We start from the raw sequence: 57,202 nt of genomic DNA, 5'->3' as shown, positions 1-57,202 counted from the left end.
GGCGGACTCCACTCGAACAAAAATCGATAAATAAAAGGCAGAAACATTAATGATTGTTGACACACGTCGATCAGACCCAACGAGGGTGACGTGCGAACCGCTATCTGCGGTTTTACACGCTTCCTTCTGGCTGCATCATTGCACCGTTGAGGAAAGTGTACTTTGCCCTGTTCATGATCCACGGATCGCGATCGGGACCGCGGATCATAGCCTAAACTGCGTCAGAGATCTTCTGTTTATCACAGATTCTTCACGATTTATCCACAGGGGGATTCGGAATCGGGTAAGTGTAATCGATCCCAGGTGCAGTGCGGGACGATTTAGGCCGCATATTGGAAAATTTAATGAGTAATGCCAATTTCCTGCTTAATCGATCTAATGAAGATCCAGGCGGATCCTTGCGCTTTGCCCGCCAGGCCGTATAATCCACCACCCGGCGTGCTTTGCTCGTTTTTAGTCGTCGAGCACTGCTTATTTTTTACGCGAAACTGTGCAAAAATAAGCGTGTTATAAGGAAAGAGAATTGACTCCGGAGTGTACAATTATTACAATCCGGCCTCTTTAATCACCCATGGCTTCGGCGTCCGTCGTACGATATTCGTTCGGGTATCCAAAAAAGCCATTGAATTTATTCAAGTTTAGGTAGAAATCGCCATGAAACGCACTTTTCAACCGTCCGTACTGAAGCGCAACCGTTCTCACGGCTTCCGTGCTCGTATGGCTACTAAAAATGGTCGCCAGGTTCTGGCTCGTCGTCGCGCTAAAGGCCGCGCACGTCTGACCGTTTCCAAGTAATAAAGCTAACCCTGAGTGGTTAAGCTCGCATTTCCCAGGGAGTTACGTTTGTTAACTCCCAGTCATTTCACTTTCGTCTTCCAGCAGCCACAACGGGCTGGCACGCCGCAAATCACCATCCTCGGCCGCCTGAATTCGCTGGGGCATCCCCGTATCGGTCTTACCGTCGCTAAGAAAAACGTCAAACGCGCACATGAACGCAATCGGATTAAACGTCTGACGCGTGAAAGTTTTCGTTTGCGTCAGCATGAACTTCCCGCAATGGATTTCGTGGTAGTGGCGAAAAAGGGGGTTGCTGACCTCGATAACCGTGCTCTTTCGGAAGCGTTGGAAAAATTATGGCGCCGCCATTGTCGCCTGGCACTCGGCTCCTGATAGGCCTGATTCGGGTCTATCAAATCCTGATTAGTCCGCTACTCGGGCCGCGTTGCCGTTTCAACCCGTCATGCTCTCGCTATGGAATTGAGGCATTGCGCAGGTTTGGAGTGATAAAAGGCAGTTGGTTGACAGTGAAACGCGTATTAAAATGCCACCCTTTACACCCGGGTGGAGACGACCCCGTCCCGCCAGGACCCTTTAATACCAGAGAACACTAACGATGGATTCGCAACGCAATCTTTTTGTCATCGCTTTGTTGTTCGTGTCTTTCATGATCTGGCAAGCCTGGGAGCAGGATAAAAATCCTCAGCCTCAGCAGCAGACCACGCAGACTACGACCACCGCAGCGGGTAGCGCAGCCGACCAGGGCGTACCAGCCAGTGGCCAGGGGAAACTGATTACGGTTAAAACCGACGTGCTGGAATTGACTATCAACACCCGTGGTGGTGATGTCGAGCAGGCACAGCTTTTGGGTTATCCGAAAGAGCTGGGTTCCAGCGAGCCGTTCCAGTTACTGGAAACGACCCCGCAGTTTATCTATCAGGCGCAGAGCGGTCTGACCGGTCGCGACGGCCCGGATAATCCGGCGAACGGCCCACGTCCTCTGTACAACAGCGAAAAAGATGCGTTTGTGCTGGCTGATGGCCAGAACGAACTGGCCATTCCGCTGACCTATACCGATGCCGCTGGTAACACCTTCACCAAAACCTTCACCCTGAAACGCGGTGAATATGCGGTGAACGTAGGTTACAACGTGCAGAACGCCGGCGAGAAACCGCTGGAAGTGGCTACCTTCGGTCAGTTGAAACAGTCCATCAATCTGCCGTCGCACCGCGACACCGGCAGCAGCAACTTTGCATTGCATACTTTCCGTGGCGCTGCGTACTCCACGCCGGACGCGAAGTATGAAAAATACAAATTTGACACCATCGCCGATAACGAAAACCTGAACGTCAGCGCAAAAGGCGGTTGGGTCTCCATGCTGCAGCAGTATTTCGCTACCGCATGGGTTCCGCGTAACGAAGGCACCAATAACTTCTACACGGCGAACCTGGGCAACGGTATTGCCGCTATCGGTTATAAATCTGAACCGGTTCTGGTTCAGCCGGGTCAAACCAGTACGCTGGGCAGCACCCTGTGGGTCGGCCCGGAAATCCAGGATAAAATGGCTGCCGTTGCGCCGCACCTGGATCTGACCGTGGATTACGGCTGGCTGTGGTTTATCTCTCAGCCGCTGTTCAAACTGCTGAAATGGATCCACAGCTTCCTGGGTAACTGGGGCTTCTCCATCATCGCAATTACCTTTATCGTTCGTGGCATCATGTACCCGCTGACTAAAGCGCAGTACACCTCCATGGCGAAAATGCGTATGCTGCAGCCGAAGATTGCGGCAATGCGTGAGCGTCTGGGCGATGACAAGCAGCGTCAGAGCCAGGAAATGATGGCGCTGTACAAAGCAGAGAAAGTTAACCCGCTGGGTGGTTGCTTCCCGCTGGTTATCCAGATGCCAATCTTCCTTGCGCTGTACTACATGCTGATGGGTTCCGTTGAATTGCGCCATGCGCCGTTTGCCCTGTGGATCCATGACCTGTCTGCACAAGACCCGTACTACATCCTGCCGATCCTGATGGGCGTGACGATGTTCTTCATTCAGAAGATGTCTCCGACCACCGTGGCCGACCCGATGCAGCAGAAGATTATGACCTTTATGCCGGTCATCTTCACGGTGTTCTTCCTGTGGTTCCCGTCAGGTCTGGTGCTGTACTATATCGTCAGCAACCTGGTGACCATTATTCAGCAGCAGCTGATTTACCGTGGTCTGGAGAAACGTGGCCTGCATAGCCGCGAGAAGAAAAGCTCCTGATTCGGTGTAGGCCGGGTAAGCGTAGCGCCACCCGGTAATCAGAATAGTAATGACAGGGCGGTCTCATGACCGCCCTTTTTATTGGGATTCAATGAGACATATCATGAGCCATAACGACACGATCGTCGCCCAGGCTACCCCACCGGGACGCGGTGGCGTTGGTATCCTGCGTATTTCCGGCCTCAACGCGCGTGATGTTGCGCAAGCCGTGCTGGGTAAGCTGCCAAAACCGCGCTACGCCGACTATCTGCCGTTTAGGGATGCCGACGGCACCGCGTTAGATCAGGGCATTGCGCTGTGGTTTCCGGGCCCGAATTCATTTACTGGCGAGGACGTGCTGGAACTGCAGGGCCACGGCGGCCCGGTGATCCTCGATCTGCTGCTCAAACGTATTCTGACACTTCCGGGCGTACGCATTGCGAAACCGGGAGAGTTCTCCGAACGAGCATTCCTTAATGACAAGCTCGATTTAGCCCAGGCGGAAGCCATTGCCGATCTGATTGACGCCAGTTCAGAACAGGCGGCACGCTCGGCGCTGAACTCGCTGCAGGGGGCGTTTTCCGCACGCATTAATCACCTTGTGGAAGCACTCACTCACCTGCGTATCTACGTGGAAGCGGCCATTGATTTCCCGGATGAGGAAATCGACTTCCTGTCTGACGGCAAAATTGAAGCTCAGCTTAACAGCGTGATGGGCGATCTGGATGCCGTGCGCGCCGAAGCGCGTCAGGGCAGCCTGCTGCGCGAAGGGATGAAGGTAGTGATTGCTGGCCGTCCAAACGCCGGGAAATCGAGCCTGCTGAACGCACTGGCAGGTCGTGAGGCGGCGATCGTGACCGATATCGCCGGAACCACCCGCGACGTGCTGCGCGAGCATATCCACATCGATGGCATGCCGCTGCATATCATCGACACCGCCGGGCTGCGTGATGCCAGTGACGAAGTCGAGCGTATCGGCATTGAACGTGCCTGGCAGGAGATTGAACAGGCAGACCGCGTACTGTTTATGGTAGATGGCACTACCACCAGCGCCGTTGACCCAGCGGATATCTGGCCGGACTTTATTGCACGTCTGCCCGCCAAATTGCCCATTACCGTGGTGCGTAACAAAGCGGATGTGACCGGTGAAACGCCAGGCATCAGCGATGTAAATGGTCACTCACTTATCCGTCTGTCGGCACGTACTGGCGAAGGCGTGGATGAGTTGCGTAACCATCTCAAGCAGAGCATGGGCTTTGATACCAATATGGAAGGCGGCTTCCTGGCACGTCGTCGCCATCTGCAGGCGCTCTCCAACGCCGCCAGTCACCTTGAACAGGGTAAAGCGCAGCTACTGGGTGCCTGGGCAGGTGAACTGCTGGCAGAAGAGCTGAGACTGGCACAGCAGGCATTGAGTGAGATCACCGGTGAGTTTACCTCCGACGATCTGCTGGGCCGTATTTTCTCCAGCTTCTGTATCGGTAAATGAGCCAGACGACCGATGCCCTGTCCGCCCTCTACGAAGCGACCAGTGAACGCACGCTGGTCGCCTGGCAGAAGGCGCCTGTTTGCGGCGAGATAATGCAACATGCTTATTACGACCCGCACAAATTGGCGCTGGCGAGCGGGATTCAGCCACCTCTTCCCACTGCCGTCGCCTCGCTGCGCCAGCAGCTTGCGATACGGGTGAGCGACGATACGCTGGCCGATGTGATGCCCGCCGACGGCCTGCACTTTACCTTTCTCCCGATCACTCTGCCGCTTTATAACGCCGCAGAGCCGCCTGAGAATATGGCCTCTTTACTGACGCTCTGGCAGCGCTGGCGGCAACATACCGTTCGCATAAATGAACTGCGGCTGGTTGCGCTACCGGGTCAGATTTTACTGGCAGGTATTCCTGATGAAAAAAGCCAACAGGCACGCCAGCAATTTTGCGACGCGCTACTGGCCTCTCCCTGGCGCAATCATCTGATTGACCGCCATGCGCATACCCCACTACCACCGCCATTCTGGCACACAACGCTATTACGTTATCAGGCACAATACCTGCCCCCATCATTACGGCACTTTTTCCTCGCAAATCGCCAGCAACGCTACGGCAGCGTAGAAGGGACTCTGAAACTGGCTCAGGTGAATTACAACTGGACACGCGTGTTGCCGATTGAATGAATTGTGCAGGAAATATGTAGATGGGCACATATTGACTAAATTTATTGTAAATGTGGCCAGATTGGCCTTTTCAGCGGCGTTTTTCCGCATTAAAACCTATGCGGTATGCGCGATAATGTTGATTATCGTTTCCTGCATCAGACCATTATCACGGAGGGAAAATGGCAACGCATTTTGCACGAGGGATCCTCTCAGAGGGATGTTTAGTTTCAACGCGGCTCTCCCAGGCCTGTCATAACAGCGCCCGGCAACTTCCTGAACACCAGCAGTCGCGCTATCTGGCTTCACGGGCACTGCTCGCCGAAATGATGTTTATGCTTTATGGCATCAGCGAACTCCCGGACATCATAATTGAATCCAGCGGACGCCCGAAATTTTCCGATCCTGGCCTGCCACATTTCTCCCTGGCATACGCTGGAAATATGGTTGGCGTGGCGATCACTACCGAAGGCGAGTGTGGTCTGGACATGGAGTTACAGCGCGCCACCCGCAGTTTTCACAGCCCCCATGCACAAAAATCCTGGCAGTTCAGCAGCAACGAACAGCTCTGGATCAACAACCAGAACGATCCCAACGAAGCACAGGCGCAGCTCTCAACCCTGAGACAAAGCGTGCTTAAGCTTCTCAATCAAATGCAGGATTCCCCCGGCCTGTTGCAACTGCTACCTGGCGCCGGACGACTGCGCGTTCCCCAACTGGCTCAGGTCGAAGTTTTATGTGATGCTGAGGATGTCTTGATCTGGTCGGTTGCGGTGACGCCGGCCATCGAGAGCCTCAAGATCTGGGAGTTTGATAGTAAAAATGGGTGGCGCTTTCTGCCAGACGTGCAGACACGCGCGAACGATCCCGTCTCCCGCCTGATGCGCTTCACCAGTTTGCCAGCAGAAAAAGCCCTTATTATTAACTGACCCGATCGCAAGGAGTCATTATGTCTGCATCACTTAACGTTGTGACGTTACTGGGTAGTTTGCGTAAAGGATCGTTTAACGCGATGGTTGCGCGGACGTTACCCAAACTGGCCCCGGCGGGCATGGAGGTCTTACCTTTGCCGTCCATCGGGGACATTCCGTTGTATGACGCCGATTTGCAGCAGGAAGAGGGTTTTCCCGCACGTATCGAAGAGATTGCACAACAGATTCGCGAAGCGGATGGCGTGGTCATTGTGACCCCGGAATATAACTATTCCGTACCCGGTGGGCTGAAAAACGCCATTGACTGGCTTTCACGTCTTCCTGAACAGCCGCTGTCCGGCAAACCGGTGCTTATCCAGACCAGTTCAATGGGCGCGATTGGCGGCGCGCGTTGCCAGTATCACCTGCGGCAAATCCTGGTCTTCCTTGATGCCATGGTAATGAACAAGCCAGAATTTATGGGCGGCGTGATTCAAAGCAAAGTCGATCAGCAGACGGGAGAAGTGGTGGATCAAAGCACGCTCGATCATCTGACCGGGCAATTGACGGCCTTTGGCGACTATATTCAGCGGGTAAGACGCTGACAAAAATGCCCGGTAAGCATAGACGCTACCGGGCTTTGTCATTTTAACGGCAATTAATGCGCGTCGATAAAGACGATTTTCAGCACGAAGAGCACCGCAACCACAACCACACACGGGCTGAGGTCACGCAGGCGCCCAGTGAACAGCTTCATCACACAGTAAGAGATAAAGCCCAGTGCGATCCCTTCGGTAATTGAGAAGCTGAACGGCATCATAACGGCAGTAATAAACGCCGGAACCGCTTCGGTCAGATCATCCCACGTCACGCGAGAAAGGCTGGATGTCATCAGAACGCCAACATAAATCAGCGCACCCGCAGCGGCATAAGCAGGAACCATTCCGGCCAGCGGCGACAGGAAGATAACCAACAGGAACAGGATGCCGACGACAACAGCAGTCAGACCTGTGCGGCCACCAACAGAAACACCGGATGAGGATTCGATATAGGCGGTCACCGAAGAGGTACCGATGAACGAACCCGCCACGGAAGAGATACTGTCGACATATAGCGCCTGCTTCATGCGCGGGAATTTACCGTTCTCATCAACCAGACCCGCTTTGTCGGTCACACCGAGCAGGGTACCGGAGGAGTCAAAGAGGTTAACCAGCATAAAGGAGAAGATAACGCCTGCCAGGCCAATGTTGAACGACCCGGCCAGATCAACATTACCCACTACACTCGCCACGCTCGGCGGCGCAGAAATAATCCCGTGATACTGCACATCGCCCATCATCCAGCCCAGCAGAGTGGTCACGACGATAGAAATCAGTACCGCAGCATGAATATTGCGGGAAGCCAGAACAGCAATAATAAAGAAGCCCAGAACACCCAGCAGGACGCTGTGAGACGTCAGGTTACCAATGGCCACCAGCGTATCTTTGTTCGGCACAATCACACCGGCGTTTTTCAGGCCCATCATACCGATAAACAGACCAATACCGCTGGTGATGCCCACACGCAGGCTCACCGGAATGTTGGCAATCATCCAGTAACGAACGCGGAAAATAGTCAGCAACAGCAGACCTACCGCACCCCAGAAAATCGCGCCCATCCCAATTTGCCAGGACAGTCCCATCGCGCCCACCACCACAAACGCGAAGAAGGCGTTCAGGCCCATCGCGGGTGCCAGTGCAACCGGCAGGTTAGCAAACAGCCCCATCAGGATACTGCCGAACGCGGCAATCAGACAGGTGGTGACGAAGACCGCACTGGTGTCCATCCCGGCGACACCCAAAATCTGCGGGTTAACAAAAACGATGTAGACCATCGTCAAAAACGTGGTGAAACCGGCGATCACTTCGGTGCGTGCCGACGTGCCATGTTCACGCAGTTTAAACACGCGCTCAAGCAACCCGTGGCTCGACGCCTGGGTAGTGTGTTGTTGGCTCATTATCAATTTCCGAACAAGGAGGGAAAATTCGTCGCTATCCTATACCAAAATGAGACAATGTTGACGGTTATCACACACTTTTTTTCATTGAATTTGCTTATACGGCAACGATTGCGTGGGGTAATCTGCCTTAAGTAAACGATAAACTTGCAATATACAGGAAATGGCATGTCCCAAATTGAAGCAGTATTTTTCGACTGTGACGGCACCCTGGTAGACAGTGAAGTCATCTGTTCGCGCGCATATGTGCATATGTTTAAAGAATTTGGCATCACGCTCGATCTTGAAGAGGTGTTCAAACGTTTCAAAGGTATGAAACTCTACGAGATAATCGAGGTGACAGGCGAAGAACACGGCGTGACGCTGGACAAAACCAAACTGGAGCCAGTATTTCGCAGCGAAGTGGCGCGGCTGTTTGATTCCGAGCTGGAAATCATTCCGGGGGCGAAAGAGCTGCTTGATGCAGTCACCGTGCCTGTCTGTGTGGTCTCTAACGGCCCGGTAAGCAAAATGGAGCATTCACTTGGCAAAACTGGTCTTCTGCACCATTTCCCGAATCTGCTGTTCAGCGGCTACGATATTCAACGCTGGAAGCCCGACCCGGAACTGATGTTCCATGCGGCAAAAGCGCTGAATGTGAATACAACACGCTGCATTCTGATTGATGATTCGGTGGCGGGCGCACAGTCGGGTATTGCTGCAGGCATGGAAGTCTTTTATTTCTGTGCCGATCCGCATAACAAACCGATCGACCATCCACAGGTGACTACGTTCACAGAGTTGTCGCAGCTTCCGGCATTGTGGAAAGCTCGCGGCTGGAACATTACGCGCTAACGGTAAACGCCTCCCCCTAACAGGAGAGGCGTAATGCATCACTTAAACAGTTTCTGCACAAACTCAGCATACGCCGGACGCCAGACATCCATTTCGTGGTTCAGGCCCGGGTACATCTTGTAGTCGAATTTAATGCCTTGCTTCTCAAGATCGCTTTTCAGACCGGCAATGTCTTTGCCCGTGACGGAATCTTTTTCACCGACCACCACCGTGAAGTTATGCAGTTGCTTGTTGATCTCCTGAGGCTTGTTAAGCTGAGCGGTAACACCCGAATCCGGAACGGTTGTGGTCGTTACGCCACTCAGGGTCGCCAGCCAGCCAAAGCTATCAAGATGGTTCATCCCTGAGACCAGCGCCTGATAACCGCCCTGCGATAACCCGGCCAGCGCGCGCCCGCTTGCATCTTTGCGCACGTTAAACCGCGCATCGACCATAGGAATGATGTCATGCATCAGTTCGCGATCGGCCGCTTTAGCATTCAGCGGATAGAAAGTTTTGCGACGCTCTTTCGGCGGATAGTTTTCCGCAATCGCCTGCGCGATGTCGGTTTCCGTATCCGGCACGACCACCAGCATCGGTTTGATTTTCCCTTCGGCCAGCAGGTTGTCCATGATCTGCGGCAGGCGCCCCTGATCGATAGCCGAAAGACCGGTATCACCAAAACCATGATAGAAATAGAGGACCGGCAGCGGCTCGCCTTTGCCGTTATAGCCTGGCGGTGTCCAGATATAGACGCGACGCTCTGAGCTCAACGCTTTCGAGTGATAAGTCACCGTCAAGAGATCGCCATGCGGTACGGCGCGATCGTCGAGAATACTTCCCGGAACCAGGATCAGGCTGGTATTGACCTGACGCTGCGGTTTCTGAAAACGGCTTCCCGTGTCTACCGAACGGAAACCATCCACATCAAAGTAATATTCGTACAGATTCGGTGCCAGAGATTCGCTTTTCCACGACCAGACGCCGCTCTCATCTTTGCTCATATCATGGGAGACAAAGCTGTCCGGGGTGGAACCGGTAACCACCGACACCCGTTTTGCTGCTGGTGCAAACAGGCGAAAGGTAATGCTTTTATCGGCATTCACCTGGGTCACATACTGGCTGACCGGCACCGACAAATCCGGGGTTGCCGGAAAAGGGGCAGCAATGGCGGGAATCGCCGCGCTGCCAAGCAGTGCGGTGATGGCGAGTGTCAGACAGGCGATGTTTCTTTTCATATCAAATCCCTCGTATTTTTTTGTCGTTCATGCAGAGTTATTAAGCGGGCATTACCACCAGACCTCAGCCTGAACGCCTGCGGCAAACTGGTTATTTTTCTCATCAGCGAAGCTGAAATTATCCAGTTCGTTATCCAGCGCATGGATGTAGGTACCATAAAAACGAATTTCCGGGCGGGATGTCAGCATACTGGTGTTGACCTTAAGCGTATGGTAAAGCGTGGTTTTATACCCTGCCTCTTTGAACTTCGCGCCGTATTGATTTTTGTTCTGCTGGTTGAAATACGCCAGTTCTACGCCCGTCTGGTTGTATTTGTCCCAGATATACGCCGGACGTACCACCGCGCGATAGCTGGTGAAGTCACTGTGAGCGCCAGTCTCATAGCTATAGACATCTTCGCCTCGTGAATAGACCAGCGCGTTGGCCACGATCACATCGTCACGCAAATAGGTTTCGCCCTGCGAGACCAGACGAATCGCCGTACCGTTGGTGTGATCACCATAGTAACGACCATTGAACGCGATGTACGGGCTGGAACCGCTGTAACGGGCAAAGCTGCTTGCCAGTGAGTTATTGGCCATCAGGAAACTAAATTCGTTATAACCGCCGTTTTTAAATTTCTGCGTTAACGCCGTGCCAAACATCCAGGTATCTTTCCATTTGTAATACCCGTTGTCGTTCACGTTCTCTTTCTGCGTATCCGTCGAGTTCGCCATCGCGTAACGGCCATTGACCATCAGTTCTGCTTTATCCCACAACGGAATAGCTTTGTAGCGGACATCAACGGTGTTGGTGTTGAGTTTCTGTGAGTGACTTAGTGAGCGGTCGTATTGATCAATATCTTCACGCAGCAGCGCGATATCAAGCTTACCGCTGCCAAGCTTCATGTTTTCAATCCCAACGCCGCCGGAGGCATCAGTACGCTGCGTTTTCCAGTCGAGCATCTGTACTTCATATTTGGGAAGCTGGTGCTTACCCACCCACATATCCGCTTCCGGGGCGAACGGCAGGAAACCGGTGGTGGTCAGGTAGATATCAGAGAACTGCAGGTAGTTTTCATTGGTGCTGTTGTCGCCAAACCAGCCAGCAGAATAGGACTGCCCAACGTTACCATCGAGCATGACGACCGCTTTCGCGCTCTTACCATTTTCGTTATAGACGCGCTGGGAGAACTGCAAATCAAACCAACTGGTGTATTCATTGCCAAAACGCCCCAACGAGCCGATAGCCCAGGATTTGGGCGATCCGTTCGTGGTGGTCGCCCATCCCGAGCGGAAATAACCGTTGTAACTAAAGCCAATTTCGTCTTTGACGAACTTACTGAGATCTTTCATCGACATGGATGAAACATCTTCAGTTTTAGACGGCTGAGCACCCGGCGCTGGTGCTGTCTGCACCAGTACGGCAGCAGGGGCCGATGTCGTTTTCGCTGTACTTGCCGTCGCAGATGCGGGAGCAGGCGCAGAAGCGGTCTGCGCAAAGTAAACCGCCTGCTTATTCTTCTCTTCGTCCTTGTAGCGCTGTAATTCCTTTTTTGTTTCGCTGAGATCTTTCTCCAGCGCTGCAAGGCGCTGTTCGATGGTCATATTTCCGGTCGCGGCCATCGCAGGGGTAACTGAGTATAAAAATGATGATGCCAGAATTAAGGGTATTGTTTTTTTCATGGTTTCCATCCAACCATTTTTTGGATAAAAAAAAACCTGAACCCACCCGAGATGAATCGGGTGTGAGTTCAGGTTTTGCCTGTCGAAAGCAGTAACAATCCTGTACTGGAAACATCTTTGCGGCTGGCTGTTTTTTACTCAGCCCTAAAAACAAAAAACCTGGCACCTCCAGAAGGGAGATGTCAGGTTTAGCCCGCAAAGCGGTAGCAATCCAGTTTCAGCCCACAACATAGCGATTTTTAACCCACCGGCAATGCGCAAAATAATAAACTGTGATTTACCACGGGTTTTTAGTTCACCATTTCAGCAGCGGTACATTTTTATGGGCCAGATTCCGGTACCGGGCCTGATACAGAAACGTCGTTAATTTATTCCAGAATCAGAACGGCGGGTTTTCGGGAGAAAGAAATGGGAAGGCTTGTGGGGGTTATAAATAAACAGTGCCTTGCATCTGACCCTCTCCTGCAAATCAGCAAAAAAACGCCAGCAGATATGTCGCTGGCGTTTTTATTTGCTGAGCGCGGAAATCACTCTTTCGGGTCTTTTCCGGCGAGCAGTTTATCCAGTTCATCACCGCCAACATGACGGAAATCCTGGCCTTTAACAAAATAGAAAATGTATTCGCAAATATTCTGGCAACGGTCGCCGATACGCTCAATGGAACGGGCGCAGAATAGCGCGGTTAACACGCTTGGAATGGTGCGCGGATCTTCCATCATGTAGGTCATCAGTTGGCGCACGATACCTTCATATTCCTGATCCACTTTCTTGTCTTCACGGTAGATACGTACCGCTTCGTCAATATCCATACGCGCGAAAGCATCCAGTACGTCGTGCAGCATCTGCACGGTATGGCGGCCCAGAGATTCCAGGCTTACCAGCAGCGGCTGGTGCTGCGAGGAGAATTTCTCCAGCGCTGTGCGGCAGATTTTATCGGCAACATCGCCAATACGTTCCAGCTCAGCGATCGTTTTGATAATCGCCATCACCAGACGCAGGTCGCTGGCGGTCGGCTGGCGCTTGGCAATAATACGCACACAGGCTTCGTCGATAGCGACTTCCATCATGTTCACCTGCTTATCACCCTCAACAACGCGCTGAGCCAGCTCGCTGTCCTGGTTATGCATCGCAGTGATCGCGTCTGAAAGTTGTTGCTCTACCATCCCACCCATGGTCATCACCTGAGTGCGGATACTTTCCAGCTCGGCGTTAAACTGGCCGGAAATATGTTTGTTAAGATTGAGGTTGTCCATGGTGTCTCCTGATGCCCAACTATTTTTGGGCTATAACAAGGCGGCAACTGAGCGAATCCCCGGGGCGCATCATATGGCACGACCGGGGTGAACAAAGGCAGCCAACACAGTTAGAGCCTGAAAGCAGTATGGCAAATCAACCGTAGCGGCCAGTAATATAATCTTCGGTTTGCTTTTTCTTCGGCTTGGTGAACAGATCATCCGTGTTGCTGAACTCAATCAATTCGCCGAGATACATAAACGCCGTGTGATCGGAACAACGCGCAGCCTGCTGCATGTTGTGGGTAACGATGACGACGGTGTAATCCTGCTTCAACTCGGTGATCAATTCTTCGATACGACCAGTCGAAATGGGGTCGAGCGCCGAGCAAGGTTCGTCCAGCAGTAAGACTTCCGGACGGATCGCAATCCCACGGGCGATACACAGACGCTGCTGCTGACCACCGGAAAGAGAGTACCCGCTCTGGTGCAATTTATCCTTGGTTTCATTCCATAATGCGGCCTTGGTCAAGGCCCACTGCACACGTTCGTCCATATCGGCACGAGACAGCTTTTCAAACAGACGCACACCGAAGGCGATGTTGTCATAAATCGACATCGGGAACGGCGTTGGCTTCTGGAAAACCATCCCAACTTTTGCGCGCAGCAGGGCGATATCCTGGGTATTGGTGAGGATGTTATCCCCATCCAGCAGGATTTCACCTTCTGCGCGTTGCTCCGGGTACAGTTCAAACATTTTATTGAATGTACGCAGCAGCGTGGACTTACCGCAGCCTGACGGCCCGATAAACGCCGTTACCTGGTTTTTAGCAATGTCCAGGCTGATGTTTTTCAGGGCATGGAATTTGCCGTAATAGAAGTTCAAATCGCGAACCTGAATTTTGCCCGGCGTTGTATCAACCATACTCATTTATCTCTTTCCTCACTCGGCACCGCGTTTCACCGCGCCGCAAAAATTAGTGTTTCTTCGCCGCGAAAATGACACGCGCCAGAATGTTCAGTAGCAGCACACACAGCGTGATAATCAGAACACCGGCCCAGGCCAGTTGCTGCCATTCAGCAAACGGGCTCATCGCAAACTTAAAGATGGTGACCGGCAAGTTTGCAATCGGCCTCATCATGTCCGTGCTCCAGAACTGGTTCGACAGCGCGGTAAACAGCAGCGGTGCGGTTTCACCCGCGATACGCGCAACCGCCAGCAGCACGCCGGTCATGATCCCGGAGACAGAAGCTTTCACGGTAATGGCGGAAATCATCTTCCACTTCGGTGTCCCCAGCGCATAAGCCGCTTCACGCAGGCTATCCGGTACCAGTTTCAGCATGTTCTCTGTGGTACGAATCACGATGGGCACCTGCAGCAGCGCCAGCGCAATCACGCCTGCCCAGCCAGAGAAGTGTTGCATCTGCGCCACCACAATGGTGTAAACGAACAGGCCAACAACAATAGACGGTGCGGAAAGCAGAATATCGTTAATAAAACGGATAATTTCGGCCAGAATCGATTTACGCCCGTACTCAGCCAGGTAGATCCCGGCCATGATACCCAGCGGCGTACCAACAGCGGTCGCCCAGAAGATGAGCAGCGCACTTCCCGCCAGCGCATTCGCCAGCCCACCACCCGCCGTGTTTGGCGGCGGCGTCATTTCGGTAAAGAGCGCCAGAGACATCCCATCAAAACCACGACTAATGGTCGACAGGAGGATCCAGACCAGCCAGAACAGACCAAACGCCATGGTCGCCATTGAGAGCGTCAGGGCGATACGGTTTTTGGTACGGCGCTTAGCCTGCATCTTGCGACGGGATTCAGCCAGCTCTGCGGTGGTTTGCATTTCAAGCGTAGCCATTAGCGGGCCCCCTCATTTTTCGCCAGACGCATGATCATGAACTTAGAAATCGCCAGCACAATAAAGGTAATGACGAAGAGGATCAGACCCAGTTCCATCAAGGCCGCAACGTGCAGACCAGACTCCGCTTCGGCGAATTCGTTCGCCAGCGCGGAGGTAATACTGTTACCCGGCATATAGAGTGATGCGCTGTCGAGCTGGTAGGTGTTACCGATGATAAAGGTCACCGCCATGGTTTCGCCCAGTGCACGACCCAACCCCAACATAATGCCGCCGATAACACCATTTTTTGTGAACGGCAGAACAATACGCCAGATAACTTCCCAGGTGGTGCAGCCGATGCCGTAGGCAGACTCTTTCATCATCACCGGGGTTTGTTCGAATACATCGCGCATAACGGCGGCAATGTACGGAATGATCATAATGGCGAGGATAACCCCCGCAGCCAGGATACCAATACCAAATGCCGGGCCAGAGAAGAGGGCGCCAACAAACGGGATAGCGGACATAACGTTGCCGACCGGTTCCTGGAAATATTTGGCAAACAGCGGAGCGAAAATAAACAGACCCCACATGCCGTAAACGATACTGGGAATCGCCGCCAGCAGTTCAATCGCGATCCCAAGAGGGCGTTTCAGCCAGCCAGGCGCCAGCTCCGTCAGGAAGAGGGCGATACCAAAACTTACCGGAACAGCGATCAGTAGCGCGATTAAAGACGTTACCAGCGTGCCGTAAATCGGAACCAGAGCACCAAAGGTCTCATTCGGCGCATCCCACTCTTTGTTCCACAAGAAGGAAAAACCAAATTTCTGGATACTCGGCCAGGAGGAGAAAATCAGAGAAACGATAATGCCGCCGAGCAGCAATAGCACAATCAGCGCAGCCAGTTTTACCAGCGCGCTGAAAATCATGTCACCTTTTTTACCCGGGGGGCTAAAAGCCGGCTTGGTTGCAGCCATAAATCACTCTTTAAGTTTGGGCCAGGAAGCGCGCATTTTATCGTGCTTCCTGGCTAACGTAATGCCATACCCTAACTAATTCGAGTTGCAGCCAACACCAACACTGCTACGGCTCGAAGTATGGCGGGTATTAGTACAGCGCTTTACCGCTGCTGTCTTTCACGTTGGTTTTCCATGCAGCGCGAATCTGTGCAACAACGCTCTCAGGCAGGGTAGCGTAGTCCAGCTCATTAGCCTGTTTGCCACCGTTTTTGTATGCCCAGTCGAAGAATTTCAGCACTTCTGCGCCCTGCTCAGGATTTTTCTGCTCTTTGTGAACCAGGATGAAAGTGGTGGACGTAATCGGCCACACATCGGCACCTTTCTGGTTGGTCAGGTCCTGCGCGAAAGATTTGCTCCAGTCGATGTTTTTCGTCGCATTGGAGAAGTTTGCTTCGGTCGGGCTAACCGGTTTGCCATCAGCAGACAGCAGCTTGGTGTAGGTCAGGTTATTCTGCTTAGCGTAAGCATATTCAACATAACCAATGGAGCCCGGCAGACGCTGTACGAATGCAGCGATACCGTCGTTACCTTTACCGCCCAGACCGGTCGGCCAGTTAACAGTAGAGCCAGCGCCTACAGACGATTTCCACTCTTCGTTAACTTTTGCCAGGTAGCTGGTAAATACGAAAGATGTACCAGAACCATCAGCGCGACGTACGACAGCGATATTCTGAGAAGGCAGTTTTTTGCCCGGGTTCAGCTTAGCAATTGCCGCATCATCCCATTTTTTGATTTTGCCCAGGTAGATATCGCCCAGCGTTTTGCCATCCAGCACCAGCTCGCCAGATTTGAAACCTTCCAGGTTAACAGCCAGGACAACACCACCGATTACGGTAGGGAACTGGAACAGGCCTTCCTGAGCCAGTTTATCGTCAGCCAGCGGAGCATCAGAAGCACCGAAGTCAACGGTGTTTGCAGTGATCTGTTTTACGCCACCAGAAGAACCGATACCCTGGTAGTTAACCTTATTACCCGTTTCTTTCTGGTAAGTATCGGCCCATTTGGCATACACCGGCGCTGGGAAAGTTGCACCCGCACCTGTCAGGCTTGCAGCGGCGTTAACTGCAAATGCACTCAGTGAAAAGGTCGCGGCGACAACAGTTGCGACAGTGGTACGCATAACGTTCATAATGTCTCCTGCAAGGATCGTAAATCGTTGTTTAAGTGGCTACGACGAGCAAAATAGGACACTTTGATGACAGTTATATGCAATGATTGTTACTGTTTGATGACAATGACAGCTTTCAGGTAGATTAACCCTATCTTGTATGATTTATCAGCAAGATAACGTTATTAATGACAGTGAGATGTCAGTAAGATTTTAGTTTTATGACACTAAAAAAGTAGTAGATGCTGACGAGATGTCCCAGCAAAAAGCGACAAAAGTAGCCTTAGATCAATTCATTTTCGCCTGGGTTGCGTCAATGCCTGACGTCGATACTTGCCTATTCTGAGTGACGCACGCCACTGTATTAGTTTCGTCAGTTCTGGCCCGTTCATGACCTGCCGTGTCAACCATAAGAGAAGTAAACTCCCGGCCCAACACCCGACACTTAGCCATGAGAAAGAGGCGAACAACAACCATCCTGCCACCAGTACATTACAAACACATAACGCCGACCAGACGGCTAAAAATAATCGCAGGGATAATGTTCTTCCTTTCTCTGCTCCTGATAACGCCACCACAAGCAGAATGAAGATAACAAGACCTGCGATAACGCCCCAACCGCCGGTAACGGTTCTGAACGCGATGGCAAGACCGGCATAGCTCAACAGCAACGTATAAAACAGCACCAATATGCTGCCGAAATATGTCGTCCCACGGATGTAGTAAGCCTTCGGCATTTCCTGAAAGGCCTCCGCCAGCGCTTTTAATTGCGCCAGTTTACGGCCCGATATCCCCGCTTCCACCTTGTCGCAGTAGTCTATGAGCGCCAAAAATTTAAGCCCGATTATGCATTTCAACAGATTCATCATCATCCTGAAAAAAAAGAGGCTGCCATCAGGCAACCCCTTATATGCGTTATGACGTGGTTACGCTTTTATTCCACAGTGACTGATTTTGCCAGATTACGCGGCTGATCCACGTCGGTGCCTTTAATCAGCGCCACGTGATAGGCCAGCAATTGCAACGGAACAGTGTAGAAGATAGGAGCGATAACTTCATCAACGTGCGGCATATCAATGATATGCATAGTGTCGCTGCCTACAAACCCGGCATCCTGGTCGGCAAAGACATACAGTACACCGCCGCGCGCGCGAACCTCTTCAATGTTGGATTTCAATTTTTCCAACAGTTCATTGTTCGGCGCAATAACGATAACCGGCATATCATCGTCAATCAGGGCCAGTGGGCCGTGTTTCAGTTCACCGGCGGCATAGGCCTCTGCATGGATGTAGGAAATCTCTTTGAGCTTAAGCGCGCCTTCCAGGGCAATCGGGTATTGATCGCCACGCCCCAGGAACAACGCGTGATGCTTGTCAGAGAAGTCCTCGGCCAGTTGCGCGATACGTTTATCCTGAGACAGCATCTGTTCAATGCGGCTCGGCAGCGTCTGCAGGCCATGGACAATGCTATGTTCGATTGAGGCATCCAGCCCTTTCAGACGGCTCAGTTTCGCCACCAGCATCAACAGAACCGTTAGCTGAGTCGTGAAGGCTTTGGTGGACGCCACGCCAATTTCCGTACCCGCATTCGTCATGATGGCCAGATCGGATTCACGTACCAGCGAGGAGCCAGGAACGTTACAGATAGCCAGCGAGCCCAGATAGCCAAGCTCTTTAGACAAACGCAGCCCCGCCAGGGTGTCTGCCGTTTCACCAGACTGAGAGAGCGTAATCATCAGACTATTACGACGCACGGCAGATTTGCGGTAACGGAATTCGGAGGCGATTTCTACATCACAGGGTACACCGGCCAGCGATTCAAACCAGTAACGAGAAACCATACCGGAGTTGTATGAGGTACCGCAGGCAATGATCTGAATATGCTCAATCTTACTCAGCAGATCATTCGCATGGGAGCCCAGCTCGCTTAAATCCACTTCACCGTGGCTGATACGCCCGGTCAGGGTGTTTTTAATCGCATTCGGCTGCTCATAGATCTCTTTCTGCATATAGTGACGGTAAGCGCCTTTGTCGCCTGCGTCATATTGCAGATTGGATTCAATCTCCTGGCGCTTAACCAGCTCGCCCGTTTTATCAAATACCGTCACGCTGCGACGTGTTACCTCAGCGATATCTCCCTCTTCAAGGAAGATAAAGCGACGGGTTACCGGCAATAGAGCCAGTTGATCGGACGCGATAAAGTTTTCACCCATGCCCAGACCGATAACCATCGGGCTACCAGAACGAGCTGCCAGCAGTGTACTCGGATCGCGGGAATCCATGATAACCGTGCCGTACGCGCCACGCAGTTGCGGAATAGTACGCAGAACAGCATCACGCAGCGTACCGCCTTTCGCCAGCTCCCAGTGCACTAAGTGAGCAATCACTTCTGTATCGGTCTCAGACACAAAAGTGTAGCCACGCGCTTTCAGTTCTTCGCGCAGCGGTTCGTGGTTTTCGATAATGCCGTTGTGTACTACGACGATGTGTTCAGACACATGCGGGTGTGCGTTGCCTTCAGAAGGTTCCCCGTGGGTCGCCCAACGGGTGTGAGCAATACCGGTACCACCGTGTAACGGATGCTCTTCCGCGGCCTGAGCCAGCATCTGTACTTTACCGAGACGACGCAGACGGGTCATATGACCTTGTGCATCAACTACTGCCAGACCGGCAGAGTCATAACCACGGTATTCCAGACGACGTAAGCCTTCCAGAAGGATTTCAGCAATATCACGCTGCGCAACTGCGCCAACAATTCCACACATAGTTAGATTTCCTGATTATGGCATTGTGCCATGCGTTGTCGCTGACCTGTTTGCCCTTTACGGGCGCCCCGAGCCTTGTAGAGAGTGGGGTTATTTTTATGGTACTGCTTGTCGGGTGGGGGATTATGTTATCCCCTCATCCCTGGTTGCCGGATTACTCCGGCATGAAAATTACTTTTTCTTCACCGGACGCTGCCAACCCTTTTTATGGACCTGCGGCACACGGGTTAAGACCAGTTCGTTATCGGCGACATTGCGGGTAACCGTCGTACCTGCCGCAATGGTTGCCCCTTTACCCACGCTCACTGGCGCCACCAGTTGGGTATCAGATCCAACAAACACATCATCACCAATAACGGTCTTGTGTTTATTGGCGCCATCATAGTTGCAGGTGATGGTTCCCGCGCCGATATTGACGTTGTCGCCAATTTCCGCGTCGCCAAGGTAAGTCAGATGACCCGCTTTCGAGCCTTTGCCCAGACGCGCTTTTTTCATCTCAACGAAGTTGCCTACATGCGCGCCTTCCTGCAATTCAGCCCCCGGACGCAGGCGGGCAAACGGGCCAATTGTACAGGCGGCTTCAAGCGTGGCATCTTCCAGCACGCTGTAAGGACTGATTTCACAGCCATCGCCAATGACGCTATTTTTGATGACACAGCCTGCGCCAATTTTCACGCGGTTGCCTAGTTTGACGTCGCCTTCAATAATCACGTTAGCATCAATCTCAACATCCCGCCCATGCGTCAGCGTTCCACGCAGATCGAAGCGGGCCGGGTCGCGCAGCATCACGCCTGCAAGAAGTAATCTTTCAGCCTGTTCAGTTTGATAGACGCGTTCGAGGCGGGAGAGCTGGAGGCGGTTGTTCACGCCTTCCACTTCGCTCAGGCGCTGCGGATGGACGGCTGCAATTTCATGGCCTTCCTTATAAGCAAGAGCAATAATATCGGTGATGTAATATTCACCCTGCGCATTATTATTGGTGAGCTGACTCAGCCAGCGTTTCATATCGCCGCCGTTAGCTATCAAAATACCGGTATTGATTTCCTGAATCTGGCGCTGCGGCTCAGTCGCATCTTTATGTTCAACAATGCCGGTTACTTTACCGTTCTCACGCGTGATACGGCCGTATCCACTTGGATCATCCAGCTTCACGGTGAGCAGGCCAATACCACCTTGCGGTTTCGCTTCACGCAGACGGGTAAGAGTATCGATCGATATCAGCGGCACATCGCCATACAGCATCAGGATATCTTCGTCGTCGGCGAAGAATGGCGCAGCCTGCTGCATTGCATGCCCGGTGCCCAGTTGTTCAGCCTGTAACACCCAGTTAAGTTTTTCGTCAGGCAGCGTTTGTTTTAACAGATCGCCGCCGTGCCCATAGACAAGGTGTACATGATCGGCGCCTAGATTATTCGCCACATCAATGACATGCTGAACCATCGCTTTCCCTGCAAGGGTATGCAGCACTTTCGGAAGATCGGAATACATGCGTGTGCCTTTGCCAGCGGCAAGGATCACCACACTCATTTTCGTGTTCAACATACGCGTCCTGACTTTAATTTGAGTGGAAGTTTTACTGTTTCACCTTGAAAATTCTACATTTTTTTCAACGCAAAATGGCAAGAAAGTAAAATGCACAACCTGCCTTACCAGATCGTAATTTAGGGCATTTTTTTGGCTTTTACATGGTACTTTATATTCAAAAATGGTGCTTCCTGCACGGGTATCGTGAGCAGGGCAATGTTTTTGCTATTTTTTTTAGCCATGAATAAAGTCCTGAGCAAAACATTCATGTATCCAATAAAAGTACAGAATTTGCCCATAAAAAAAGCCAGCCTGATAATCAGACTGGCTTTTTGACTTTAAGCCGGTGTTACATCGCTTTTTTGGTCAACTCGATAACGCGCAGTTTCGCAATAGCTTTCGCCAGTTCGGCAGACGCCTGAGCGTAATCCACGTCGCCGTGCGAGCTCTTAATGTGCTCTTCGGCTTTACGTTTCGATTCCAGTGCTCGCGCTTCGTCGAGATCCTGGCCACGAATAGCGGTATCAGCCAGTACGGTCACGTTGCCAGGCTGCACTTCAAGAATGCCGCCGGACAGATAGATAAACTCTTCATGACCGTGCTGTTTCACGATGCGGATCATACCAGGCTTAATGGCGGTGAGCAGCGGCGCGTGACCAGGGTAAATACCCAGCTCACCTTCGCTACCCGTTACCTGGATTTTCTCGACCAGACCAGAGAACATTTGTTGCTCTGCACTGACGACGTCCAGGTGGTAAGTCATTGCCATATCACCCTCCGATTAAGGCGTTAAAGTTTTTTGGCTTTTTCCACGGCTTCGTCAATGGAACCGACCATGTAGAACGCCTGCTCCGGCAGGTGATCGTATTCGCCTTCCATGATGCCTTTAAAGCCACGGATGGTGTCTTTCAGGGAGACGTATTTGCCCGGAGAACCGGTAAATACTTCTGCCACGAAGAACGGCTGGGACAGGAAGCGCTGAATCTTACGCGCACGTGCTACCACCAGTTTGTCTTCTTCTGACAGCTCATCCATACCCAGGATGGCGATGATGTCTTTCAGTTCCTGGTAACGCTGCAGGATAGACTGAACGCCACGCGCAGTGTCGTAGTGCTCCTGACCAACAACCAGAGGATCCAGCTGACGGCTGGTGGAGTCCAGCGGGTCAACGGCCGGGTAAATACCCAGAGACGCGATCTGACGGCTCAGTACCACGGTTGCATCTAAGTGAGCAAAGGTGGTGGCTGGTGACGGGTCAGTCAAGTCATCCGCAGGTACGTATACCGCCTGTACGGAGGTGATAGAACCGGTTTTGGTGGAGGTGATACGTTCTTGCAGAACACCCATCTCTTCCGCCAGAGTCGGCTGATAACCTACCGCTGAAGGCATACGACCCAGCAGTGCAGATACTTCTGTACCGGCCAGGGTGTAACGATAGATGTTGTCGACGAACAACAGTACGTCACGACCTTCGTCACGGAATTTCTCTGCCATGGTCAGACCGGTCAGTGCAACGCGCAGACGGTTTCCCGGCGGCTCGTTCATCTGGCCATACACCAGGGATACTTTGTCGATAACGTTGGAGTCGGTCATTTCGTGGTAGAAGTCGTTACCCTCACGAGTACGTTCACCTACGCCCGCAAATACGGAGTAACCGGAGTGCTCGATCGCGATGTTACGGATCAGCTCCATCATGTTTACGGTTTTACCTACACCCGCACCACCGAACAGACCCACTTTACCGCCCTTAGCGAACGGACACATCAGGTCGATTACTTTGATACCGGTTTCCAGCAGTTCCTGAGAGTTTGACAACTCTTCGTAGGAAGGTGCTGCACGGTGGATCGCCCAACGCTCTTCTTCACCGATGTCGCCTTTCATGTCTACTGGTTCGCCCAGTACGTTCATGATACGACCCAGTGTTGCTTTACCTACCGGGACTTCGATCGGGTGAGCCAGGTCTGTTACTTCCAGACCACGACGCAGACCATCAGAAGAACCCATTGCGATGGTACGTACTACGCCACCGCCGAGCTGCTGCTGAACTTCCAGCACCAGACGCTCTTCACCATTCTTTACCTCAAGTGCATCGTACACTCGTGGTACGGCATCCTGAGGGAACTCGACGTCCACCACGGCGCCGATTACCTGGATAATTTTTCCAGTAGCCATCTTGAATCCTCTACGAAATTCGTAAACCTGGTTAAACCGCGGCGGCCCCCGAGACGATCTCGGTGAGTTCCTGAGTAATGCTGGCCTGACGAGCTTTGTTGTAAACCAACTGCAGCTCTTTAATCAGGCTGCCGCCATTATCGGTCGCGGCTTTCATCGCCACCATACGTGCGGCCTGCTCGCTGGCCAGGTTTTCAACAACACCCTGATAAACCTGAGATTCCACATAACGACGCAGGAGCGTATCCAGCAGCGCCTTCGGATCAGGTTCATACAGATAATCCCAGGATTTACGCTTCAACTCTTCATCTTCTTCTGCCGGTAATGGCAGCAGTTGAGTAATGGTTGGAACCTGAGACATGGTGTTGATAAATTTGTTGCTGACAATATAAAGCTTGTCCAGACGACCTTCGTCGTAGGCCTGCAACATCACTTTAACCGAGCCGATCAGTTCGGACAGAGATGGGTTATCACCCATACCGGTCACCTGGGCGACAACGTTGCCACCAACGGAATTAAAGAAAGACACGCCTTTCGAGCCGATCATAGCGAGGTCGCTCTGAACGCCTTTATCGGACCATGCTTTCATATCCGCCAGTACTTTCTTGAACAGGTTAATGTTCAAGCCGCCACACAGACCACGGTCGGTCGACACCACCAGGTAGCCCACGCGCTTAACGTCGCGTTCTTCCAGGTAAGGGTGCTTATATTCCAGATTACCATTCGCAAGGTGACCAATCACTTTGCGCATGGTATCTGCATAAGGACGGCTGGCCGCCATGCGATCCTGCGATTTACGCATTTTGGAAGCGGCGACCATTTCCATCGCTTTAGTGATCTTTTGCGTGTTCTGGACGCTTGCGATCTTACTACGTATCTCTTTTGCGCCGGCCATGAGCTTCTCCTCAATGCCTTGCGGCCTGCCCTAAGGCAGGCCACCAGACGTTACCAGGACTGGGTTGCTTTGAAGGAATCGAGGATGCCTTTCAGCTTGCCTTCGATTTCGTCGTTATAGCCACCGGACTGGTTGATCTCTTGCATCAACGGAGCGTGGTCACGGTCAACGTAAGCCAGCAGAGCGGCTTCGAAGCTACCGATTTTCGCCAGTTCTACATCCGCCAGATAACCACGTTCTGCTGCGAACAGAACCAGAGACTGCTGCGCAACGGACATCGGCGCATACTGTTTCTGTTTCAGCAGTTCGGTCACTTTCTGACCGTGGTCAAGCTGTTTACGGGTTGCATCGTCAAGGTCAGATGCAAACTGGGAGAACGCTGCCAGTTCACGATACTGCGCCAGCGCGGTACGGATACCACCGGACAGTTTCTTCATGATCTTGGTTTGCGCTGCGCCACCAACACGGGATACGGAGATACCCGGGTTAACCGCAGGACGAATACCGGCGTTAAACAGGTTGGTTTCCAGGAAGATCTGACCATCGGTAATCGAAATTACGTTGGTCGGAACGAACGCGGAAACGTCACCCGCCTGCGTTTCGATAATCGGCAGAGCGGTCAGAGAGCCGGTTTTCCCAGTCACTTCACCTTTGGTGAAGGCTTCAACGTATTCGGCGTTAACACGCGCAGCACGCTCCAGCAGACGAGAGTGGAGGTAGAATACGTCGCCCGGGAATGCTTCACGTCCTGGCGGACGACGGAGCAGCAGGGAAATCTGACGGTAAGCAACGGCCTGTTTAGACAGGTCATCATAAATGATCAGTGCATCTTCACCGCGGTCACGGAAGTATTCGCCCATTGCGCAGCCTGCATACGGAGCCAGGTATTGCAGTGCGGCAGATTCAGATGCGGTTGCAACCACAACGATGGTGTTAGCCAGCGCGCCGTGTTCTTCCAGTTTACGTACCACGTTAGAAATGGTGGACGCTTTCTGGCCGATGGCCACGTAGACGCACTTGATGCCGGAATCACGTTGGTTGATGATGGCGTCGATTGCCAGAGCGGTTTTACCAGTCTGACGGTCACCGATGATCAATTCACGCTGACCACGACCGATTGGAATCATGGCGTCAACGGATTTATAGCCGGTCTGTACCGGCTGATCGACGGACTGACGTTCGATAACGCCCGGTGCGATAGCTTCAACAGCGGAGAAGCCGTCGTGCTCCAGCGGACCTTTACCATCAATCGGCGCACCCAGGGTGTTCACAACGCGGCCCAGCAGACCACGACCAACCGGAACTTCCAGGATACGACCCGTACATTTAACCTTCATGCCTTCGGCGAGGTCAGCATACGGACCCATCACAACTGCACCCACGGAGTCGCGCTCCAGGTTCAGTGCGATAGCGTAACGGTTACCCGGCAGGGAAATCATCTCACCCTGCATACAATCGGCCAGGCCGTGAATGCGGATAACACCGTCACTTACAGAAACAATAGTACCTTCGTTGTGAGCTTCACTCACAACACTGAACTGAGCAATGCGCTGCTTGATCAGTTCGCTGATTTCGGTGGAATTCAGTTGCATGCTCCAGTCCCCTTAAGACTGCAAGACGTCTGCGAGGCGTTCAAGACGGCCGCGTACGCTACCATCAATGACCATATCACCCGCACGGATGATAACACCTGCCATTACAGACTTATCGATTTTGCAATTCAGCTTAACTTTGCGTGACAGACGTTTTTCCATCGCGGCGCTGATTTTCGAAAGCTGTTCTTCACTCAGTGCGGTCGCAGAGGTCACTTCGACTTCTGCGATAGCCTCGCTGGCTGCACGCAATTGAACAAACTGCTCAAGAACATCAGGAAGCACTTTAAGACGACCATTTTCAGCCATCACCCGAATCAGGTTCTGACCGTTGTCGTCAAGTTGCTCCCCACAGACTGCGATAAACGACTCGGCAAGCGTTTCCGGCGCAATAGCACCGGAGAGAAGCTCTGCCATATGTTCGTTTTTCGTCACCTCGGCCGCGAACGCCAGCATATCCTGCCAGCGATCAACACCCTGGTGTTCGACAGCAAAGTCAAAAGCTGCTTTGGCGTAGGGGCGAGCTACCGTTACAAATTCAGACATCGGCCCCTCCCTCCTTACAGTTCAGCGACCAGTTTATTCACGATGTCGCTGTTAGCAGCTTCATCCACGGAACGCTCGATGATCTTCTCGGCGCCAGCAACAGCCAGCAGAGCCACTTGTTTACGCAGCTCTTCGCGAGCACGTTTACGCTCGGCGTCAATTTCCGCCTGAGCCTGCGCCACGATTTTGTTACGTTCCTGCTCGGCTTCTGCTTTCGCTTCGTCCAGGATCTGAGCACGGCGTTTGTTCGCCTGCTCAATGATGACCTGAGCTTCTGCTTTCGCTTTTTTCAGCTGGTCGGTCGCATTGGCCTGTGCAAGGTCCAAATCCTTCTTAGCTCGTTCCGCAGAAGCCAAACCGTCAGCGATTTCTTTCTGACGTTTTTCAATGGCTGCCATTAATGGCGGCCATACATACTTCATGCAGAACAGAACGAACAGGACAAACGCGATGGCCTGGCCGAGGATTGTTGCGTTTAGATTCACAGCACAATGCCTCTTATCTGGTTAACGTTCTAAATACTTGCTGTAAAAAGCAACCCTTACTACGCGACAGCAAACATCACGTACAGACCCAGACCTACAGCGATCATCGGGATTGCGTCCACCAGACCCATAACGATAAAGAACTGAGTACGCAGAAGAGGAATCAGATCAGGTTGACGCGCTGCGCCTTCCAGGAATTTACCCCCGAGGATGCCGATACCGATCGCAGCACCGATTGCCGCCAGACCCATCATAATAGCGGCAGCCATGTACAGCAGATCCATATTCAGGTTTTCCATGACAGTCTCCAGATTGTTTCAGTTAAAACGTAGTAGTGTTGTTAAAAATCAATGCTCTTCAGACGCCATCGACAGATAGACGATCGTCAGAACCATGAAAATGAAGGCTTGCAGCGTAATAATCAGGATGTGGAAAATGGCCCATGGCACATTCAGGATCCACTGTGACCACCACGGCAACAGACCAGCAATCAGAATGAAAATCAACTCACCGGCATACATGTTGCCGAACAGTCGCAGACCGAGAGAAACCGGTTTGGACAGCAGGCTAACACCTTCCAGGATAAGGTTGACCGGGATAAACACCGGGTGGTTGAACGGCTGGAGTGTCAGCTCTTTAGCAAAACCACCCAGGCCTTTCATTTTGATGCTGTAGAACAGAATCAGGATAAATACGCCCAACGCCATCGACAGGGTGATGTTCACGTCCGCAGACGGCACCACGCGCAGCGCAGGCAGACCCAGTACATGCTCAGCAATGTACGGCAGCAGGTCGATAGGCAGCAAATCCATCAGGTTCATCAGGAATACCCAGACGAAAATCGTCAGGGCCAGTGGCGCGATAAGCTTGCTTTTGCCATGGTACATGTCTTTCACGCTACCGTGGACAAAACCAATAACCAGCTCAATCGCGGTCTGGAATTTCCCCGGGACGCCGCTGGTGGCCTTTTTGGCTACGCTACGGAACATCACCAGGAACAACAGACCCAGAACCACCGAGAAAAACATGGAGTCAATGTTGAGAGTCCAGAAGGTGGCCGGGGGGTTATGCGGATCCACCAGCGAAAGCGTACGAAGGTCAATCTGAAGGTTATTCAGATGGTGGCCTATGTACTCCTGCGGTGTTGAGATTTCTCCTGCAGACATGATGCCTCTTACCCTTTGTTGTTAATTACAGCGGGTGCCAGTATCTGAACAACCAGCACCGAAACCCACGTGACTATCAGCGGTAAAAACACCGCCTTTAAAACTGCCAGCGCCACCACCAGCAACACGAATGTTGCTAACACCTTGAACACTTCGCCGAAGGCGAAGGACCAGGCCACTCGGCCTCTGGCTGGTGTATGCGCCTGATGACGCCAGGCAAAAATCATAAACAACATATTCGGCAGAAAGACTGCCATACCACCGCACACGGCGGAAGTGCCCCAGAAGGGGTCTTTGAGGCTAAACAGCAATCCGCTTGCTATTACCGCCAGAAACTGAATAAGCAGAAGCCTGAGAGCAACATTTCGACCCAAGAGCGACACAGACATCACTTTTAACTCCTGCTCACTTCGAGGTAGGCCGCGTGTCGTATAAAACGTTCTTTAAGGCCCGGAGTCAAGCATCAAAAAGCGGTCAAATTATACGGTGCGGCCTCGTGATTTCAAACAATAAGTAGCGAAAAGGTGAATAAATGTTTAAATAATTTTCTCGAGGGCTATTTTCCAACTTTTAGCGAAACTGTGAACCATCATGCACAATGTTGAATAACGCGAAACACCTGTTGCTAAAGCGTGCACCAGATCACAAATTAAACATTTATGCACTCGCCAAAATATTGTCATCGGGAATTTGCGCCTTTTCATCTTTTTGATATTACAGATGATTACTGACAACTCTTTTTAAAACAGCTCGGTATACAATAAAAACCTTTCATTGACATTTATAATAATCATTTAACATTCATCAATACGTGCAACCGTCGATTTTTAGCAGACTGATATTTTCGCTGTTGACTATTTTCATGGTTAAGCAAAATTACGGCGTTAAAACTTAGAAAAAACGAAGTGAAATATGCGTTAAATGTAACCGAACGTATCACTGTTTTTTACGCCGTTTTTTAACATTCAGAAAACAGCACGAATTCTACATTTTTTGATAAAAATTAAATTTTGTTTGCCTTAATGACCACGAGATGTCGGTCACCCTCAAGGTGAGGCACGTCTAATTTGACGATAGATTCTACTGAAAACTGAGCAGGCAGTGTGTCAATTTCATCATTTGGAATCAAACCCTTAAGCGCATAGAACTTGCCTTGTGCTCCTGGCAGATGCTGGCACCAGTTCACCATGTCATTCAATGATGCGAATGCCCGGCTGATGACGCCATCAAAAGGCGGCTCGGCCGGAAAATCTTCGACACGACTCTGTACGGGAGTGATGTTCGTCAGATGAAGCTCATGCTGAACCTGGCGCAGAAAACGGACACGTTTACCCAGGCTATCCAACAGGGTGAAGTGTGCATCAGGAAGAACAATAGATAACGGGATCCCCGGCAGACCTGGCCCCGTTCCGACATCGATAAACTGCTCACCCTGCAAGTGCGGCGCAACCACGATGCTATCGAGGATATGGCGAATCAGCATCTCGTTCGGGTCACGTACGGAGGTCAGGTTGTAGGCTTTGTTCCATTTGTGGAGCATTTCGACATAGGCTACCAGCTGGTTTTTCTGGTGATCGGTGAGCGAAATACCTGCTTCATCGAGCAGACGAGAAAGTTTATTGAGCACGTGATTACCTGTCTGAAAAATATACCCGGTGGCGTTAACGCTTACCGGGCTTTAAATCTGTTGTGCTGACAGGCAACGCACTCTCTGCCAGCACATGTTTCATGAAGAGTATCAGGCGCTACGGCGCAGCATACCCTGTTTTTTCAACCAGACCAGCAGAATGGAGATCGCGGCAGGTGTGATCCCGGAAATACGCGATGCCTGTCCGATGGAGGCCGGTTTGTGATCGTTTAGTTTCGCGATCACTTCATTCGACAGGCCGCTGACCTGACGGTAATCCAGCGATGCAGGTAACAGCGTATTCTCGTTACGCTGCTGTTTTTCAATTTCATCCTGCTGACGCGCGATATAGCCCTCGTACTTCACCTGAATCTCAACCTGCTCAGCCGCCTGTTCGTCGCTCAGACCTGGAACGAACGGTGCCAGTTGTACCAGTTGGTCGTAAGTCATTTCCGGGCGACGCAACAGATCTTCACCGCTGGCTTCACGAGACAGCGGTGCCGTCAGGTTTTTATTCACTTCCGGCGCAGCTTCCGAGGTTGGGTTCACCCAGATAGATTTCAGACGCTGACGTTCACGTTCGATATTTTCGAGTTTCTCGTTGTAGCGCGCCCAGCGTTCGTCGTCCACGAGGCCAAGCTCACGGCCGATTTCGGTCAGACGCAGATCGGCGTTATCTTCACGCAGCATCAGGCGATATTCGGCACGGGAGGTGAACATGCGGTACGGTTCTTTGGTACCCAGTGTGCAAAGATCGTCAACCAATACGCCCAGATAAGCCTGCGAACGTGCCGGTGCCCAGCCTTCTTTCTCGGCAGAGAAGCGTGCAGCGTTCAAACCAGCCAACAGCCCCTGGGCCGCAGCCTCTTCGTAACCAGTGGTGCCGTTGATTTGACCAGCAAAGAACAGCCCATGAATATATTTACTCTCCAGGGTCGGTTTCAGGTCACGCGGATCGAAGAAATCGTACTCAATGGCATAGCCAGGGCGAACGATTTTGGCGTTTTCCATCCCCTGCATCGAGCGGACGATTTTCATCTGTACGTCGAACGGCAGACTGGTGGAGATACCGTTCGGGTAAAGTTCGTTAGACGTCAGCCCTTCCGGCTCCAGGAAGATCTGGTGCTGGTTGCGATCGGCAAAGCGCATCACTTTATCTTCGATCGACGGGCAGTAGCGTGGCCCGATCCCTTCGATCACGCCAGCGTACATCGGGCTGCGATCGAGGTTATTGCGAATAACCTCATGGGTTTTCTCGTTGGTGTGGGTGATGTAGCACGGCACCTGACGCGGGTGTTGCGCGGCATTGCCCATAAACGAGAAGACCGGCATCGGATTGTCGCCGTGCTGCTGCGCCAGGACACTGAAATCAATGGTACGAGCGTCAATGCGCGGCGGCGTACCGGTTTTCAGGCGGCTTACGCGCAGCGGTAGTTCACGCAGACGACGAGAAAGGGGAATGGACGGCGGATCGCCTGCACGGCCACCGCTGTAGTTATCCAGCCCGATGTGAATTTTGCCGTCAAGGAATGTCCCGACGGTCAAAACAACCGCTTTAGCGCGGAATTTCAGGCCCATTTGCGTGACTGCCCCCACCACGCGATCGTTTTCCACAATCAGATCTTCTACCGCCTGCTGAAAGATCATCAAATTCGGCTGGTTTTCCAGCGCGGTACGCACAGCCTGACGGTAAAGTACGCGATCTGCCTGTGCTCGGGTCGCACGAACTGCCGGGCCTTTACTGCCGTTTAGTATCCTAAACTGGATACCCGCCTGATCGATCGCTTTTGCCATCAGACCGCCGAGTGCATCCACTTCTTTTACCAGGTGTCCTTTCCCAATACCGCCAATGGCCGGGTTGCAACTCATTTGCCCCAGCGTGTCGATATTGTGTGTCAAAAGCAGAGTCTGTTGACCCATACGCGCTGCGGCCATCGCGGCCTCAGTGCCTGCATGACCCCCGCCAATGATGATGACGTCAAAAGGATCCGGATAAAACATGGTGTATTGCCTCGCGTAAAGCGGTTAGAAAGTGGATTGATGCCTGGGCCGTGGATTCTACTCAACTTTAGCTCAGTGAGAAAGCATCAGGATCCCGGGTATTAAAAAGAAGATCTTTATATAGAGAGATCTGTTTTACTGTGATCTCTTATTAGGATCGCCTTGTCTTGTGGATAACCCGGATCCTGATATGAAGATCATGATGTTAGCCTGGATCATTAGCTGTGAATGATCGGTGATCCTGGTCAGTATAAGCTGGGATCAGAATGGGTAGTTATACACAACTCAAAAACTAAGCGATGGTTATACTTTGGATAACTACCGGTTGATCAACGCTTTTAAGCATAGTTATCCACACTCGATCGCGCGATCTTTAATCGATATTGAGTAAATTAATCCAGGATCCGAGCCAAATTTCAGCCGGATCTTCAGGAATGTCATGATCAAGGATGTTGATCTTCGCTGTTTCACCTAACTGTTTTGCCCCACAGGCTTTCAATGAAACCTCGAGTTTTTCAATCGCACCGCAAAAGGTGTCGTATTCGCGGCTGCCGATGCCAATCGCGCCAAAGCGTACGGCAGAAAGGTCAGGTTTTTGTTCATTAAGATCCTCATAAAACGGCTGGATGTTATCCGGCAGATCGCCTGCGCCATGGGTAGAACTCACCACCAGCCAGGTTCCTGCCTGCGGCAGATCTTCCAGTAACGGGCCGTGCAGGGTTTCGGTTGTAAAGCCTGCTTCTTCCAGTTTTTCCGCCAGGTGTTCCGCTACATATTCTGCGCCACCCAGGGTGCTGCCACTAATAAGCGTAATATCTGCCATCAGGTCCACTCCGGTTATGAACTGCGTATTGTACGCTGTGAATGGGCTGGGATCTACCTGTGGACAATATGGGTATTAACGGTGGGGTAAAACGCCCTGTTACGGGCGGATCGTACGCATGATGGGGTTTTGCAAAGAGATCAGCGTTTCAGTGGACTGGATTTCATCAATTGTTTGGATCTTGTTGATAAGCACCTGTTGCAGAGCATCGATCGAGCGACACATAACCTTAATAAAAATGCTGTAGTGGCCAGTGGTGTAGTAGGCTTCTGTCACCTCTTCCAGGCTTTCCAGGCGCGCCAGCGCGGAGGGGTAGTCTTTTGCGCTTTTAAGGATAATGCCGATAAAGCAGCAGACGTCATAACCTAATTGTTTGGGGCTGACGTCAATTCGCGCGCCGGTAATAATCCCCGCCTGCTTCATTTTCTCTACGCGAACGTGAATTGTCCCTGGGCTTACACCGAATTGCTTGGCAAGCTCAGCGTAAGCAGTACGCGCATTCGCCATTAAGGCGTCAAGGATGCCTCGGTCCAGATTGTCGATCTGATAATTTTCCATAGGTTTTTCTTATGATGAATAAACATTCTGCCTATTTTAGCGGCTCATTTTAACGAATCAAAACCCTGTCCGGCTTTTTTGTTGTTGATTATTGAATAAAGGCGAGATTTTGTTGCTTAATCGTTTGCAACAGAACAAAGGAGTTAAAAAATGAAATCCGCTTACATCAGCAAACAACGTCAGATCGTATTCGTGAAGTCGCATTTTTCCCGCCAGCTTGAAGAAAAATTGGGGCTAATTGAAGTTCAGGCACCGATTCTAAGCCGTGTAGGAGATGGGACTCAGGATAACCTGTCGGGCTGTGAAAAAGCGGTACAGGTAAAAGTCAAAAACCTGCCGGATGCGCAATTTGAAGTTGTCCACTCGCTGGCCAAATGGAAACGTCAGACGCTGGGACAACATGATTTCAGCGCTGGCGAAGGGCTATACACGCACATGAAAGCCCTGCGTCCGGATGAAGACCGCCTCTCCCCAATCCATTCTGTTTATGTTGATCAATGGGACTGGGAACGCGTACTGGGTGATGGCGAACGCCACACCGGCACGCTGAGATCAACGGTTGAAGCCATCTATGCCGGGATCAAAGCAACCGAAGCGGCAGTGAGCAAAGAGTTTGGTCTGACGCCCTTCCTGCCAGCTCAGATCCACTTCGTGCACAGCGAAGAGCTGCTGAGCCGTTATCCGGGGCTGGATGCAAAAGGGCGTGAACGCGCAATAACCAAAGATCTGGGCGCAGTCTTTCTGATGGGGATTGGCGGGAAACTCAGCGATGGCCAGCGACACGATGTCCGTGCACCAGATTACGACGACTGGAGTACGCCCGGTGAGACAGGTTTGCACGGCCTGAACGGTGATATTCTGGTATGGAACCCGGTACTGGAAGATGCGCTTGAGCTCTCTTCTATGGGGATCCGCGTAGATGCTGATGCACTGAAGCGTCAGCTTAACATCACGGGTGATGAAGATCGTCTGCGTCTCGACTGGCACCAGGCGTTGTTGCGCGGTGAGATGCCGCAAACGATCGGTGGTGGTATTGGCCAGTCTCGTTTGACGATGCTGCTACTGCAACTGCCGCACATCGGCCAGGTTCAGTGTGGCGTATGGCCTGCACAGGTTCGCGAGACCGTCGACGCGTTGCTGTAATTAGCGGCGCCAGCGCCTGAGCAGACGGCTTCTCATCCCGGTATCAAAGCGCCAGATATGATCGAAGATGCGCATGATGCCGGGTTTTCCGTGTGCTGACATCGCAACGGCGTGAAAACGGTGCTGGTGTACAGCCTGTAGTTCCTTAACCTTGCTTATCACATCGTCTGGCAGGCGCTGGGCGATAAAGTCAGAGATAACCACCGCGTCGGCGTCATACCACTCCCCGCCCTGCATGCGTTCAATAATGGCGCGAAAACAGCTCGCTAAATCTGTACCGCCGCGAAAACGCTGGCTCAGAAAGCGGATAGCATGCTCCAGCCCTTGCTGGCAGGTCAGCTCGTAACGCACGACCTCGCTGGAAAACAGCATAATAAAGCAGCGTCGTTTGTCTGCCAGCGCCACGCGCATCAGCGCCAGGCAGAAGGCTTTTGCGCACTGTTCATTGAACCCGCCCATCGAACCGGATGTGTCCACACATACAATGAACGGCCCGCGCGGCTGTTCATCGAAATCCTGATGAATAACCGGGCGCTCAACCTCTCTTTCCCGCCAGGCATCGCCATGCAGGCGGTAGGTCAGCAGTTGTTTTTCTACCAGCCGACGGTAGAACTCATATTCCAGTTCGGTGATACCCAGCGTCGCCAGTTCAGGCGGCAACAGACGCAGGATATCGTCGCTTTGATGCAGCCCGTCAACCTGCTCCGGCACGGTAGAGGGTTCGCGCACCAGCATACGGAAGGTTTCCATGGGGGCATCTTTGCGCGGAACGGATTTTGCCTCGCGGGAACGCCCAAGTTGTTCCGCCAGTTGCTTGAGTTCCGGCTGCTCGGTCAGGAAGTCACCGTATTGCACGATAAGTCGGTAATCGCCGCGCTTAATTTGCCCGGCGCTCATATCCCATAACCGCCCGGCGGCATTTTCGTTTTCAATCAGCACCGGTTCAAGCTGGCCGCTTAGGGTCATGCGTTCCTGTACTTCACTGAGTAACTGCTCGCGTTCCTCTTCCAGGAGTTGCTGATTAAACGCGGTTGTCTGTACCACCAGGCTTAACCGCCAGCGCTGTAAGAAAAGCGTTTGTAACGCCGGGGTAAAGGTCGGGTTGTCCTTCACCATTGCGTTTGCCTGAGCGGCAAACGGCGAGCGAAGCTTATCCAGAAGCGTCAGGATTTGCGGCAACTGAACGACGAACTGTGAAGTGGAAAGCAACTGACTCTGCTGATAGCAGAGCACTTCTTCGGCAAGTTCTGGCGGCACCTGTGTCTCTTTCAGGTGATTTTTCAGCGCTTCGCGCCAGCGGGGGACATCTTCGGTAATGACGTGCCTGAGTTTGGGGAATTTCTCGAAAAAAATAGCCAACTGAGGAGAGGCCAGTAAGGCGACGATAAGCTCTTCTACTATCGTCTCTTCACTGATGGCCAGCAGGGCATTAAGCGTATCCAGTGTCAGCATTGAAGCGCCTGTTGTATCTGCGCGCGAACATCCTGCAGGCTGGCTTCAATACGACCCAGCCAGTCGCCGGGGATAAACAAACATTTTTGCTGTTCGCTAAAACGCGTGTGCTGCTGGTGCCAGAGTGTGTCGAGCGCTTCCAGTTGCTGCTTTATTTCTTCCGGCACATGGGTTGCCGTTCCACCTGGTAAAGCAAGACGGGAACCCTGCAGGCTGATATCGCGGATCAACAGATGCAAACTGGTGTCGACTTCAAGGTTAAGGATCTGCGCGAAGCCAATGCCGTTAAGTTTGCCTCGGATCTCTCCGCCTTTTGCCAGCCACTGGGCCAGCGCGGCGCGTTCGATAGTCACATGAATGACCTGCATGTCATGCAATTTTAACGGTTGCTGGAGCAACAATGTCAGCGTGCTGTCTTGCAGATCTTCCGGCAAATCGTAATGCGGACGACGGCTGAACATACCGCCCTGGCGCGAAACTTTGAGGGCCGTTTTGTCGCTGTGCTGCTGCTGGAGCTGGATGTTACGCTGCGCAATCGCGCCCAGTTGCGTCAGCATGGATTGCTGCTGCCACGCGTGCCCGGTCATCAATATTTCCAACTGATTTTGCATCAGACGCATGCTTTCAGCGTCATGCCACAGGCAGTCTTTCAGCAAGATCAAATCCACAGGGGCCACCGCATCGCGTCCGCTGAAAAAGGCGCTGGCCTGAAGCAGGCGAATGGCCTTTTTCCAGCGACGGTCAGAGACATAAGGCGCAGTAGGTAAGTTATCAAGCTGCTGGCGTAGCATGAAAATCAGCTCAAAAACGGCGTCGGGTAACTTCACCTGCACGATGTCCTGCTGCCAGCGCGCATAGTCCTCATCGCTGATTTGCAGATCAGCTGGCACCGGATTATCGCTTTCATCCTGCTGGCTGATAAGCATCGAGCGGAAGTTACTCTTATCCTGCACTTTATCGAGCCACAGGCGAATCAACATGCGGTCATAGAGTGCTTCGAGGCTGCTGTCAGCCTCGGGCAGTTCGTTAGACGCTGCCACCAGCAAGCGCATGGGAATTTTCTCTTCCAGCGCGCCGTTGCGAAAGCGACGTTCGTTAATGGCGGTTAATAGCGTATTCAGGATCGCCGGGCCGGCTTTCCAGATTTCGTCCAGAAACACAATCTCCGCTTCCGGCAGATAGCCATGTGTTAAACGTTCATAACGCCCTTCATCTTTCAGCGCCTGAATAGAAAGAGGACCAAACACCTCTTCGGGTGTGGAGAAGCGGGTCATCAGATATTCAAAAGCGCGGGCATTTTTAAAGGCGAATTTCAGGCGGCGGGCGATCAAGCTTTTGGCGATACCCGGCGGGCCGAGCAGAAAGACGCTTTCACCACTTAACGCGGCCAGCAGGCACAGGCGAATAGCGTGGCTACGCTCAAAAAGACCTTTTTCCAGCGCGCTACTTAAGCGGGAAATTCTTTCTGCTAATAAATGTGAGTGAGCCATAATTGATTTGCATCCTTTCGCCGCGATTCCGGCTTGCAACTGCGAGTATAGACGTTTCGATAAAGGCTTGTAATAGACTGAACAACGGCATCATTTTCTTTGCGCCAGGTTAATACGGTCGCAATTAGGGGGTACGATTTCATAAATAATCGTGCATACTGTGCGCTTTTTGTGGGCCAAGGGACTAAGCACACATTTGTCATTCAAACAAAAGATTAGTCTATGAGCACTGATAATAAGCAATCGTTGCCCGCGATAACACTCGCGGCTATTGGGGTTGTCTACGGTGATATCGGCACCAGCCCGCTTTATACACTTCGTGAATGTTTGTCAGGTCAATTTGGTTTTGGGGTTGAACGCGACGCCGTCTTCGGCTTTTTGTCGCTCATCTTCTGGCTGCTGATACTGGTCGTCTCGGTTAAATACCTAACTTTTGTCATGCGTGCAGATAACGCGGGTGAAGGTGGGATCTTAACGCTGATGTCGCTGGCAGGACGGAATACCTCCGCCAGAATGACCTCCGTGCTTGTTATCATGGGGCTTATTGGCGGCAGTTTCTTCTATGGTGAAGTGGTCATTACACCCGCCATCTCAGTGATGTCGGCTATAGAAGGGCTCGAAATCGTCGCACCATCGCTGGATACGTGGATTGTTCCGTTGTCCATTTTGGTGCTCACGCTGCTGTTTATGATCCAAAAGCACGGTACAGGGCTGGTGGGCAAACTCTTTGCTCCCATCATGCTGGCCTGGTTTTTGATTCTGGCGGTGCTGGGTGCGCGCGGTATTATCAGCAACCCTGAGGTACTGCAGGCGCTTAATCCGGCGTGGGCGGTCAATTTCTTCCTTCAATACAAAGCCGTCTCGTTTGTTGCGCTGGGCGCAGTGGTGCTTTCTATCACCGGGGTAGAGGCGTTGTATGCGGATATGGGCCATTTCGGTAAGCTGCCCATTCGCCTTGCGTGGTTTATCGTGGTGTTGCCATCACTGGCGCTGAATTACTTTGGTCAGGGGGCGTTGCTGCTGAAAACCCCGGAAGCGATCAAAAACCCGTTCTTCCTGCTGGCTCCTGAATGGGCTCTGATTCCGATGTTGATCATCGCGACGCTGGCGACGGTCATTGCGTCTCAGGCGGTTATCTCGGGCGTATTCTCTCTGACGCGTCAGGCAGTGCGTCTGGGTTATCTCTCGCCAATGCGCATTATCCATACGTCGGAGATGGAATCCGGGCAGATCTACATTCCCTTTATTAACTGGCTGCTCTACTTCGCGGTTGTTATCGTGATTGTGAGTTTTGAACACTCCAGTAATCTGGCGGCGGCTTATGGTATTGCGGTGACAGGTACAATGGTGCTGACGTCGATTCTTTCTATGACCGTGGCGCGCAAGAACTGGCACTGGAACAAAATGGTTGTTGGTCTGTTGCTTACGATGTTCCTGTTTATCGATGTGCCGCTTTTCTCCGCTAACCTCGATAAGTTGCTATCCGGTGGCTGGTTACCGTTGAGTTTAGGTCTGGTCATGTTCATCGTGATGACCACATGGAAGAGCGAGCGTTTCCGCCTGCTGCGCCGCATGCATGAGCACGGCAACTCACTGGAAGCGATGATTGCCTCGCTGGAAAAATCGCCGCCAGTGCGAGTTCCGGGTACGGCGGTATATATGTCCCGCGCGCTGAATGTGATTCCGTTTGCTATGTTGCATAACCTGAAACATAACAAAGTACTGCATGAACGTGTGATCCTGCTGACGCTACGTACAGAAGATGCGCCCTATGTGCACAATGTGCGTCGTGTGCAGATTGAGCAACTCTCGCCGACGTTCTGGCGTGTGGTAGCCAGCTATGGCTGGCGTGAAACGCCAAATGTGGAAGAGGTGTTCCACCGCTGCGGCCTGGAAGGGCTCAGTTGCCGCATGATGGAGACATCCTTCTTTATGTCTCATGAGTCGCTGATTGTGGGTAAACGGCCCTGGTATCTACGGCTGCGTGGCAAGTTATACCTCCTGTTGCAACGCAATGCGCTGCGTGCGCCGGACCAGTTTGAAATCCCACCCAACCGGGTTATCGAACTCGGTACACAGGTCGAAATTTAACGCCTTTTAAACCCCTCTTCGTGAGGGGTTTTTGTTATTTCTCGTCTGCAATTTTATATAAGTAAGATTACTTGTGTTTTCTTTCTGCAACGCGCGCGAAACGTTTCGATTTCGATCACACTTCTGTAATGCCATGGTGGTTTTCTGAACATTCTCAGGTCTACACTGAGATCAGCGAAACGTTTCGCTAATGGAGCATAAAATGAAAAAAGGTACTGTTCTCAACGCTGAAATCTCGTCGGTCATCTCCCGCCTTGGGCATACCGATACGCTGGTGGTTTGTGATGCAGGCTTGCCTGTGCCGAAAAGCACCGCGCGTATTGATATGGCATTAACCCAGGGGGTTCCGTCCTTTATGCAGGTACTGGAGGTGGTCACCGCCGAGATGCAGGTTGAAGCAGCTATCCTCGCGTCGGAAATCGAACAGCAGAATCCACAGCTCCACGAAACGTTGCTCAATCACATTGAGCAGCTGCAGCAACACCAGGGGAATACCATAGAAGTTCGTTATGTTTCACACGAACAATTTAAAAAACACACCGCGGACAGTCAGGCGGTGATTCGCAGCGGGGAATGTTCCCCGTATGCGAATATCATTCTCTGTGCTGGCGTCACCTTCTGAGGCCATCATGGACGCATTACTGCAACTCAAAGGGATCGATAAAGCGTTCCCGGGCGTGAAAGCCCTGTCTGGCGCCGCGTTAAATGTTTATCCCGGCCGCGTCATGGCGCTGGTCGGCGAAAATGGCGCGGGCAAATCCACGATGATGAAAGTCCTGACCGGCATCTATACCCGTGATGCCGGTTCATTACTGTGGCTGGGTAAAGAGACCACCTTTACCGGACCGAAATCCTCGCAAGAAGCCGGCATCGGCATTATTCACCAGGAACTCAACCTGATCCCCCAGCTCACCATTGCCGAAAATATCTTTATCGGCCGTGAATTCGTTAACCGCTTTGGCAAAATCGACTGGAAAAAGATGTATGCCGAAGCCGATAAGCTGCTGCTTAAACTGAATCTCCGCTTTAAAAGCGACAGGCTGGTGGGTGAGCTTTCCATTGGCGATCAACAGATGGTCGAGATTGCGAAGGTCCTGAGTTATGAGTCGCAGGTCATCATTATGGATGAACCGACCGATGCCCTGACCGATACCGAAACTGAATCCCTTTTCCGCGTCATTCGCGAATTGAAAGCGCAAGGGCGCGGGATTGTCTATATCTCTCACCGTATGAAAGAGATCTTCGAGATTTGCGATGATGTGACCGTGTTCCGCGACGGCCAGTTTATCGCCGAGCGTGAAGTTGCAACGCTGACCGAAGATACGCTTATCGAAATGATGGTTGGGCGCAAACTGGAAGATCAATACCCGCGCCTCGATAAAGCGCCGGGCGATATCCGTCTGAAAGTCGATAACCTGTGCGGCCCAGGCGTGAACAATGTGAGTTTTACCCTGCGCAAAGGGGAGATTCTGGGCGTGGCGGGTCTGATGGGCGCCGGGCGTACCGAACTGATGAAAGTACTTTATGGGGCGTTGCCGCGCACCAGCGGGAGCGTCACGCTGGATGGTCATGAAGTGGTTACCCGTTCACCGCAGGATGGCCTGGCGAACGGTATCGTCTACATCTCCGAAGACCGCAAGCGCGATGGTTTAGTGCTGGGTATGTCGGTTAAAGAGAACATGTCGCTGACGGCGCTGGGTTATTTCAGCCGTCCGGGTGGCAATTTAAAACATAAAGAAGAGCAGCAGGCGGTGAGTGATTTCATTCGTCTGTTCAATGTCAAAACGCCATCAATGGAACAGGCTATTGGCCTGCTTTCTGGTGGTAACCAGCAGAAAGTGGCTATCGCACGCGGTTTGATGACGCGCCCGAAAGTGCTGATCCTCGATGAGCCGACCCGCGGCGTTGACGTCGGGGCGAAAAAAGAGATTTACCAGCTTATTAACCAGTTCAAGGCCGACGGCCTGAGTATCATTCTGGTGTCATCGGAGATGCCAGAAGTCTTAGGTATGAGTGATCGCATCATGGTGATGCATGAAGGGCATCTCGGCGGTGAATTCACGCGCGAGCAGGCCACTCAGGAAGTATTGATGGCTGCCGCAGTGGGCAAGCTTAATCGTGTGAATCAGGAGTAAAAAAGATGACTACCCAGGCTGTTTCTGGTCGCCGCTATTTCACCAAAGCGTGGTTGATGGAACAAAAATCGCTGATTGCCTTGCTGGTGCTGATTGCCATTGTGTCGACCATGAGTCCGAACTTTTTTACCGTCAATAACCTGCTGAATATCCTGCAGCAAACCTCCGTGAACGCCATTATGGCGGTTGGCATGACGCTGGTTATTTTAACTTCCGGGATCGATCTGTCCGTCGGTTCTCTGCTGGCGTTGACCGGTGCGGTTGCCGCGTCGCTCGTCGGTATGGAAGTGAATGCGCTGGTGGCTGTCGCCGCCGCTCTGGCGCTGGGGGCTGCTATTGGCGCGGTAACCGGGACTATCGTGGCGAAAGGGCGAGTGCAGGCGTTCATCGCAACCCTGGTCATGATGCTCTTACTGCGCGGTGTGACGCTGGTGTACACCAACGGGAGCCCGATCAACACTGGTTTTACGGATAATGCAGATGTCTTTGGCTGGTTTGGTATTGGTCGCCCGCTGGGGATCCCGACACCAGTATGGCTCATGGCAATTGTCTTTATCGCCACCTGGTACTTACTGCATCACACCCGTTTGGGCCGCTATATCTATGCGCTCGGGGGAAATGAAGCCGCAACACGTTTGTCCGGTATCAGCGTCGATAAAGTCAAAGTGATTGTCTACTCTTTGTGTGGGCTTTTGGCGTCGCTGGCGGGCATCATTGAAGTTGCGCGCCTCTCCTCAGGGCAACCGACTGCAGGTACCGGCTATGAGCTCGATGCTATCGCTGCGGTGGTGTTGGGCGGTACCAGTCTTGCAGGTGGTAAAGGGCGCATCGTTGGGACATTGATCGGCGCATTGATTCTCGGCTTCCTGAATAATGGATTGAATTTGTTAAGTGTTTCATCCTATTACCAGATGATCGTTAAAGCAGTAGTGATTCTGCTGGCGGTCTTGGTAGACAACAAAAAGCAGTAATTACCTACACTACAGGACATCATGATATGAACATGAAAAAACTGGCCACTCTGGTTTCTGCTGTTGCACTGAGCGCCACCGTAAGTGCGAACGCGATGGCGAAAGACACGATTGCATTGGTTATTTCCACACTGAACAACCCGTTCTTCGTCAGCCTTAAAGATGGCGCGCAGAAAGAAGCGGACAAACTGGGTTACGATCTGGTTGTGCTGGATTCACAAAATAACCCGGCAAAAGAGCTGGCTAACGTTCAGGACTTAACGGTACGCGGTACCAAACTGCTGCTTATCAACCCGACTGATTCCGACGCTGTAGGTAACGCCGTGAAGATGGCGAATCAGGCAAACATTCCGGTTATCACCCTTGACCGTGCTGCTGCGAAAGGCGAAGTGGTAAGCCACATCGCTTCGGATAACGTGCTGGGCGGTAAAATTGCTGGCGACTACATTGCCAAGAAAGCCGGTGAAGGCGCGAAAGTTATCGAACTGCAGGGTATTGCGGGGACATCTGCTGCCCGTGAGCGTGGCGAAGGCTTCCAGCAGGCTGTTGCCGCCCATAAATTTAACGTCCTGGCGAGCCAGCCGGCTGACTTTGACCGTACAAAAGGCCTGAACGTTATGCAGAACCTGCTGACGGCGCACCCGGATGTACAGGCAGTGTTTGCACAGAACGATGAAATGGCGCTGGGTGCGATGCGCGCCCTGCAAACTGCAGGTAAAACAGATGTGATGGTGGTTGGGTTTGACGGTACGCCTGATGGCGTAAAAGCCGTAAATGACGGCAAAATGGCGGCGACGATTGCTCAGCTTCCGGAAATGATTGGCGCGAAAGGCGTAGACACCGCAGCACAGGTGCTGAAAGGTGAAAAAGTCCACGCCAAAATCCCGGTAGACCTGAAACTGGTTATCAAACAATAAAAATCGTCAGGCTATCTCACCGGGATAGCCTGAAAAAAGCATCAAGAAAAGCAGAGCTCGCGCCACCCGCTGGCGGGTGGCGCATTTTAATGGACAAGCTCATCATGAAAACCACAGGCAAACTTGTTGTCCTCGGTAGTATTAATGCCGATCACATTCTTAACCTTGAATCATTCCCAACCCCCGGGGAGACCGTTACCGGCACGCAATATCAGATTGCATTCGGCGGTAAAGGTGCAAACCAGGCGGTGGCTGCCGGGCGCAGCGGTGCGGATATAGCCTTCATTGCCTGCACGGGTGATGACGACACCGGTGAACGTGTCCGTCAGCAACTCATTAGCGACAACATTGATGTGGCGCCTGTTAGCGTGATTGCTAATGAGTCGACCGGCGTGGCGCTGATTTTTGTTAATGGCGAAGGTGAGAATGTCATCGGTATTCATGCGGGTGCGAACGCGGCGCTCTCTCCGGCACTTGTTGATGCCCAGCAGGAGCGTATTGCCCAGGCTTCCGCGCTGTTAATGCAACTTGAATCCCCGGTAGAAAGCGTTCTGGCCGCAGCGCGTATTGCCCATGCGAACCAGACCATTGTGGCGCTCAACCCCGCTCCGGCACGTGAGCTTTCTGATGAACTGCTGGCGCTGGTGGATATCATTACACCGAATGAAACCGAAGCCGAAAAACTGACGGGTATTAATGTTGCCAGCGATGAGGATGCGGCGCGCGCGGCGCAGGTACTACACGGCAAAGGCATTGATACAGTCATCATTACGCTGGGAAGCCGTGGTGTCTGGGCTAGCGTGAAAGGCGACGGTCGTCGCGTTCCTGGCTTTAAAGTGAAAGCCATTGATACCATTGCAGCCGGGGATACCTTTAATGGTGCTCTGATGACCGCACTGCTGGAAGACTTCGCGCTGGATGACGCTATTCGTTTTGCTCATGCGGCGGCGGCCATTGCTGTCACCCGCAAAGGCGCGCAACCGTCTGTTCCGTGGCGCAAAGAAATTGACGATTTCCTGGCTAAGCAGGGGTGATGATTGGCTACGATGAAGGATGTGGCCCGGATGGCGGGCGTATCGACGTCAACCGTTTCGCATGTCATCAATAAAGATCGCTTTGTCAGTGAAGCCATCCGCGAAAAGGTGGAGTCCGCGATCAAGGCGCTCAACTATGCGCCGTCTGCGCTGGCGCGCAGCCTGAAAATCAATCAAACCCGCACTATCGGGATGTTGATTACTGCCAGTACAAACCCTTTCTACTCTGAACTGGTGCGTGGCGTGGAGCGTAGCTGCTTTGAGCGCGGTTATAGCCTGGTGTTATGCAATACCGAAGGGGATGAGCAGCGCATGAACAGCAATCTTGAAACGCTGATGCAAAAGCGTGTCGATGGTCTGCTGCTTTTATGTACGGAAACGCATCAGCCTTCCCGGGAAATTCTGCAGCGTTACCCCTCGGTGCCCACGGTGATGATGGACTGGGCTCCGTTTGATGGGGACAGTGACCTTATTCAGGATAATTCTCTGCTCGGCGGCGACATGGCGACGCAGTACCTGATCAATAAAGGGCATACCCATATTGCCTGTATTGCTGGCCCGCTAGATAAAACGCCTGCCCGCCTGCGCCTCGAAGGTTATCGTGATGCGATGGCCCGCGCGGGCCTGACCATCCATGACGGTGATGAGATTATTGGCAACTTTGAGTTCAGCGGCGGCTTTGAAGCAATGCAGATGCTGCTGGCGCTGGAAGCGCGCCCGCAGGCGGTATTTATTTGTAATGATGCGATGGCTGTCGGGGCTTATCTGGCACTGTATCAGGCCGGGCTGCGTGTGCCGCAGGATATTGCCATTGTTGGTTATGACGACATTGAACTGGCGCAGTATATGACGCCACCGCTCACCACTATTCATCAGCCGAAAGATGAACTGGGGGAGCTGGCGATCGATGTGTTGATTCACCGTATCTCTGACCCTACGCAACAACAACAGCGGCTACAGCTTACGCCGGTGTTGATGGAGCGTGGTTCAGCGTAGTATTAATGCTTTTCTTTTATCAGGTTACGACCATCTTTCGGCTTTAACAGCATAAAGGTCAGGGCGGATACCAGGGTGATGGCACCCATCGTCACAAAGGTATAGTGAAACTGCTCCACGGTATTCGCGCTGTCAAACCCTTCGTAAAACCGCAAAACTGCCGCACTGACGGCGACACCAAGGCTGATGGAGAGCTGTTGCGTTACGGCCAGTACACTATTCCCGCTACTGGCGTTTTCGTCAGTCAGGTCGGCAAGCGTAATGGTATTCATAGCGGTGAATTGTGTGGACATGGCCATCCCCAGGATGAACAGCGGTAATATCAGCAGCCACACTTCCATTGACGGTGATTGCAGAGAAAATTGCGCAATCATCAAACCGATAAACAGGGTAATGGCTACCAGTGTTTTCCTGTAACCCAGGCGGCGCAATACCTGGGTGACCATAGATTTTGCCAGAATGGACCCCATTGCCGTCGGCGCCATCATGCATCCGGCAATCAGTGCAGGATAGCCAAACCCAACCTGTAGCATGAGCGGCATCAAAAATGGCACACAGCCCGTCCCCAGTCGCGAAGCAATATTACCGACAATACCCACAGAGAAGGTGCGTGTCTTAAACAGATTGAGCGAGATGAGCGGCGTGGGGTGACGGCGCGCGTGGCGAATATAAAGAAGAAATAATAGCACGCCGCTCAGTATCACGGCCGATGCCAGCCAGCTTGCGACAATTTTCTCGCCAAACAACTCCATGCCACTGGAAAACAGGACCAGGCTCAGGCCGAAGAGGAAAAAGCCGCCGGTATCGAAGCCTTTACGCGGTGTGGTGAAGTTCGGCATATATTTACGTGCATATAAAATCCCGGCTATACCAATCGGAATATTAATAAGGAAGATCCAGTGCCAGCTTGCCCAGGTCACCAGCACGCCACCCAATACCGGGCCGAGGATGGGGCCTACCAGGCCTGGCATAGTGACAAAGTTGAGTACCGGCAGAAGCTCACTGCGCGGATAGGCGCGTAGTAGTGCCAGACGTGCAACTGGCATCATCATTGCACCGCCTATTCCCTGAATCACGCGAAAGCAGACCAGTGCCCCGAGCGACGTCGAGAGTGCGCAGGCCAGTGAACCCAGCGTAAAGAGGGTGACGGCCAGCATGAAGACACGCCGGGTGCCAAAACGGTCCGCCAGCCAGCCGCTTGCCGGAATCAACATGGCGACCGTCAGGGTATAACTGATAATGGCGGACTGCATAGCAAGAGGAGAACGATCAAGGCTTTGTGCGATAGCGGGTAGTGCGGTATTCAGAATGGTGGCGTCCAGCGCCTGCATAAAGAAGGCCATAGCCGCAATCCACGGCAATCCGGCCATACTGCGAGCTTTCTTTTCAGTCATTCTTTGTCCTGTTATTTTGCCGTTGGCGCGTTTGGCGTCTTCAACAGAGTCTGGCAAGCCTGAAAGGCACTATCCCCATCACTTTCCTGAATCGCATCAACAATAGCCTGATGCAGATCGAGCTTTATGGCCTGGTCCTGAGTGATGGAAGTAAAGTAGGTATGGTATATAGAATGGAACAGCGTAGCGAAAGAGATAAGAAAAGGATTAGCACTCATCGTATAAATATGTTCGTGCCAGGACATATCAACTTCAATCCAGCGATCACGGTTAAAGTGCTTTTTCAGATACACCATCTCTTCCATTAATGTATTGAGGTGTGCTTTTTGTTCCGCGCTGCCTAATTGTGCAGCCAACTGGCAAGCTTGTGGTTCGAGACTGTTACGCATAATAAGGAAGTGCTGGATGACTTCATGAAAGTTATCCTCGCTCATCCACCAGACCAGTAATTCTTTATCAAGGAAATTCCAGTTCTCTCTGGGCATAACCCGGGTACCGATGCGCGGGCGAGGAAGCACCATACCTTTCGCTGTTAATGTCTTTACCGCCTCCCTGACCGCTGTGCGGCTTACACCGAACTGCTCACCCAACTCTATCTCGCCAGGCAAAATGCAGCTCGGGGCATATTCGCCTCTCAGAATTTGTTGTGCCAGTTTCTCCGCCAGCACCCATGAGAGGTTTTTTTGCGCGGCAAGCTGTTGTGCGTTCAAAGACATTTATCGCTTCCTTTTATTCTTATTCACTCTTTAGTATGCCACCGGGGCTATTCCTGTGGTGGCAAAAACAGCAAAACAGGTCTTTTACGGTGCTTTTTACCGCGTCTTGTTGAAAAAAGAGACGGTTAAAAACTTTTTTGAAATTTATGCTTGTCACTTCAAAAGAACTCCCTATAATGCGCCTCCACTGACACGGAACAACGGCAAACAAGCCGCCGGGTCAGCGGGGTTCTCCTGAGAGTCCCGGCAGAGAAAAGCGAAAATAAACGCTTGACTCTGAAAGAGGAAAGCGTAATATACGCCACCTCGCAACGGTGAGCGAAAGCCGCGTTGCACTGCTCTTTAACAATTTATCAGACAATCTGTGTGGGCACTCAAAGTGACATGGATTCTTAACGTCCTCGGACGATAAATGAATACCAAGTCTCAACGAGTGAACACGTAATTCATTACGAAGTTTAATTCATTGAGCATCAAACTTTTAAATTGAAGAGTTTGATCATGGCTCAGATTGAACGCTGGCGGCAGGCCTAACACATGCAAGTCGAACGGTAGCACAGAGGAGCTTGCTCCTCGGGTGACGAGTGGCGGACGGGTGAGTAATGTCTGGGAAACTGCCCGATGGAGGGGGATAACTACTGGAAACGGTAGCTAATACCGCATAATGTCGCAAGACCAAAGAGGGGGACCTTCGGGCCTCTTGCCATCGGATGTGCCCAGATGGGATTAGCTTGTTGGTGAGGTAATGGCTCACCAAGGCGACGATCCCTAGCTGGTCTGAGAGGATGACCAGCCACACTGGAACTGAGACACGGTCCAGACTCCTACGGGAGGCAGCAGTGGGGAATATTGCACAATGGGCGCAAGCCTGATGCAGCCATGCCGCGTGTGTGAAGAAGGCCTTCGGGTTGTAAAGCACTTTCAGCGGGGAGGAAGGCAGTACGGTTAATAACCGTGTTGATTGACGTTACCCGCAGAAGAAGCACCGGCTAACTCCGTGCCAGCAGCCGCGGTAATACGGAGGGTGCAAGCGTTAATCGGAATTACTGGGCGTAAAGCGCACGCAGGCGGTCTGTCAAGTCGGATGTGAAATCCCCGGGCTCAACCTGGGAACTGCATTCGAAACTGGCAGGCTTGAGTCTTGTAGAGGGGGGTAGAATTCCAGGTGTAGCGGTGAAATGCGTAGAGATCTGGAGGAATACCGGTGGCGAAGGCGGCCCCCTGGACAAAGACTGACGCTCAGGTGCGAAAGCGTGGGGAGCAAACAGGATTAGATACCCTGGTAGTCCACGCCGTAAACGATGTCGACTTGGAGGTTGTGCCCTTGAGGCGTGGCTTCCGGAGCTAACGCGTTAAGTCGACCGCCTGGGAGTACGGCCGCAAGGTTAAAACTCAAATGAATTGACGGGGGCCCGCACAAGCGGTGGAGCATGTGGTTTAATTCGATGCAACGCGAAGAACCTTACCTGGTCTTGACATCCACGGAATTTGGCAGAGATGCCTTAGTGCCTTCGGGAACCGTGAGACAGGTGCTGCATGGCTGTCGTCAGCTCGTGTTGTGAAATGTTGGGTTAAGTCCCGCAACGAGCGCAACCCTTATCCTTTGTTGCCAGCGGTCCGGCCGGGAACTCAAAGGAGACTGCCAGTGATAAACTGGAGGAAGGTGGGGATGACGTCAAGTCATCATGGCCCTTACGACCAGGGCTACACACGTGCTACAATGGCATATACAAAGAGAAGCGACCTCGCGAGAGCAAGCGGACCTCATAAAGTATGTCGTAGTCCGGATTGGAGTCTGCAACTCGACTCCATGAAGTCGGAATCGCTAGTAATCGTGGATCAGAATGCCACGGTGAATACGTTCCCGGGCCTTGTACACACCGCCCGTCACACCATGGGAGTGGGTTGCAAAAGAAGTAGGTAGCTTAACCTTCGGGAGGGCGCTTACCACTTTGTGATTCATGACTGGGGTGAAGTCGTAACAAGGTAACCGTAGGGGAACCTGCGGTTGGATCACCTCCTTACCTTAAAGAACCTGCCTTTGTAGTGCTCACACAGATTGTCTGATGAAAAGTAAAAAGCAAGGCGTCTTGCGAGTGAGACTTCAGTGTCCCCTTCGTCTAGAGGCCCAGGACACCGCCCTTTCACGGCGGTAACAGGGGTTCGAATCCCCTAGGGGACGCCACTTGCTGGTTTGTGAGTGAAAGTCACCTGCCTTAATATCTCAAAACTCATCTTCGGGTGATGTTTGAGATATTTGCTCTTTAAAAATCTGGATCAAGCTGAAAATTGAAACGACACACAGTGTCTGTTCTCCGTAATAAGAACAGATGACGGTGTGTTCGAGTCTCTCAAATTATCGCAATCAGAAGATGACACTGTAAAAGGTGACGTGAGCGACGTGAAGACAAGGCGTACCGCACGCAGCGAGCGGAGTGGACTTAATGTCCATGAGCATCGCGAGTACGGAACAACGCAGTATTCACAACGCGTAACAAACCGGACAGAACAAGACATCTTCGGGTTGTGAGGTTAAGCGACTAAGCGTACACGGTGGATGCCCTGGCAGTCAGAGGCGATGAAGGACGTGCTAATCTGCGAAAAGCGCCGGCGAGGTGATATGAACCTTTGACCCGGCGATGTCCGAATGGGGAAACCCAGTGCAATCCGTTGCACTATCGTTTGATGAATACATAGTCAAACGAGGCGAACCGGGGGAACTGAAACATCTAAGTACCCCGAGGAAAAGAAATCAACCGAGATTCCCCCAGTAGCGGCGAGCGAACGGGGAGCAGCCCAGAGCCTGAATCAGCTTGTGTGTTAGTGGAAGCGTCTGGAAAGTCGCGCGATACAGGGTGACAGCCCCGTACACGAAAGCACACAGGCTGTGAGCTCGATGAGTAGGGCGGGACACGTGGTATCCTGTCTGAATATGGGGGGACCATCCTCCAAGGCTAAATACTCCTGACTGACCGATAGTGAACCAGTACCGTGAGGGAAAGGCGAAAAGAACCCCGGCGAGGGGAGTGAAAAAGAACCTGAAACCGTGTACGTACAAGCAGTGGGAGCCTCTTAATGGGGTGACTGCGTACCTTTTGTATAATGGGTCAGCGACTTATATTCTGTAGCAAGGTTAACCGAATAGGGGAGCCGAAGGGAAACCGAGTCTTAACTGGGCGTTAAGTTGCAGGGTATAGACCCGAAACCCGGTGATTTAGCCATGGGCAGGTTGAAGGTTGGGTAACACTAACTGGAGGACCGAACCGACTAATGTTGAAAAATTAGCGGATGACTTGTGGCTGGGGGTGAAAGGCCAATCAAACCGGGAGATAGCTGGTTCTCCCCGAAAGCTATTTAGGTAGCGCCTCGTGAATTCATCTCCGGGGGTAGAGCACTGTTTCGGCTAGGGGGCCATCCCGGCTTACCAACCCGATGCAAACTACGAATACCGGAGAATGTTATCACGGGAGACACACGGCGGGTGCTAACGTCCGTCGTGAAGAGGGAAACAACCCAGACCGCCAGCTAAGGTCCCAAAGTCATGGTTAAGTGGGAAACGATGTGGGAAGGCACAGACAGCCAGGATGTTGGCTTAGAAGCAGCCATCATTTAAAGAAAGCGTAATAGCTCACTGGTCGAGTCGGCCTGCGCGGAAGATGTAACGGGGCTAAACCATGCACCGAAGCTGCGGCAGCGACACTATGTGTTGTTGGGTAGGGGAGCGTTCTGTAAGCCTGCGAAGGTGTGCTGTGAGGCATGCTGGAGGTATCAGAAGTGCGAATGCTGACATAAGTAACGATAAAGCGGGTGAAAAGCCCGCTCGCCGGAAGACCAAGGGTTCCTGTCCAACGTTAATCGGGGCAGGGTGAGTCGACCCCTAAGGCGAGGCCGAAAGGCGTAGTCGATGGGAAACAGGTTAATATTCCTGTACTTGGTGTTACTGCGAAGGGGGGACGGAGAAGGCTATGTTAGCCGGGCGACGGTTGTCCCGGTTTAAGCATGTAGGCTGATTATCCAGGCAAATCCGGATAATCAAGGCTGAGGTGTGATGACGAGTCACTACGGTGATGAAGTAACAAATGCCCTGCTTCCAGGAAAAGCCTCTAAGCATCAGGTAACATCAAATCGTACCCCAAACCGACACAGGTGGTCAGGTAGAGAATACCAAGGCGCTTGAGAGAACTCGGGTGAAGGAACTAGGCAAAATGGTGCCGTAACTTCGGGAGAAGGCACGCTGATATGTAGGTGAAGCCCCTGCGGGTGGAGCTGAAATCAGTCGAAGATACCAGCTGGCTGCAACTGTTTATTAAAAACACAGCACTGTGCAAACACGAAAGTGGACGTATACGGTGTGACGCCTGCCCGGTGCCGGAAGGTTAATTGATGGGGTTATCCGTAAGGAGAAGCTCTTGATCGAAGCCCCGGTAAACGGCGGCCGTAACTATAACGGTCCTAAGGTAGCGAAATTCCTTGTCGGGTAAGTTCCGACCTGCACGAATGGCGTAATGATGGCCAGGCTGTCTCCACCCGAGACTCAGTGAAATTGAACTCGCTGTGAAGATGCAGTGTACCCGCGGCAAGACGGAAAGACCCCGTGAACCTTTACTATAGCTTGACACTGAACATTGAGCCTTGATGTGTAGGATAGGTGGGAGGCTTTGAAGCGTGGACGCCAGTCTGCGTGGAGCCAACCTTGAAATACCACCCTTTAATGTTTGATGTTCTAACGTGGACCCGTGATCCGGGTTGCGGACAGTGTCTGGTGGGTAGTTTGACTGGGGCGGTCTCCTCCCAAAGAGTAACGGAGGAGCACGAAGGTTGGCTAATCCTGTCGGACATCAGGAGGTTAGTGCAATGGCATAAGCCAGCTTGACTGCGAGCGTGACGGCGCGAGCAGGTGCGAAAGCAGGTCATAGTGATCCGGTGGTTCTGAATGGAAGGGCCATCGCTCAACGGATAAAAGGTACTCCGGGGATAACAGGCTGATACCGCCCAAGAGTTCATATCGACGGCGGTGTTTGGCACCTCGATGTCGGCTCATCACATCCTGGGGCTGAAGTAGGTCCCAAGGGTATGGCTGTTCGCCATTTAAAGTGGTACGCGAGCTGGGTTTAGAACGTCGTGAGACAGTTCGGTCCCTATCTGCCGTGGGCGCTGGAGAATTGAGGGGGGCTGCTCCTAGTACGAGAGGACCGGAGTGGACGCATCACTGGTGTTCGGGTTGTCATGCCAATGGCATTGCCCGGTAGCTACATGCGGAAGAGATAAGTGCTGAAAGCATCTAAGCACGAAACTTGCCCCGAGATGAGTTCTCCCTTGGACTTTAAGTCCACTAAAGGAACGTTGAAGACGACGACGTTGATAGGCCGGGTGTGTAAGCGCAGCGATGCGTTGAGCTAACCGGTACTAATGAACCGTGAGGCTTAACCTTACAACGCCGAAGATGTTTTGGCGGATTGAGAAGATTTTCAGCATTGATTACAGATTTTCGGGAACGAAAGATTTTACGCTGAGGCAAGGCGGCAAATGAAGGAAAGGAAGGAGCATACATGAGTATGTGACTGACTTTACGAATGCAGCCAACGCAGCCACAGTGAAAAAGATTCGTTTCTGGCAACAGAATTTGCCTGGCGGCTTTAGCGCGGTGGTCCCACCTGACCCCATGCCGAACTCAGAAGTGAAACGCCGTAGCGCCGATGGTAGTGTGGGGTCTCCCCATGTGAGAGTAGGGAACTGCCAGGCATCAAATTAAAAGACCTGCACCAGTCTTCGGGGCAGTTCGCTACTCGACAGAGAGTAGGACAAAAGCGAGAGCTTTTGAACGTTGCGCAGCAACGGCCCGAAGGGTGAATCACAACGTGATTCATAAACTGCCAGGCATCAAACAAGTAAGAAGCCCATCCTCACGGATGGGCTTTTTGCGTTTTCACGCTTTAATTTATTACCAGACACTTTTCCTCCTGATGGTAACCTTCCTTAACGCCCTAACCAGCGCATAACAAATGCCGAAATCTGCTCTATATCATTGATATCTAAAAGCTGAACATCCACGGCCAGCGGGACATCACTGGCGATAGCGATGACATGTTTATCGATAATAAGTTCTTCTTCTCTGTGTCCGCAGCCCTGACGAAACAGTAAGATCTTAGCGACTGCTTCGTGCTTAAAGCCCTCAACGAGCACCAGATCCAGCGTAGAAGCATCCATTCGGCTGACCAGATACGCTAAATTAAGCTCCGGCTCATCCGGCGTTTCGGTCATTAAGGCCCAGCGTTGCGAACTGGCCACAATCGTTTGTGCTGCACCGGCTTTACGTAACTCGTAACTGTCCTTACCGGGCTTATCAACGTCCATATTATGATGGGTATGCTTAATCAGACCGGGGCGGATCCCTTGCTCGCATAATGCAGGAATCAGCTTTTTTAGTAGCGTCGTCTTTCCGGTACCACTCCAGGCGGCAATAGCCAGTGCGGGTATCATACTTTCTCCTGCCAGCGCGCCAGATCTTCTGGTGTATTCACATTCACAAAGCTTTCCTTTGTATCGCTAAAGTCGACGGAATGCCCTCCGACTTCACGCATAAAAACCATGACCCGGCGTTCTCCTCGGCTAAGGTAGTCTTGCAGTTGCGGCGCGTTGATACGGTTCACCAGGGCAATCGTTGGATGGTCACGTTCACCATCATGCACCCACACCGGATTTGTGCTCTTACATTCTGCACTTAATCGCTCGAGCAGATTGTCCGGAATGTAAGGTGTGTCGCAAGGAGAGAACAGAAACCACTCACTCTCGCACTGCTGCATAACAGACAGCATACCTGCCAGTGGACCGGGGAAATCAACCAGTTGATCCTGGTACACGGGTAAGCCGCTTGCCCGGTAGCTTTTCAGATTACGGTTTGCACTGATCACAATGTGCCCCACCTGAGGCGCCATCGCGTGTGCGACGTATTCCCACAGCGGTTTTCCTTTTAGCACCAGTAATCCTTTATCCTGACCTCCCATCCGCGAGGCTTTACCGCCTGCGAGTATCACACCTGTTACCACACCCTTTTTAATCAACCTTATCGCCTCTTTTATTGTGGGTTTGACCCTGATAACGTGTCTGTACCAAGAGTAAGGAGCACCACCATGAAATGTAAACGCCTGAATGAAGTTATCGAACTCCTCCAGCCTGCGTGGCAGAAAGAACCAGAATTAAGTCTGATGCAATTTTTACAGAAACTGGCGAATGAATCAGGTTATGAGGGAGAGCTTATCGATTTAAGTGACGACATTCTGATTTATCACCTGAAAATGCGTGACTCAGATAAAGATGCGGTAATTCCGGGTATTAAGAAAGATTATGAAGAAGATTTTAAAACTGCTTTGCTCCGCGCACGTGGCGTAATTAAAGAGTAAAAGCTTGTAAGTGAAGCCACCGAAAGCGCAGTGAAATGATATCCTCAATCATTCGGCTTTATTTGCGGATAATGGGATGAACCATAACGCTTTTACTTTCCAGACTCTCCATCCTGACACGATCATGGATGCGTTGTTTGAGCGGGGAATTCGGGTCGACTCCGGTCTTACTCCTCTTAACAGCTATGAGAACCGTGTTTACCAGTTTCAGGACGAAGACCGTCGCCGTTATGTGGTGAAGTTCTACCGTCCTGAACGCTGGTCCGCAGAACAACTCCAGGAAGAACATCGATTTGCGCTGGATCTTCTGGGTGATGAAGTTCCTGTTGCCGCACCGCTCGCCTTCGACAATCAAACCTTACTGACCCATCAGGGGTTTTATTATGCGGTTTTCCCGAGCGTCGGGGGGCGTCAGTTCGAAGCGGATAATCTGGATCAAATGGAATGGGTTGGCCGCTATCTTGGTCGCCTGCATCAAACCGGCCGTAAGGCACTATTCGTCCACCGTCCGGATATGGGGGTGAAGGAGTATCTTCTTGAGCCTCGTCAGGTCTTTGAAGATTCTGCGCTTATCCCAGCCTCGTTGAAAGACAGTTTCTTACGTGCCGCCGATCAGCTTATCGAAGCCGTCATGGCGCACTGGCATAATCGTTTTACCAATCTGCGCTTACATGGCGACTGTCATGCCGGGAATATACTCTGGCGCGATGGTCCGCTGTTTGTGGATCTGGATGACGCCCGTAATGGCCCGGCGATTCAGGATCTCTGGATGTTGTTGCATGGCGACAAAGCCGAGCAGCGCATGCAACTTGAGATGATTATCGAGGCCTATGAAGAATTCTGCGAATTTGATACGGCCGAACTCAGCCTTATTGAACCGCTTCGCGCTATGCGCCTGGTTTACTATCTGGCGTGGATTATCCGTCGCTGGGATGATCCGGCTTTTCCCAAAAACTTCCCGTGGTTAACTGGGGAAGATTACTGGCGCGATCAGACGGCGACTTTTCTTGGGCAGGTAAAGGCGTTGCAAGAACCGCCTCTACAATTAATGCCGATTTACTAATGTGTGACACATCCTGGAGAGATTTAATCATGAAGAAAATTTGGCTGGCGCTGGCAGGAATGATTCTGGCTTTTAGCGCTTCGGCAGCACAATTTACCGATGGTAAACAGTACATTACGCTCGATAAACCGGTTGCTGGCGAACCACAAGTCCTGGAGTTTTTCTCATTCTATTGCCCGCACTGCTACGACTTTGAACATGTATGGCATGTTGCGGATGCTGTAAAACAGAAGCTGCCGGAAGGCACTAAGATGACGAAATACCATGTTGAGTTCCTTGGCCCGTTGGGCAAAGAGATGACTCAGGCATGGGCTGTTGCAATGGCTCTTGGCGTGGAAGACAAAATCACCGCACCGATGTTTGAGGCCGTGCAGAAAACACAAACCGTTCAGTCTGTTGCTGATATCCGCGATGTCTTTATCAAAGCTGGCGTCAAAGGTGAAGAGTACGATGCGGCGTGGAATAGCTTTGTTGTGAAATCACTGGTTGCTCAACAAGAGAAAGCGGCTGCTGACTTGCAGTTACAGGGTGTTCCGGCCATGTATGTTAACGGCAAATATCAGTTGAATATGCAAGGCATGGATACCAGCAGCATGGATATCTTCGTACAGCAGTATGCTGACACGGTTCGATACCTTGTTGAGAAGAAGTAATACCATAAACGCCGGTCATTGACCGGCGTTGTTATATCCACGTTTGATTGCGTCAATTTGCTGGTCTTTCTCGCTCCATAACGCATTTAGCCACTGCTGAAAACCGCGCTTAAAGTTCTTATCGTTAACATAATCGCCATGCAAATCTTCGTTAACCGATAACAAATTTACGCGAACAACAATGCGCGTTAACTTCCCGCTTAACATATCAAAAAACGGTTTTTTGTCGTTTTCCGGATAGCAGAGCGTAACATCAAGCAATTTATCGAATTGCTTGCCCAAAACGCCGAGGGCCATCGCTATCCCTGCTGCTTTAGGGGGGAGCAGGTTATTGAATGCCGATCGTGTCTTGACACGTTTTTCATCGGTAAAGCGTGAACCTTCAACGAAATTCACAATGGTTGTCGGGTGGAGACGAAACTTCTCGCAGGAACGGCGCGTGGTCTCCACATCTTTACCGCGCCGCTCGGGATGGCGTATCAGGTAGCCCCGTGAATAGCGACGCATAAACGGCATATCCAGCGCCCAGCAGGCCAGCCCAATAAAGGGGACCCAGGCCAACTGTTGCTTAAGAAAGTACTTATTCATCGGGATATGTTTG

Annotated in this window: 50 protein-coding genes, 1 tRNA gene, 3 rRNA genes and 2 pseudogenes (1 of these 56 cut by a window edge); 25 read left to right on the top strand and 31 right to left on the bottom strand. The window is 52.0% G+C overall.

Annotation, left to right across the window (positions count from 1 at the left end; all coding sequences use genetic code 11):
• Positions 1–344: 344 nt before the first annotated feature.
• The 9 genes from ACS0RQ_RS27410 to ACS0RQ_RS27370 all read left to right on the top strand — a co-directional run bounded on the left by ACS0RQ_RS27410 (position 345) and on the right by ACS0RQ_RS27370 (position 6,680).
• Entirely contained in the window at positions 345–425 is an 81-nt protein-coding gene (locus ACS0RQ_RS27410; RefSeq protein WP_418904030.1) for a hypothetical protein, read from the top strand.
• A 229-nt stretch (positions 426–654) separates the two neighbouring features.
• Positions 655–795 (top strand): 50S ribosomal protein L34, encoded by a 141-nt coding sequence (rpmH, locus tag ACS0RQ_RS27405; protein ID WP_000831330.1) that lies wholly within the window; start codon positions 655–657, stop codon positions 793–795.
• A 15-nt stretch (positions 796–810) separates the two neighbouring features.
• Complete coding sequence (gene rnpA / locus ACS0RQ_RS27400; protein ID WP_071195137.1) at positions 811–1,170, top strand: ribonuclease P protein component; 360 nt, start codon at positions 811–813, stop codon at positions 1,168–1,170.
• Entirely contained in the window at positions 1,134–1,391 is a 258-nt protein-coding gene (gene yidD / locus ACS0RQ_RS27395) for a membrane protein insertion efficiency factor YidD (RefSeq protein ID WP_072039764.1), read from the top strand. Before rnpA ends, yidD begins: the two co-directional genes overlap by 37 nt.
• A 2-nt stretch (positions 1,392–1,393) precedes the next feature.
• Complete coding sequence (gene yidC / locus ACS0RQ_RS27390) at positions 1,394–3,037, top strand: membrane protein insertase YidC (RefSeq protein WP_039080024.1); 1,644 nt, start codon at positions 1,394–1,396, stop codon at positions 3,035–3,037.
• Between the two features lie 103 nt (positions 3,038–3,140).
• Positions 3,141–4,505 carry a tRNA uridine-5-carboxymethylaminomethyl(34) synthesis GTPase MnmE gene (mnmE, locus tag ACS0RQ_RS27385; RefSeq protein ID WP_271849158.1) on the top strand — a complete coding sequence of 455 codons (1,365 nt, stop codon included), beginning with the start codon at positions 3,141–3,143 and terminating at the stop codon, positions 4,503–4,505.
• A complete protein-coding gene (locus tag ACS0RQ_RS27380; RefSeq protein ID WP_271849157.1) occupies positions 4,502–5,185 on the top strand; it encodes a hypothetical protein in 684 nt (227 codons plus the stop codon). Before mnmE ends, ACS0RQ_RS27380 begins: the two co-directional genes overlap by 4 nt.
• A 161-nt stretch (positions 5,186–5,346) precedes the next feature.
• The gene (locus ACS0RQ_RS27375) at positions 5,347–6,093 is read left to right on the top strand and encodes a 4'-phosphopantetheinyl transferase family protein (RefSeq protein ID WP_271849156.1); all 747 of its coding nucleotides are present in this window, start codon (positions 5,347–5,349) and stop codon (positions 6,091–6,093) included.
• A 20-nt stretch (positions 6,094–6,113) separates the two neighbouring features.
• Positions 6,114–6,680 (top strand): NADPH-dependent FMN reductase, encoded by a 567-nt coding sequence (locus ACS0RQ_RS27370; RefSeq protein WP_271849155.1) that lies wholly within the window; start codon positions 6,114–6,116, stop codon positions 6,678–6,680.
• Positions 6,681–6,733: 53 nt separating this feature from the next.
• On the opposite strand, the gene ACS0RQ_RS27365 is transcribed toward ACS0RQ_RS27370, so the two are convergent.
• Positions 6,734–8,071, bottom strand: coding sequence for an NCS2 family permease (locus ACS0RQ_RS27365; RefSeq protein ID WP_271849154.1), 1,338 nt, complete (start codon positions 8,069–8,071; stop codon positions 6,734–6,736).
• 168 nt (positions 8,072–8,239) lie between these two features.
• Between ACS0RQ_RS27365 and yieH the strand changes: the two genes are divergently transcribed.
• Positions 8,240–8,905, top strand: coding sequence for a 6-phosphogluconate phosphatase (gene yieH / locus ACS0RQ_RS27360; RefSeq protein ID WP_039080018.1), 666 nt, complete (start codon positions 8,240–8,242; stop codon positions 8,903–8,905).
• A 38-nt stretch (positions 8,906–8,943) separates the two neighbouring features.
• Here the strand turns inward: yieH and ACS0RQ_RS27355 are convergent, their stop codons facing one another.
• The 23 genes and pseudogenes from ACS0RQ_RS27355 to asnC form a co-directional block, all read right to left on the bottom strand.
• Positions 8,944–10,122, bottom strand: a complete 1,179-nt coding sequence (locus ACS0RQ_RS27355; protein WP_271849153.1) for an esterase — start codon at positions 10,120–10,122, stop codon at positions 8,944–8,946.
• A 51-nt stretch (positions 10,123–10,173) separates the two neighbouring features.
• Positions 10,174–11,706: pseudogene (locus tag ACS0RQ_RS27350) on the bottom strand (carbohydrate porin); the annotation flags it as partial.
• Positions 11,707–12,314: 608 nt separating this feature from the next.
• A complete protein-coding gene (gene phoU, locus ACS0RQ_RS27345; protein ID WP_039080015.1) occupies positions 12,315–13,040 on the bottom strand; it encodes a phosphate signaling complex protein PhoU in 726 nt (241 codons plus the stop codon).
• 136 nt (positions 13,041–13,176) lie between these two features.
• A complete protein-coding gene (pstB, locus tag ACS0RQ_RS27340; RefSeq protein WP_039080014.1) occupies positions 13,177–13,950 on the bottom strand; it encodes a phosphate ABC transporter ATP-binding protein PstB in 774 nt (257 codons plus the stop codon).
• A 46-nt stretch (positions 13,951–13,996) separates the two neighbouring features.
• Positions 13,997–14,884 (bottom strand): phosphate ABC transporter permease PstA, encoded by an 888-nt coding sequence (gene pstA, locus ACS0RQ_RS27335; RefSeq protein WP_039080013.1) that lies wholly within the window; start codon positions 14,882–14,884, stop codon positions 13,997–13,999.
• Complete coding sequence (gene pstC / locus ACS0RQ_RS27330) at positions 14,884–15,843, bottom strand: phosphate ABC transporter permease PstC (RefSeq protein ID WP_193794748.1); 960 nt, start codon at positions 15,841–15,843, stop codon at positions 14,884–14,886. Before pstC ends, pstA begins: the two co-directional genes overlap by 1 nt.
• Before the next feature lie 130 nt (positions 15,844–15,973).
• Positions 15,974–17,014 carry a phosphate ABC transporter substrate-binding protein PstS gene (gene pstS / locus ACS0RQ_RS27325; RefSeq protein ID WP_271849151.1) on the bottom strand — a complete coding sequence of 347 codons (1,041 nt, stop codon included), beginning with the start codon at positions 17,012–17,014 and terminating at the stop codon, positions 15,974–15,976.
• A 272-nt stretch (positions 17,015–17,286) separates the two neighbouring features.
• Positions 17,287–17,895 carry a hypothetical protein gene (locus tag ACS0RQ_RS27320; RefSeq protein WP_499079252.1) on the bottom strand — a complete coding sequence of 203 codons (609 nt, stop codon included), beginning with the start codon at positions 17,893–17,895 and terminating at the stop codon, positions 17,287–17,289.
• A gap of 32 nt (positions 17,896–17,927) precedes the next feature.
• Complete coding sequence (gene glmS / locus ACS0RQ_RS27315) at positions 17,928–19,757, bottom strand: glutamine--fructose-6-phosphate transaminase (isomerizing) (RefSeq protein WP_271849149.1); 1,830 nt, start codon at positions 19,755–19,757, stop codon at positions 17,928–17,930.
• A gap of 171 nt (positions 19,758–19,928) precedes the next feature.
• On the bottom strand, positions 19,929–21,299 hold the full coding sequence (glmU, locus tag ACS0RQ_RS27310; RefSeq protein WP_271849148.1) for a bifunctional UDP-N-acetylglucosamine diphosphorylase/glucosamine-1-phosphate N-acetyltransferase GlmU: 1,371 nt from the start codon (positions 21,297–21,299) through the stop codon (positions 19,929–19,931).
• Positions 21,300–21,630: 331 nt separating this feature from the next.
• The gene (locus ACS0RQ_RS27305; protein WP_039080007.1) at positions 21,631–22,050 is read right to left on the bottom strand and encodes a F0F1 ATP synthase subunit epsilon; all 420 of its coding nucleotides are present in this window, start codon (positions 22,048–22,050) and stop codon (positions 21,631–21,633) included.
• 20 nt (positions 22,051–22,070) lie between these two features.
• A complete protein-coding gene (gene atpD / locus ACS0RQ_RS27300; RefSeq protein ID WP_039080006.1) occupies positions 22,071–23,453 on the bottom strand; it encodes a F0F1 ATP synthase subunit beta in 1,383 nt (460 codons plus the stop codon).
• A gap of 31 nt (positions 23,454–23,484) precedes the next feature.
• Entirely contained in the window at positions 23,485–24,348 is an 864-nt protein-coding gene (atpG, locus tag ACS0RQ_RS27295; protein ID WP_039080005.1) for a F0F1 ATP synthase subunit gamma, read from the bottom strand.
• 50 nt (positions 24,349–24,398) lie between these two features.
• Positions 24,399–25,940 carry a F0F1 ATP synthase subunit alpha gene (atpA, locus tag ACS0RQ_RS27290; RefSeq protein WP_039080004.1) on the bottom strand — a complete coding sequence of 514 codons (1,542 nt, stop codon included), beginning with the start codon at positions 25,938–25,940 and terminating at the stop codon, positions 24,399–24,401.
• Positions 25,941–25,952: 12 nt separating this feature from the next.
• Positions 25,953–26,486 (bottom strand): F0F1 ATP synthase subunit delta, encoded by a 534-nt coding sequence (gene atpH / locus ACS0RQ_RS27285; protein WP_039080003.1) that lies wholly within the window; start codon positions 26,484–26,486, stop codon positions 25,953–25,955.
• Positions 26,487–26,500: 14 nt separating this feature from the next.
• On the bottom strand, positions 26,501–26,971 hold the full coding sequence (gene atpF, locus ACS0RQ_RS27280; protein ID WP_007369369.1) for a F0F1 ATP synthase subunit B: 471 nt from the start codon (positions 26,969–26,971) through the stop codon (positions 26,501–26,503).
• Positions 26,972–27,030: 59 nt separating this feature from the next.
• Positions 27,031–27,270, bottom strand: a complete 240-nt coding sequence (gene atpE / locus ACS0RQ_RS27275; RefSeq protein ID WP_004393045.1) for a F0F1 ATP synthase subunit C — start codon at positions 27,268–27,270, stop codon at positions 27,031–27,033.
• Positions 27,271–27,318: 48 nt separating this feature from the next.
• Positions 27,319–28,137 (bottom strand): F0F1 ATP synthase subunit A, encoded by an 819-nt coding sequence (gene atpB / locus ACS0RQ_RS27270; protein WP_039080002.1) that lies wholly within the window; start codon positions 28,135–28,137, stop codon positions 27,319–27,321.
• 8 nt (positions 28,138–28,145) lie between these two features.
• The gene (gene atpI / locus ACS0RQ_RS27265) at positions 28,146–28,526 is read right to left on the bottom strand and encodes a F0F1 ATP synthase subunit I (protein WP_271849256.1); all 381 of its coding nucleotides are present in this window, start codon (positions 28,524–28,526) and stop codon (positions 28,146–28,148) included.
• 614 nt (positions 28,527–29,140) lie between these two features.
• Entirely contained in the window at positions 29,141–29,764 is a 624-nt protein-coding gene (gene rsmG / locus ACS0RQ_RS27260; protein ID WP_271849147.1) for a 16S rRNA (guanine(527)-N(7))-methyltransferase RsmG, read from the bottom strand.
• Between the two features lie 111 nt (positions 29,765–29,875).
• The gene (gene mnmG, locus ACS0RQ_RS27255; RefSeq protein ID WP_271849146.1) at positions 29,876–31,765 is read right to left on the bottom strand and encodes a tRNA uridine-5-carboxymethylaminomethyl(34) synthesis enzyme MnmG; all 1,890 of its coding nucleotides are present in this window, start codon (positions 31,763–31,765) and stop codon (positions 29,876–29,878) included.
• 373 nt (positions 31,766–32,138) lie between these two features.
• On the bottom strand, positions 32,139–32,588 hold the full coding sequence (gene mioC / locus ACS0RQ_RS27250; protein WP_271849145.1) for an FMN-binding protein MioC: 450 nt from the start codon (positions 32,586–32,588) through the stop codon (positions 32,139–32,141).
• Positions 32,589–32,687: 99 nt separating this feature from the next.
• Positions 32,688–33,146, bottom strand: a complete 459-nt coding sequence (gene asnC, locus ACS0RQ_RS27245) for a transcriptional regulator AsnC (RefSeq protein WP_039079997.1) — start codon at positions 33,144–33,146, stop codon at positions 32,688–32,690.
• Positions 33,147–33,296: 150 nt separating this feature from the next.
• On the opposite strand from asnC, the gene asnA reads away from it, so the two are divergent.
• Positions 33,297–34,289, top strand: coding sequence for an aspartate--ammonia ligase (gene asnA, locus ACS0RQ_RS27240; protein ID WP_271849144.1), 993 nt, complete (start codon positions 33,297–33,299; stop codon positions 34,287–34,289).
• Here the strand turns inward: asnA and viaA are convergent, their stop codons facing one another.
• Together viaA and ravA are read right to left on the bottom strand one after the other, a co-directional pair.
• The gene (gene viaA, locus ACS0RQ_RS27235) at positions 34,290–35,741 is read right to left on the bottom strand and encodes an ATPase RavA stimulator ViaA (protein WP_271849143.1); all 1,452 of its coding nucleotides are present in this window, start codon (positions 35,739–35,741) and stop codon (positions 34,290–34,292) included. It lies immediately after the preceding gene.
• A complete protein-coding gene (gene ravA, locus ACS0RQ_RS27230; protein ID WP_271849142.1) occupies positions 35,735–37,231 on the bottom strand; it encodes an ATPase RavA in 1,497 nt (498 codons plus the stop codon). The genes viaA and ravA overlap by 7 nt, the downstream gene beginning before the upstream one ends.
• A 222-nt stretch (positions 37,232–37,453) precedes the next feature.
• Here ravA and kup point away from each other — a divergent pair, with 222 nt between their 5' ends.
• The 7 genes from kup (at position 37,454) to rbsR (ending at position 45,375) form a co-directional block, all read left to right on the top strand.
• A complete protein-coding gene (gene kup / locus ACS0RQ_RS27225) occupies positions 37,454–39,322 on the top strand; it encodes a low affinity potassium transporter Kup (protein ID WP_193794759.1) in 1,869 nt (622 codons plus the stop codon).
• Positions 39,323–39,524: 202 nt separating this feature from the next.
• On the top strand, positions 39,525–39,944 hold the full coding sequence (rbsD, locus tag ACS0RQ_RS27220) for a D-ribose pyranase (protein WP_039079992.1): 420 nt from the start codon (positions 39,525–39,527) through the stop codon (positions 39,942–39,944).
• A 7-nt stretch (positions 39,945–39,951) separates the two neighbouring features.
• Positions 39,952–41,457 (top strand): ribose ABC transporter ATP-binding protein RbsA, encoded by a 1,506-nt coding sequence (gene rbsA / locus ACS0RQ_RS27215; RefSeq protein ID WP_039079991.1) that lies wholly within the window; start codon positions 39,952–39,954, stop codon positions 41,455–41,457.
• Positions 41,458–41,462: 5 nt separating this feature from the next.
• Complete coding sequence (rbsC, locus tag ACS0RQ_RS27210; protein WP_110295981.1) at positions 41,463–42,428, top strand: ribose ABC transporter permease; 966 nt, start codon at positions 41,463–41,465, stop codon at positions 42,426–42,428.
• A gap of 26 nt (positions 42,429–42,454) precedes the next feature.
• On the top strand, positions 42,455–43,345 hold the full coding sequence (gene rbsB, locus ACS0RQ_RS27205) for a ribose ABC transporter substrate-binding protein RbsB (RefSeq protein WP_039079989.1): 891 nt from the start codon (positions 42,455–42,457) through the stop codon (positions 43,343–43,345).
• 104 nt (positions 43,346–43,449) lie between these two features.
• Positions 43,450–44,379, top strand: coding sequence for a ribokinase (gene rbsK, locus ACS0RQ_RS27200; RefSeq protein WP_271849255.1), 930 nt, complete (start codon positions 43,450–43,452; stop codon positions 44,377–44,379).
• 3 nt (positions 44,380–44,382) lie between these two features.
• Entirely contained in the window at positions 44,383–45,375 is a 993-nt protein-coding gene (gene rbsR / locus ACS0RQ_RS27195; RefSeq protein ID WP_103245128.1) for a ribose operon transcriptional repressor RbsR, read from the top strand.
• Here rbsR and mdtD read toward each other — a convergent pair.
• Positions 45,341–46,769: pseudogene (mdtD, locus tag ACS0RQ_RS27190) on the bottom strand (multidrug transporter subunit MdtD). The gene rbsR and the pseudogene mdtD overlap by 35 nt on opposite strands.
• Before the next feature lie 11 nt (positions 46,770–46,780).
• Complete coding sequence (locus tag ACS0RQ_RS27185; RefSeq protein ID WP_271849141.1) at positions 46,781–47,485, bottom strand: FadR/GntR family transcriptional regulator; 705 nt, start codon at positions 47,483–47,485, stop codon at positions 46,781–46,783.
• A 483-nt stretch (positions 47,486–47,968) separates the two neighbouring features.
• On the opposite strand from ACS0RQ_RS27185, the gene ACS0RQ_RS27180 reads away from it, so the two are divergent.
• The 4 genes from ACS0RQ_RS27180 to rrf all read left to right on the top strand — a co-directional run bounded on the left by ACS0RQ_RS27180 (position 47,969) and on the right by rrf (position 53,227).
• A 16S ribosomal RNA gene (locus ACS0RQ_RS27180) occupies positions 47,969–49,509 on the top strand.
• A gap of 85 nt (positions 49,510–49,594) precedes the next feature.
• Positions 49,595–49,670, top strand: a tRNA-Glu gene (locus ACS0RQ_RS27175).
• 345 nt (positions 49,671–50,015) lie between these two features.
• Positions 50,016–52,916: ribosomal RNA gene (locus tag ACS0RQ_RS27170) — 23S ribosomal RNA — on the top strand.
• Between the two features lie 195 nt (positions 52,917–53,111).
• Positions 53,112–53,227 (top strand): 5S ribosomal RNA (gene rrf, locus ACS0RQ_RS27165).
• The 16S, 23S and 5S rRNA genes sit together here with 1 tRNA gene alongside, the layout of an rRNA operon.
• 234 nt (positions 53,228–53,461) lie before the next feature.
• Here rrf and mobB read toward each other — a convergent pair.
• Complete coding sequence (gene mobB / locus ACS0RQ_RS27160) at positions 53,462–53,965, bottom strand: molybdopterin-guanine dinucleotide biosynthesis protein MobB (protein ID WP_107223620.1); 504 nt, start codon at positions 53,963–53,965, stop codon at positions 53,462–53,464.
• The gene (gene mobA / locus ACS0RQ_RS27155; RefSeq protein WP_499079340.1) at positions 53,962–54,489 is read right to left on the bottom strand and encodes a molybdenum cofactor guanylyltransferase; all 528 of its coding nucleotides are present in this window, start codon (positions 54,487–54,489) and stop codon (positions 53,962–53,964) included. The genes mobB and mobA overlap by 4 nt, the downstream gene beginning before the upstream one ends.
• A 126-nt stretch (positions 54,490–54,615) precedes the next feature.
• Between mobA and ACS0RQ_RS27150 the strand changes: the two genes are divergently transcribed.
• The 3 genes from ACS0RQ_RS27150 to dsbA all read left to right on the top strand — a co-directional run bounded on the left by ACS0RQ_RS27150 (position 54,616) and on the right by dsbA (position 56,601).
• Positions 54,616–54,885, top strand: coding sequence for a YihD family protein (locus tag ACS0RQ_RS27150; protein WP_165159461.1), 270 nt, complete (start codon positions 54,616–54,618; stop codon positions 54,883–54,885).
• Between the two features lie 76 nt (positions 54,886–54,961).
• Complete coding sequence (locus ACS0RQ_RS27145) at positions 54,962–55,948, top strand: serine/threonine protein kinase (RefSeq protein ID WP_165159460.1); 987 nt, start codon at positions 54,962–54,964, stop codon at positions 55,946–55,948.
• 29 nt (positions 55,949–55,977) lie between these two features.
• Positions 55,978–56,601, top strand: a complete 624-nt coding sequence (gene dsbA, locus ACS0RQ_RS27140; protein WP_039077377.1) for a thiol:disulfide interchange protein DsbA — start codon at positions 55,978–55,980, stop codon at positions 56,599–56,601.
• A gap of 15 nt (positions 56,602–56,616) precedes the next feature.
• On the opposite strand, the gene yihG is transcribed toward dsbA, so the two are convergent.
• Positions 56,617–57,202, bottom strand: the 3' portion of a protein-coding gene (gene yihG / locus ACS0RQ_RS27135; RefSeq protein ID WP_271850501.1) for a 1-acylglycerol-3-phosphate O-acyltransferase, YihG family. It continues 323 nt past the right edge of the window; 586 of the gene's 909 nt are visible here — the last part of the coding sequence; its start codon lies off the right edge, out of view; it ends in the stop codon at positions 56,617–56,619.

It is taken from the genome of Phytobacter diazotrophicus (genome assembly GCF_052061655.1).
GTDB lineage: Bacteria > Pseudomonadota > Gammaproteobacteria > Enterobacterales > Enterobacteriaceae > Phytobacter > Phytobacter diazotrophicus.
This window is presented reverse-complemented; position numbering and strand designations above follow the sequence as displayed.

Excerpts from the sequence above, each read along its gene's own strand:
- mnmG (WP_271849146.1), bottom strand. The coding sequence starts at position 31,765 with ATGTTTTATCCGGATCCTTTTGACGTCATCATCATTGGCGGGGGTCAT.
- yidC (WP_039080024.1), top strand. The coding sequence starts at position 1,394 with ATGGATTCGCAACGCAATCTTTTTGTCATCGCTTTGTTGTTCGTGTCT.
- yieH (WP_039080018.1), top strand. The coding sequence starts at position 8,240 with ATGTCCCAAATTGAAGCAGTATTTTTCGACTGTGACGGCACCCTGGTA.
- ravA (WP_271849142.1), bottom strand. The coding sequence starts at position 37,231 with ATGGCTCACTCACATTTATTAGCAGAAAGAATTTCCCGCTTAAGTAGC.
- viaA (WP_271849143.1), bottom strand. The coding sequence starts at position 35,741 with ATGCTGACACTGGATACGCTTAATGCCCTGCTGGCCATCAGTGAAGAG.
- atpD (WP_039080006.1), bottom strand. The coding sequence starts at position 23,453 with ATGGCTACTGGAAAAATTATCCAGGTAATCGGCGCCGTGGTGGACGTC.
- pstA (WP_039080013.1), bottom strand. The coding sequence starts at position 14,884 with ATGGCTACGCTTGAAATGCAAACCACCGCAGAGCTGGCTGAATCCCGT.
- rbsK (WP_271849255.1), top strand. The coding sequence starts at position 43,450 with ATGAAAACCACAGGCAAACTTGTTGTCCTCGGTAGTATTAATGCCGAT.
- asnC (WP_039079997.1), bottom strand. The coding sequence starts at position 33,146 with ATGGAAAATTATCAGATCGACAATCTGGACCGAGGCATCCTTGACGCC.
- kup (WP_193794759.1), top strand. The coding sequence starts at position 37,454 with ATGAGCACTGATAATAAGCAATCGTTGCCCGCGATAACACTCGCGGCT.
- atpA (WP_039080004.1), bottom strand. The coding sequence starts at position 25,940 with ATGCAACTGAATTCCACCGAAATCAGCGAACTGATCAAGCAGCGCATT.
- ACS0RQ_RS27370 (WP_271849155.1), top strand. The coding sequence starts at position 6,114 with ATGTCTGCATCACTTAACGTTGTGACGTTACTGGGTAGTTTGCGTAAA.
- ACS0RQ_RS27375 (WP_271849156.1), top strand. The coding sequence starts at position 5,347 with ATGGCAACGCATTTTGCACGAGGGATCCTCTCAGAGGGATGTTTAGTT.
- ACS0RQ_RS27380 (WP_271849157.1), top strand. The coding sequence starts at position 4,502 with ATGAGCCAGACGACCGATGCCCTGTCCGCCCTCTACGAAGCGACCAGT.
- mobB (WP_107223620.1), bottom strand. The coding sequence starts at position 53,965 with ATGATACCCGCACTGGCTATTGCCGCCTGGAGTGGTACCGGAAAGACG.
- ACS0RQ_RS27145 (WP_165159460.1), top strand. The coding sequence starts at position 54,962 with ATGAACCATAACGCTTTTACTTTCCAGACTCTCCATCCTGACACGATC.
- ACS0RQ_RS27365 (WP_271849154.1), bottom strand. The coding sequence starts at position 8,071 with ATGAGCCAACAACACACTACCCAGGCGTCGAGCCACGGGTTGCTTGAG.
- pstS (WP_271849151.1), bottom strand. The coding sequence starts at position 17,014 with ATGAACGTTATGCGTACCACTGTCGCAACTGTTGTCGCCGCGACCTTT.
- atpB (WP_039080002.1), bottom strand. The coding sequence starts at position 28,137 with ATGTCTGCAGGAGAAATCTCAACACCGCAGGAGTACATAGGCCACCAT.
- ACS0RQ_RS27185 (WP_271849141.1), bottom strand. The coding sequence starts at position 47,485 with ATGTCTTTGAACGCACAACAGCTTGCCGCGCAAAAAAACCTCTCATGG.
- atpE (WP_004393045.1), bottom strand. The coding sequence starts at position 27,270 with ATGGAAAACCTGAATATGGATCTGCTGTACATGGCTGCCGCTATTATG.
- rbsC (WP_110295981.1), top strand. The coding sequence starts at position 41,463 with ATGACTACCCAGGCTGTTTCTGGTCGCCGCTATTTCACCAAAGCGTGG.
- pstC (WP_193794748.1), bottom strand. The coding sequence starts at position 15,843 with ATGGCTGCAACCAAGCCGGCTTTTAGCCCCCCGGGTAAAAAAGGTGAC.
- rbsB (WP_039079989.1), top strand. The coding sequence starts at position 42,455 with ATGAACATGAAAAAACTGGCCACTCTGGTTTCTGCTGTTGCACTGAGC.
- ACS0RQ_RS27305 (WP_039080007.1), bottom strand. The coding sequence starts at position 22,050 with ATGGCAATGACTTACCACCTGGACGTCGTCAGTGCAGAGCAACAAATG.
- atpG (WP_039080005.1), bottom strand. The coding sequence starts at position 24,348 with ATGGCCGGCGCAAAAGAGATACGTAGTAAGATCGCAAGCGTCCAGAAC.
- rbsA (WP_039079991.1), top strand. The coding sequence starts at position 39,952 with ATGGACGCATTACTGCAACTCAAAGGGATCGATAAAGCGTTCCCGGGC.
- ACS0RQ_RS27150 (WP_165159461.1), top strand. The coding sequence starts at position 54,616 with ATGAAATGTAAACGCCTGAATGAAGTTATCGAACTCCTCCAGCCTGCG.
- ACS0RQ_RS27410 (WP_418904030.1), top strand. The coding sequence starts at position 345 with ATGAGTAATGCCAATTTCCTGCTTAATCGATCTAATGAAGATCCAGGC.
- glmU (WP_271849148.1), bottom strand. The coding sequence starts at position 21,299 with ATGTTGAACACGAAAATGAGTGTGGTGATCCTTGCCGCTGGCAAAGGC.
- asnA (WP_271849144.1), top strand. The coding sequence starts at position 33,297 with ATGAAATCCGCTTACATCAGCAAACAACGTCAGATCGTATTCGTGAAG.
- glmS (WP_271849149.1), bottom strand. The coding sequence starts at position 19,757 with ATGTGTGGAATTGTTGGCGCAGTTGCGCAGCGTGATATTGCTGAAATC.
- mnmE (WP_271849158.1), top strand. The coding sequence starts at position 3,141 with ATGAGCCATAACGACACGATCGTCGCCCAGGCTACCCCACCGGGACGC.
- atpI (WP_271849256.1), bottom strand. The coding sequence starts at position 28,526 with ATGTCTGTGTCGCTCTTGGGTCGAAATGTTGCTCTCAGGCTTCTGCTT.
- dsbA (WP_039077377.1), top strand. The coding sequence starts at position 55,978 with ATGAAGAAAATTTGGCTGGCGCTGGCAGGAATGATTCTGGCTTTTAGC.
- yidD (WP_072039764.1), top strand. The coding sequence starts at position 1,134 with ATGGCGCCGCCATTGTCGCCTGGCACTCGGCTCCTGATAGGCCTGATT.
- phoU (WP_039080015.1), bottom strand. The coding sequence starts at position 13,040 with ATGGACAACCTCAATCTTAACAAACATATTTCCGGCCAGTTTAACGCC.
- pstB (WP_039080014.1), bottom strand. The coding sequence starts at position 13,950 with ATGAGTATGGTTGATACAACGCCGGGCAAAATTCAGGTTCGCGATTTG.
- atpH (WP_039080003.1), bottom strand. The coding sequence starts at position 26,486 with ATGTCTGAATTTGTAACGGTAGCTCGCCCCTACGCCAAAGCAGCTTTT.
- ACS0RQ_RS27355 (WP_271849153.1), bottom strand. The coding sequence starts at position 10,122 with ATGAAAAGAAACATCGCCTGTCTGACACTCGCCATCACCGCACTGCTT.
- rpmH (WP_000831330.1), top strand. The coding sequence starts at position 655 with ATGAAACGCACTTTTCAACCGTCCGTACTGAAGCGCAACCGTTCTCAC.
- mioC (WP_271849145.1), bottom strand. The coding sequence starts at position 32,588 with ATGGCAGATATTACGCTTATTAGTGGCAGCACCCTGGGTGGCGCAGAA.
- rbsD (WP_039079992.1), top strand. The coding sequence starts at position 39,525 with ATGAAAAAAGGTACTGTTCTCAACGCTGAAATCTCGTCGGTCATCTCC.
- mobA (WP_499079340.1), bottom strand. The coding sequence starts at position 54,489 with ATGGGAGGTCAGGATAAAGGATTACTGGTGCTAAAAGGAAAACCGCTG.